The sequence below is a fragment of the Micromonospora sp. NPDC048909 genome (assembly GCF_040649635.1).
Classification (GTDB): Bacteria; Actinomycetota; Actinomycetes; order Mycobacteriales; family Micromonosporaceae; genus Micromonospora.
This window is the reverse complement of sequence record NZ_JBEZFU010000014.1, coordinates 55,926-111,865: the sequence shown is the minus strand read 5'-3', so window position 1 is coordinate 111,865 and position 55,940 is coordinate 55,926. Positions and strand designations below refer to the sequence as shown.

At 72.3% G+C, this 55,940-nt stretch carries 56 protein-coding genes (1 of these 56 only partly in view); 29 read left to right on the top strand and 27 right to left on the bottom strand.

Features of this window, described 5'->3' with window-relative positions:
- Positions 1-2,156 carry the 3' portion of a M64 family metallopeptidase gene (locus AB0C04_RS28615; RefSeq protein WP_357060450.1) on the top strand. The gene continues 151 nt to the left of window position 1, outside the view, so 2,156 of the gene's 2,307 nt are visible here — the last part of the coding sequence; its start codon lies beyond the left edge, outside the window; the stop codon is at positions 2,154-2,156.
- 91 nt (positions 2,157-2,247) lie between these two features.
- On the opposite strand, the gene AB0C04_RS28610 is transcribed toward AB0C04_RS28615, so the two are convergent.
- On the bottom strand, positions 2,248-3,444 hold the full coding sequence (locus tag AB0C04_RS28610) for a low temperature requirement protein A (protein ID WP_357060448.1): 1,197 nt from the start codon (positions 3,442-3,444) through the stop codon (positions 2,248-2,250).
- Between the two features lie 244 nt (positions 3,445-3,688).
- Here AB0C04_RS28610 and AB0C04_RS28605 point away from each other — a divergent pair, with 244 nt between their 5' ends.
- Complete coding sequence (locus tag AB0C04_RS28605; protein ID WP_357060447.1) at positions 3,689-4,975, top strand: PHB depolymerase family esterase; 1,287 nt, start codon at positions 3,689-3,691, stop codon at positions 4,973-4,975.
- An 86-nt stretch (positions 4,976-5,061) separates the two neighbouring features.
- On the opposite strand, the gene AB0C04_RS28600 is transcribed toward AB0C04_RS28605, so the two are convergent.
- The 4 genes from AB0C04_RS28600 to AB0C04_RS28585 form a co-directional block, all read right to left on the bottom strand.
- Entirely contained in the window at positions 5,062-5,595 is a 534-nt protein-coding gene (locus AB0C04_RS28600) for a hypothetical protein (RefSeq protein ID WP_357060444.1), read from the bottom strand.
- Positions 5,596-5,749: 154 nt separating this feature from the next.
- Positions 5,750-6,739: a transporter gene (locus AB0C04_RS28595; RefSeq protein WP_357060442.1), complete on the bottom strand. Its 990-nt coding sequence runs from the start codon at positions 6,737-6,739 to the stop codon at positions 5,750-5,752.
- Positions 6,736-7,626 (bottom strand): ABC transporter ATP-binding protein, encoded by an 891-nt coding sequence (locus AB0C04_RS28590; RefSeq protein ID WP_357060438.1) that lies wholly within the window; start codon positions 7,624-7,626, stop codon positions 6,736-6,738. Before AB0C04_RS28590 ends, AB0C04_RS28595 begins: the two co-directional genes overlap by 4 nt.
- A 10-nt stretch (positions 7,627-7,636) precedes the next feature.
- Complete coding sequence (locus AB0C04_RS28585) at positions 7,637-8,053, bottom strand: GntR family transcriptional regulator (protein WP_357060435.1); 417 nt, start codon at positions 8,051-8,053, stop codon at positions 7,637-7,639.
- Positions 8,054-8,238: 185 nt separating this feature from the next.
- Here AB0C04_RS28585 and AB0C04_RS28580 point away from each other — a divergent pair, with 185 nt between their 5' ends.
- Positions 8,239-9,570, top strand: coding sequence for a low temperature requirement protein A (locus tag AB0C04_RS28580; protein ID WP_357060433.1), 1,332 nt, complete (start codon positions 8,239-8,241; stop codon positions 9,568-9,570).
- Positions 9,571-9,711: 141 nt separating this feature from the next.
- On the opposite strand, the gene AB0C04_RS28575 is transcribed toward AB0C04_RS28580, so the two are convergent.
- Complete coding sequence (locus AB0C04_RS28575; protein ID WP_357060430.1) at positions 9,712-11,358, bottom strand: MDR family MFS transporter; 1,647 nt, start codon at positions 11,356-11,358, stop codon at positions 9,712-9,714.
- Positions 11,355-11,822, bottom strand: coding sequence for a MarR family transcriptional regulator (locus AB0C04_RS28570; RefSeq protein WP_357060427.1), 468 nt, complete (start codon positions 11,820-11,822; stop codon positions 11,355-11,357). Before AB0C04_RS28570 ends, AB0C04_RS28575 begins: the two co-directional genes overlap by 4 nt.
- Positions 11,823-11,932: 110 nt before the next feature.
- Between AB0C04_RS28570 and AB0C04_RS28565 the strand changes: the two genes are divergently transcribed.
- The 6 genes from AB0C04_RS28565 to AB0C04_RS28540 all read left to right on the top strand — a co-directional run bounded on the left by AB0C04_RS28565 (position 11,933) and on the right by AB0C04_RS28540 (position 17,761).
- Positions 11,933-12,538, top strand: a complete 606-nt coding sequence (locus tag AB0C04_RS28565; RefSeq protein WP_357060424.1) for a TetR family transcriptional regulator — start codon at positions 11,933-11,935, stop codon at positions 12,536-12,538.
- A gap of 409 nt (positions 12,539-12,947) precedes the next feature.
- Positions 12,948-13,172 (top strand): hypothetical protein, encoded by a 225-nt coding sequence (locus tag AB0C04_RS28560; RefSeq protein ID WP_357060422.1) that lies wholly within the window; start codon positions 12,948-12,950, stop codon positions 13,170-13,172.
- Positions 13,172-14,086, top strand: coding sequence for an SDR family NAD(P)-dependent oxidoreductase (locus AB0C04_RS28555; RefSeq protein WP_357060419.1), 915 nt, complete (start codon positions 13,172-13,174; stop codon positions 14,084-14,086). Before AB0C04_RS28560 ends, AB0C04_RS28555 begins: the two co-directional genes overlap by 1 nt.
- Before the next feature lie 81 nt (positions 14,087-14,167).
- Complete coding sequence (locus tag AB0C04_RS28550) at positions 14,168-14,896, top strand: YoaK family protein (protein ID WP_357060417.1); 729 nt, start codon at positions 14,168-14,170, stop codon at positions 14,894-14,896.
- Positions 14,893-16,068, top strand: a complete 1,176-nt coding sequence (locus tag AB0C04_RS28545; protein WP_357060414.1) for a glutathione-independent formaldehyde dehydrogenase — start codon at positions 14,893-14,895, stop codon at positions 16,066-16,068. The genes AB0C04_RS28550 and AB0C04_RS28545 overlap by 4 nt, the downstream gene beginning before the upstream one ends.
- A gap of 343 nt (positions 16,069-16,411) precedes the next feature.
- Positions 16,412-17,761, top strand: a complete 1,350-nt coding sequence (locus AB0C04_RS28540) for an endo-1,4-beta-xylanase (RefSeq protein WP_357060410.1) — start codon at positions 16,412-16,414, stop codon at positions 17,759-17,761.
- A 98-nt stretch (positions 17,762-17,859) separates the two neighbouring features.
- Here AB0C04_RS28540 and AB0C04_RS28535 read toward each other — a convergent pair whose 3' ends face one another.
- The 3 genes from AB0C04_RS28535 to AB0C04_RS28525 form a co-directional block, all read right to left on the bottom strand.
- Positions 17,860-18,129, bottom strand: a complete 270-nt coding sequence (locus AB0C04_RS28535) for a GlsB/YeaQ/YmgE family stress response membrane protein (protein ID WP_357060407.1) — start codon at positions 18,127-18,129, stop codon at positions 17,860-17,862.
- Between the two features lie 104 nt (positions 18,130-18,233).
- Positions 18,234-19,307: a hypothetical protein gene (locus AB0C04_RS28530; RefSeq protein WP_357060404.1), complete on the bottom strand. Its 1,074-nt coding sequence runs from the start codon at positions 19,305-19,307 to the stop codon at positions 18,234-18,236.
- Positions 19,308-19,363: 56 nt separating this feature from the next.
- Positions 19,364-20,683, bottom strand: a complete 1,320-nt coding sequence (locus tag AB0C04_RS28525) for a hemolysin family protein (RefSeq protein ID WP_357060402.1) — start codon at positions 20,681-20,683, stop codon at positions 19,364-19,366.
- Positions 20,684-20,808: 125 nt separating this feature from the next.
- On the opposite strand from AB0C04_RS28525, the gene AB0C04_RS28520 reads away from it, so the two are divergent.
- The 9 genes from AB0C04_RS28520 to AB0C04_RS28480 all read left to right on the top strand — a co-directional run bounded on the left by AB0C04_RS28520 (position 20,809) and on the right by AB0C04_RS28480 (position 27,730).
- Complete coding sequence (locus tag AB0C04_RS28520) at positions 20,809-21,849, top strand: cation transporter (protein WP_357060399.1); 1,041 nt, start codon at positions 20,809-20,811, stop codon at positions 21,847-21,849.
- Positions 21,850-21,924: 75 nt separating this feature from the next.
- Complete coding sequence (locus AB0C04_RS28515; protein ID WP_357060397.1) at positions 21,925-22,305, top strand: YccF domain-containing protein; 381 nt, start codon at positions 21,925-21,927, stop codon at positions 22,303-22,305.
- A 207-nt stretch (positions 22,306-22,512) separates the two neighbouring features.
- On the top strand, positions 22,513-23,634 hold the full coding sequence (locus tag AB0C04_RS28510; protein WP_357060394.1) for a PQQ-dependent sugar dehydrogenase: 1,122 nt from the start codon (positions 22,513-22,515) through the stop codon (positions 23,632-23,634).
- Between the two features lie 133 nt (positions 23,635-23,767).
- The gene (locus AB0C04_RS28505; protein ID WP_357060392.1) at positions 23,768-24,121 is read left to right on the top strand and encodes a hypothetical protein; all 354 of its coding nucleotides are present in this window, start codon (positions 23,768-23,770) and stop codon (positions 24,119-24,121) included.
- Positions 24,122-24,219: 98 nt separating this feature from the next.
- Positions 24,220-24,858 carry a spermidine synthase gene (locus tag AB0C04_RS28500; RefSeq protein ID WP_357060390.1) on the top strand — a complete coding sequence of 213 codons (639 nt, stop codon included), beginning with the start codon at positions 24,220-24,222 and terminating at the stop codon, positions 24,856-24,858.
- Between the two features lie 108 nt (positions 24,859-24,966).
- A complete protein-coding gene (locus AB0C04_RS28495) occupies positions 24,967-25,671 on the top strand; it encodes a dihydrofolate reductase family protein (RefSeq protein WP_357060387.1) in 705 nt (234 codons plus the stop codon).
- A gap of 48 nt (positions 25,672-25,719) precedes the next feature.
- On the top strand, positions 25,720-26,007 hold the full coding sequence (locus tag AB0C04_RS28490; RefSeq protein WP_357060385.1) for a DUF1905 domain-containing protein: 288 nt from the start codon (positions 25,720-25,722) through the stop codon (positions 26,005-26,007).
- 145 nt (positions 26,008-26,152) lie between these two features.
- Positions 26,153-27,175, top strand: a complete 1,023-nt coding sequence (locus AB0C04_RS28485; protein WP_357060382.1) for a DUF4331 family protein — start codon at positions 26,153-26,155, stop codon at positions 27,173-27,175.
- A gap of 54 nt (positions 27,176-27,229) precedes the next feature.
- Positions 27,230-27,730 carry an alpha/beta hydrolase gene (locus AB0C04_RS28480; protein ID WP_357060379.1) on the top strand — a complete coding sequence of 167 codons (501 nt, stop codon included), beginning with the start codon at positions 27,230-27,232 and terminating at the stop codon, positions 27,728-27,730.
- 83 nt (positions 27,731-27,813) lie between these two features.
- Here the strand turns inward: AB0C04_RS28480 and AB0C04_RS28475 are convergent, their stop codons facing one another.
- Complete coding sequence (locus AB0C04_RS28475; protein WP_357060376.1) at positions 27,814-28,767, bottom strand: GNAT family N-acetyltransferase; 954 nt, start codon at positions 28,765-28,767, stop codon at positions 27,814-27,816.
- A 204-nt stretch (positions 28,768-28,971) separates the two neighbouring features.
- Between AB0C04_RS28475 and AB0C04_RS28470 the strand changes: the two genes are divergently transcribed.
- Positions 28,972-31,233, top strand: a complete 2,262-nt coding sequence (locus tag AB0C04_RS28470; protein ID WP_357060373.1) for a catalase — start codon at positions 28,972-28,974, stop codon at positions 31,231-31,233.
- Positions 31,234-31,411: 178 nt separating this feature from the next.
- On the opposite strand, the gene AB0C04_RS28465 is transcribed toward AB0C04_RS28470, so the two are convergent.
- From AB0C04_RS28465 to AB0C04_RS28445, 5 genes are all read right to left on the bottom strand, one after another.
- Positions 31,412-31,642, bottom strand: a complete 231-nt coding sequence (locus AB0C04_RS28465) for a DUF2188 domain-containing protein (RefSeq protein ID WP_357060371.1) — start codon at positions 31,640-31,642, stop codon at positions 31,412-31,414.
- Between the two features lie 108 nt (positions 31,643-31,750).
- Entirely contained in the window at positions 31,751-32,194 is a 444-nt protein-coding gene (locus tag AB0C04_RS28460; RefSeq protein ID WP_357060368.1) for an SRPBCC domain-containing protein, read from the bottom strand.
- A gap of 1 nt (position 32,195) precedes the next feature.
- Positions 32,196-32,546 (bottom strand): metalloregulator ArsR/SmtB family transcription factor, encoded by a 351-nt coding sequence (locus AB0C04_RS28455; RefSeq protein WP_357060366.1) that lies wholly within the window; start codon positions 32,544-32,546, stop codon positions 32,196-32,198.
- A complete protein-coding gene (locus tag AB0C04_RS28450; protein WP_357060363.1) occupies positions 32,543-33,001 on the bottom strand; it encodes an SRPBCC domain-containing protein in 459 nt (152 codons plus the stop codon). Before AB0C04_RS28450 ends, AB0C04_RS28455 begins: the two co-directional genes overlap by 4 nt.
- Positions 33,002-33,115: 114 nt before the next feature.
- Positions 33,116-33,655, bottom strand: a complete 540-nt coding sequence (locus AB0C04_RS28445) for a phosphoribosyltransferase family protein (protein ID WP_357060361.1) — start codon at positions 33,653-33,655, stop codon at positions 33,116-33,118.
- A gap of 383 nt (positions 33,656-34,038) precedes the next feature.
- Between AB0C04_RS28445 and AB0C04_RS28440 the strand changes: the two genes are divergently transcribed.
- A complete protein-coding gene (locus AB0C04_RS28440) occupies positions 34,039-34,812 on the top strand; it encodes a hypothetical protein (RefSeq protein WP_357060358.1) in 774 nt (257 codons plus the stop codon).
- 25 nt (positions 34,813-34,837) lie between these two features.
- On the opposite strand, the gene AB0C04_RS28435 is transcribed toward AB0C04_RS28440, so the two are convergent.
- The gene (locus tag AB0C04_RS28435) at positions 34,838-36,772 is read right to left on the bottom strand and encodes an ATP-binding cassette domain-containing protein (protein ID WP_357060557.1); all 1,935 of its coding nucleotides are present in this window, start codon (positions 36,770-36,772) and stop codon (positions 34,838-34,840) included.
- Between the two features lie 448 nt (positions 36,773-37,220).
- On the opposite strand from AB0C04_RS28435, the gene AB0C04_RS28430 reads away from it, so the two are divergent.
- From AB0C04_RS28430 to AB0C04_RS28420, 3 genes are read left to right on the top strand one after another with little or no spacing between them, the layout of a single operon-like run.
- Entirely contained in the window at positions 37,221-38,216 is a 996-nt protein-coding gene (locus AB0C04_RS28430; RefSeq protein WP_357060355.1) for an acyltransferase, read from the top strand.
- Complete coding sequence (gene alr / locus AB0C04_RS28425) at positions 38,213-39,352, top strand: alanine racemase (protein ID WP_357060353.1); 1,140 nt, start codon at positions 38,213-38,215, stop codon at positions 39,350-39,352. Before AB0C04_RS28430 ends, alr begins: the two co-directional genes overlap by 4 nt.
- On the top strand, positions 39,352-40,383 hold the full coding sequence (locus tag AB0C04_RS28420; RefSeq protein ID WP_357060350.1) for a D-alanine--D-alanine ligase family protein: 1,032 nt from the start codon (positions 39,352-39,354) through the stop codon (positions 40,381-40,383). Before alr ends, AB0C04_RS28420 begins: the two co-directional genes overlap by 1 nt.
- Here AB0C04_RS28420 and AB0C04_RS28415 read toward each other — a convergent pair.
- The 4 genes from AB0C04_RS28415 to AB0C04_RS28400 are packed head-to-tail and all read right to left on the bottom strand — an operon-like array spanning position 40,334 to position 43,953.
- Positions 40,334-40,837, bottom strand: coding sequence for a hypothetical protein (locus tag AB0C04_RS28415; protein ID WP_357060348.1), 504 nt, complete (start codon positions 40,835-40,837; stop codon positions 40,334-40,336). The genes AB0C04_RS28420 and AB0C04_RS28415 overlap by 50 nt on opposite strands.
- Positions 40,834-42,300, bottom strand: a complete 1,467-nt coding sequence (locus AB0C04_RS28410) for a HAMP domain-containing sensor histidine kinase (protein WP_357060345.1) — start codon at positions 42,298-42,300, stop codon at positions 40,834-40,836. Before AB0C04_RS28410 ends, AB0C04_RS28415 begins: the two co-directional genes overlap by 4 nt.
- Positions 42,297-42,992 carry a response regulator transcription factor gene (locus tag AB0C04_RS28405; RefSeq protein WP_357060342.1) on the bottom strand — a complete coding sequence of 232 codons (696 nt, stop codon included), beginning with the start codon at positions 42,990-42,992 and terminating at the stop codon, positions 42,297-42,299. The genes AB0C04_RS28410 and AB0C04_RS28405 overlap by 4 nt, the downstream gene beginning before the upstream one ends.
- A 40-nt stretch (positions 42,993-43,032) precedes the next feature.
- Positions 43,033-43,953 (bottom strand): phosphatase PAP2 family protein, encoded by a 921-nt coding sequence (locus tag AB0C04_RS28400; protein ID WP_357060340.1) that lies wholly within the window; start codon positions 43,951-43,953, stop codon positions 43,033-43,035.
- Between the two features lie 228 nt (positions 43,954-44,181).
- On the opposite strand from AB0C04_RS28400, the gene AB0C04_RS28395 reads away from it, so the two are divergent.
- Positions 44,182-44,511, top strand: a complete 330-nt coding sequence (locus AB0C04_RS28395; protein WP_357060338.1) for a nuclear transport factor 2 family protein — start codon at positions 44,182-44,184, stop codon at positions 44,509-44,511.
- 93 nt (positions 44,512-44,604) lie between these two features.
- Here AB0C04_RS28395 and AB0C04_RS28390 read toward each other — a convergent pair whose 3' ends face one another.
- The 4 genes from AB0C04_RS28390 to AB0C04_RS28375 form a co-directional block, all read right to left on the bottom strand.
- Complete coding sequence (locus tag AB0C04_RS28390) at positions 44,605-45,399, bottom strand: serine protease (protein ID WP_357060335.1); 795 nt, start codon at positions 45,397-45,399, stop codon at positions 44,605-44,607.
- A 136-nt stretch (positions 45,400-45,535) separates the two neighbouring features.
- Positions 45,536-46,513 (bottom strand): aldo/keto reductase, encoded by a 978-nt coding sequence (locus AB0C04_RS28385; protein ID WP_357060333.1) that lies wholly within the window; start codon positions 46,511-46,513, stop codon positions 45,536-45,538.
- A 59-nt stretch (positions 46,514-46,572) separates the two neighbouring features.
- The gene (locus tag AB0C04_RS28380) at positions 46,573-47,502 is read right to left on the bottom strand and encodes a bile acid:sodium symporter family protein (protein ID WP_357060330.1); all 930 of its coding nucleotides are present in this window, start codon (positions 47,500-47,502) and stop codon (positions 46,573-46,575) included.
- Positions 47,503-47,605: 103 nt separating this feature from the next.
- On the bottom strand, positions 47,606-48,994 hold the full coding sequence (locus AB0C04_RS28375) for a PLP-dependent aminotransferase family protein (protein ID WP_357060328.1): 1,389 nt from the start codon (positions 48,992-48,994) through the stop codon (positions 47,606-47,608).
- Between the two features lie 47 nt (positions 48,995-49,041).
- Here AB0C04_RS28375 and AB0C04_RS28370 point away from each other — a divergent pair, with 47 nt between their 5' ends.
- The 4 genes from AB0C04_RS28370 (at position 49,042) to AB0C04_RS28355 (ending at position 53,107) form a co-directional block, all read left to right on the top strand.
- Positions 49,042-49,503: a carboxymuconolactone decarboxylase family protein gene (locus AB0C04_RS28370; protein WP_357060325.1), complete on the top strand. Its 462-nt coding sequence runs from the start codon at positions 49,042-49,044 to the stop codon at positions 49,501-49,503.
- The gene (locus AB0C04_RS28365) at positions 49,488-50,312 is read left to right on the top strand and encodes an isocitrate lyase/phosphoenolpyruvate mutase family protein (protein ID WP_357060323.1); all 825 of its coding nucleotides are present in this window, start codon (positions 49,488-49,490) and stop codon (positions 50,310-50,312) included. Before AB0C04_RS28370 ends, AB0C04_RS28365 begins: the two co-directional genes overlap by 16 nt.
- 154 nt (positions 50,313-50,466) lie before the next feature.
- On the top strand, positions 50,467-51,798 hold the full coding sequence (locus AB0C04_RS28360) for an alpha/beta hydrolase (protein WP_357060320.1): 1,332 nt from the start codon (positions 50,467-50,469) through the stop codon (positions 51,796-51,798).
- Positions 51,799-51,973: 175 nt separating this feature from the next.
- Complete coding sequence (locus AB0C04_RS28355; RefSeq protein ID WP_357060317.1) at positions 51,974-53,107, top strand: hypothetical protein; 1,134 nt, start codon at positions 51,974-51,976, stop codon at positions 53,105-53,107.
- Between the two features lie 46 nt (positions 53,108-53,153).
- On the opposite strand, the gene AB0C04_RS28350 is transcribed toward AB0C04_RS28355, so the two are convergent.
- Both AB0C04_RS28350 and AB0C04_RS28345 read right to left on the bottom strand, forming a co-directional pair.
- Positions 53,154-53,321, bottom strand: coding sequence for a hypothetical protein (locus tag AB0C04_RS28350; protein WP_357060314.1), 168 nt, complete (start codon positions 53,319-53,321; stop codon positions 53,154-53,156).
- Between the two features lie 99 nt (positions 53,322-53,420).
- A complete protein-coding gene (locus AB0C04_RS28345) occupies positions 53,421-54,647 on the bottom strand; it encodes an MFS transporter (protein ID WP_357060311.1) in 1,227 nt (408 codons plus the stop codon).
- A 280-nt stretch (positions 54,648-54,927) separates the two neighbouring features.
- On the opposite strand from AB0C04_RS28345, the gene AB0C04_RS28340 reads away from it, so the two are divergent.
- Entirely contained in the window at positions 54,928-55,923 is a 996-nt protein-coding gene (locus AB0C04_RS28340; RefSeq protein WP_357060308.1) for a DMT family transporter, read from the top strand.
- Positions 55,924-55,940: the final 17 nt, after the last annotated feature.

The window sequence follows — 55,940 nt, the reverse complement described above, 5'->3', positions numbered from 1 at the left end:
TGCTGGGCGACGGCTACACCGAGGCGGACCTGCCGGCGTTCCGGTCGCACGTGGACAAGCACCTCAACACGCTCTGGACGATCGAGCCGTTCAAGTCCTATCGGAGCTACTTCAACGTCTACGCCGTGGAGATCGTCTCGGCGGAGTCCGGCGTGGACTGCGACCCCGGGCTGACCGATCCGCAGCGGGACACCGTGCTGGACATGGGCTTCTGGGGCGGCTGCAACCCCAACAGCGTGCAGCGCCTGCTGTCGGTCGACGGCGGGGCCGCGAACACCTACGCCAACCTGGCGACCGGCACCAACCCGGGCAACCGGCAGCTCATCGCACTGGCCAACAGCAACACCTACGGCGGCGCGGGCGGCACCAACGCCACCGCCTCCGGGGGCAACGCGCTCTCCGCGCTGATCAGCCCGCACGAGATCGGGCACTCGCTCGGCGGCCTGCAGGACGAGTACGACTACTACGCCCGTGGCGTCGCCGGTGACACGTACACCGGGGGCGAGCCCTCCTCCGTGCACCACACCGTGCTCACCGAGCAGCAGATGCGTGACACCCGGGCCAAGTGGTGGCGCTGGCTGGGCGAGCCGAGCGAGTCCGGCGGCACGATCGGCCGCTACGAGGGCGGCATGTACCTGCAGCGGGGCGTGTGGCGACCGAGCCAGCACTCGATGATGAAGTCGCTGGGCTTCTACTTCGACCAGGTCGCGCGGGAGCGGATGACCCAACGCATCGCCGCCCGGGTCGGCATCCTGCAGGACGCCACGCCGACCGACCGGCCGATCGGCGCCGACCGGGTCGTCTGGGTGGAGACTCTGCACCCGGTGAGCCACGAGTTGAGCGTCACCTGGTCCGTCGACGGCGCCGCCGTACCGGGCACCGGTAACGCCCGCAGCCTCGACCTGCGCGCGCTGCGCCTCGCCGCCGGGACGCACACCGTCACCGCGACGGTGACCGACCCGACCCCGTTCGTACGCGATCCGGCGATCCGGGACTCGCCCGCGCTGACCCAGCGCCGGACGTGGACCGTCGACACCGCGCTGAGCACCCCGCCGGCCGCCGGCCCGTTGGCGATCACCGCGGCCACCGCGACCGACCGCCCGGTCGGCGCCCGGGACACGGTGTACGTGCAGGCGAACCACCCCACCGACCGGGTGCCGGCGGTGCGCTGGACGCTCGACGACCGGCCGGTGGCCAACCCGGGCCACGACGGTGACCTGGAGCTGGCCGCGCTCGACCTGGCCCCTGGCGCCCACCGGCTCACGGCCACGGTGCGCGACCCGGCGACGCAGGAGTCGCTGACCCGCAGCTGGACGGTCGACGCGACCCGGCCGCAGGTCGACTACGACCTCTCCGAGCCGCTGTTCACCACGACCAGGCCCGGCAAGCCCACCGAGTACCTGTACAACGGCCCGTTCGGCATGAAGCTGACCGGCACGGACGACGGCCAGGGCCAGGTCACCCCGGAGTTCCGCCTGGACCGCGACGGGTGGCACAACTACTACGGCTGGCCCACCGACGCGCAGGCGCCCTTCCTGTTCACGGCCACCGGGACCGACGTCGACGGCCTGGTCTACGGCAACCTCGGCTCGGGCGGGCTGTCGGTGTCGCCGTTCGCCACGCGCACCCCCGGCTACGGCCGGCACATCATCGAGTACCGGGGCATCGACGCCGTCGGCAACATCGGCGCGGCGAAGGAATTCGTGGCCACGCTGATCCCGTCGCCGCCGGCGTGCACCGACGTGATCTCCGGCCGGTACACGGGTGCGCTGGTGGTCACCTCCGGGGTCACCTGCCTGCGCGGGGCGACCGTCTCCGGCGCGGTGGTCGTCCGGCCCGGTGCCGCACTGGTCGCCGAGCGGTCCTCGATCTCGGGCAGCCTGGCGGCGACCGGGGCGAACGCCATCGAGCTGCTGAACACCACCGTGCGCGGTGCGGTCACGGTGACCGGCACCACCGACCACGTCACGGTGGTGGGGACCGAGGTGACCGGGGCGATGCTGCTCTCCGGCAACGTCACCGGCACGACCGCACCCATCGTTGCCGGCAACGAGGTCACCACGCTGCACTGTTCCGGCAACAGCCCCGCGCCGGTCGACCTCGGCGCGCCGAACACCGTCTCCGGCGCGGCGTCCGGCCAGTGCCGCACCCGGTGACCGCCCGCTGACCGGTCACGACCCGGCCCCCGCCACCCGCGCAGCTCGGTGGTGGGGGCCGGGAACGTGATCGGGATCGGCCGCGACCCGCCTACAGCGCCGGATTGGCATCCGAGCCACGCGGATGCAGCAGCCCGTCGTAGATGGCGATCCCGGTCAGGATCAGCGCCGCGCTGACGACCGCGGCGACCGGGCGCAGGAACATCATGGGCGGTGCCGCCACGGCCAGCGCCACGACGCCCAGGATGAGGGCACGGCACCGCCCTCCGGCCGCCCTCGTCGTCGGCTCGAGATAGTTCCGCCCGATCAGGAAGAGCGCGGGGCCCCCGAAGATGACCACCAGCAGCGCCCAGTCGATCGGTGGGTCCGGCTCCTCGATGACCTGCCCGAAGCCGACCGCGGTGCAGATGATGCCAGCGACGATGAGCAGCAGGCTGAAGCTCGCCCACTGGGACAGCTGCAGCTCCTCCCCGGCGGAGCTGGCGGAGGCCGCCCGGATCGGCCCGATGTGGTAGAAGTAGATCCGCCAGAACGCCACCACCGCCAGGAACGCGGCGACCAGGACGATGGTCCGCTCGGTCGAGAGGCCCGGAAAGCTGACCGCGGCGCCGGCTTCGAGTACGACCTCGGCAAGAGCGATCATGAAGATCTGGTTGTACCGCTCGGCGAGGTGCCCGAAGGCGATCCTGACCCCGCCGCCCCGGTTCGCGCGGATGGGTGTGGGCCAGTTCGTCGCGGCGCCGAGGACCTCGATGGACAGGGCGATGGTCCAGAACACGCCACGACCGAGGCCCCCGCTGGCACCCCCGGCGATCCAGAGCACGCCGGAGACCAGGTGCCAGGTCAGCACCCGGGCCGGCCCGCGCTGCATCGGGTGGCCCCGTAGGGCCACCGTCAGGTAGAGCGGGCGGCCGACCTGGAGGACCACGTACGTGATGGAGAAGATGACCCCGCGCTCACCGAACGCCTGCGGCAACGAGACCGCCAGGATCAGCGTGCCGAACATCGTGGTCAGCAGCAGCACCTGAAGGTCGGTGCGGCCAGGGTCGAAGGTGCTCGCCATCATGGCGTTGAGCGACCAGATCATCCACATCGCGGTGAAGATCAGCAGCGTCTGGCCGGACTCGGAGAGCAGCGTGTGCCGGACGATGGTGAGGTCGTCTCCGATCCGGCCGGCGAGCCGGGCGAGGGCGAAGACGTAGACGATGTCGAAGAGCAGCTCGAGGACGGTCGCCCCGCGCGGACTCGTGCTGTCTCCGAGCCCACGGAACCCGGCGCGGGTCAGCATGTCCGTCTTATAGCGATTCCTACCTCCATTGCGGTCAGTTCTACCACGATCGTTCAGGACCCCGAGGCGACACCGATGCCAGCGACAGACCCACCTCGACCGGGTGACGCAGCGCGGCCGGCACGGTTGCCAAGACCGGGCAGATTAATCCATACTTGTGGATGTTCCTGAGCCGGACATGATCGGGTCGCCGGGCAGCCTCGATCGCACCCCTGCCTGCATCGGCCTTCCGGAGGAACCCCCCATGAGAGTCAGGCTCAGATTGCTCGGCGCCGCCCTGACGGCCGCCGCGCTCACCCTGCTGGCCGCGGTGACCGCCACCGCGCCGGCGTCGGCGGCATCGCTGACGGAGGTGACCAACTTCGGCACCAACCCCAGCAACCTGCGGATGTACCTCTACGTGCCGGACCGGGTCGCGCCGCGGCCGGGGGTGCTGGTCGCCGTCCACTACTGCACGGGCAGCGGGCCGACGTTCCACTCCGGCACCCAGTTCGCGTCCCTGGCCGACCGCTACGGCTATCTGGTGATCTACCCGTCGGTGACCCGCAGCAGCCAGTGCTTCGACGTCTCGTCGCCACAGGCCCTACGCCGGGACGGCGGTAGCGACCCGGTGGGGATCATGTCGATGGTCAACCACGTCCGGCAGCGGTACGACGTCGACCCGGCCCGGATCTTCGCCACCGGCGTGTCGTCCGGGGCGATGATGACCAACGTCCCGCTCGGGCTCTATCCCGACGTGTTCAGCGCGGGCGCCGCCTTCGCCGGCGTGCCGTTCGGCTGCTTCGCCACCACGAACGGCTCGGAGTGGAACAGCGAGTGCGCCAACGGCGAGGTCGTCCGGAGCCCGCAGGCCTGGGGCGACCTGGCGCGCAGCGCGTACCCCGGTTACACGGGCAACCGGCCGCGGATGCAGCTCTGGCACGGCACGAACGACGAGACGCTGCGCTATCCGAACTTCACCGAAGAGATCAAGCAGTGGACCAACCTGCACGGTCTCGGCCAGACGCCGACGTACACCGACACCCCGCAGTCCGGCTACACCCGGACCCGCTACGGCGGTAGCGGTGGCACAGCGCCGGTCGAGGCGATCAGCATGCAGGGCGTCTCGCACAACCTGCCGGTCGACGCCGCCCAGGCGATCCGCTTCTTCGGCCTGGACACGTCCACCCCGCCGCCCACCACACCGCCGCCGACCACTCCCCCGCCGGGCGGCGGGACCTGCCGGGTGGCGTACGCGGTGAACGCCTGGAACAGCGGACTGACCGCGTCGGTGACCATCACCAACACCGGCGCCACGACGGTCAACGGCTGGAGCCTCGCCTTCACGCTGCCCGACGGCCAGGGCATCACCAGCGGCTGGAACGCCTCCTACGCTCCGGCCAGCGGCGCGGTGACCGCCCGCAACGTCTCCTACAACGGGACCATCGCGCCCCTCGCGTCGGTGAACATCGGCTTCCAGGCCACCCACACCGGCGACACCGGACGGCCGACGTCGTTCACGTTGAACGGCGCGAGCTGCGCGGCCGCCTGACCGGTCGGCGAGCGGCGGTGGGTCGGCCGGACGTTCCGGCGCCCGCCGCCGCGCGGTCGGCGGGAGGCCGCCCGGCACCACGGCGCTCAGCCGGCCAGGGCCGCCGGCACCGGCACTCCGAGGTGGGTGAGGAGCGCCGCGACCTCGTGGCCGAGCTCGACGCCCACCGCGGCGACGTCGTCGTTGCCGAACGAGGCGAACGCGTGGCTCGGCTGCTCGATGTGGAAGCGCGTGCCCCCGCCGTCGTCGTCGCTGGTGATGGCGGTGCGCAGCGGCGCGTAGAGCATGACCGCGGGGTCGTGGCGGAACATCCGCTCGGCGGTGGTGTGGTTGCCCATCAGGTATTCGACGCAGTGCCCCGGGTCACCGGCGAGCCGCATCATCGGCTGGAGATCTCCGCTGCTCCAGTAGATCAGGAAGTTGTACGGCGCCCGCTCACGCATCAGGTCGAGCACCTCCGGCCAGGGCGCCTTGCGGGCCACCAGCGCGTTGAACGCCGCGGCGTCGTACGGCGGCACGGCCGCCTCGTACTGCCGGCGGAACTCGGCGAAGGAACGGTCGACCGGGATGTCGAACCGCAGCGCCTGGTAATGGTGCTCGCTCGCCACCCCCGCTGGCATCATCCCGAACCTCCGGTTTGATCACGGCTTATGCGCATCTTATACCGGTTTTGCAGGCGGGCCGCGGGGAGCCGTGCCTCTGCCCCCGCCCAGCTGGACGGCAAGCCGGGGGAAGGCGGCACCCGAACCGGGTGCCGCCTTCGGTCGATCCGCGCTACGCGATGCGGCGGATCGCCCGGACCGCGACGTAGACCAGCACCAGGGCGAGGAGCACGAAGATCCCGGTCTCGATGCCCTGGAACAGCCAGAACCGCCCCGCCGGCTGGTACAGCTGCCAGTTGTAGGCGCCGGGCTCGACGCCCAGCTCGGCCCCGCAGCCTCGGCCGGTCGGCCCCAGGGCGCCCGGCGGGCACTGCAGTCGGGTGTCGCTCGCCACCATCTGTCCGTCGGCGTTGCGGACGCCGCTGGAGAGGATCCAGTTGCCGCGACCGCCCACGGGTTCGCCGGTTCCCGTCAAGGGGAAGGTGAGCGTGCGGGCCGGCTGGTAGTGCGGTCGCGCCAGCACGGCCACCGCCGCCCGTACGCCCACGTAGCCGACCAGGGTGATGGCCATGGCGGGCAGCATCCGACGCCAGAGGGTGCCGGCGAAGATGCCGAGCGCCACCGCGAAGAGGGTGTAGCCGATCGGGACGATGCCCTGCAGGTCGAAGACGATGTAGCCGAGCCGGCCCTCGTGAGCGGCCTGGGTCAGCGGGTCGACCCACCACGACATGCCCAACCCGTAGCCAACCGCGGCGGTCAGCACGACCGCGCCGGCCAAGCCGAGCTTCACCAGGACCCATCGCCGCCGGCTGATCCCCTGGGTCCAGACGAAGCGGTGCGTGCCCTGCTCCACCTCGCGGGCGACCAGCGGCGCGCCCCAGAAGAGGCCGACCAGCATCGGCAGCATGACGAGCAGCACGGCCACCAGGTTCAGGGCACCGTACCGGCTGGTGAACCGGCGGTACCCCGCCTCGCAGGCTTCCACGGTCGCCGGTGCCACGTCGGCCCGCGCCAGGTCGCGCACACAGGCGGGCAGCCCGAGATCGGCGAACGTGCTCCGCATCGCCACACCGATCGGGATCATCACGGCGGCGAGCAGCACGAACCCGAGGAGGGTGAACAGCAGTTGCTTGCGGTGCTGCCGCCAGGCCAGCCAGATCATGCCGGTACCCCCCACTCGGTGTGGCTCGCCGTGGTGTCGCCGTCGGCCAGATAGGCCAGGATGAGGTCCTCCAGGCTGACCTCGCGGACCGTCCACGACGGATCGGTGATCGGCCCGTCGGTGCGGACGAGCAGGGTGGACTGCCGGTCGGTGTGGCTGGCCCGGACCACCGCCGCGACCCCGCCGAGCGGGCCGCCGTCGTGCCGGGGGCCGATGAGTTGCCGATGGCCGGCCACGATCTCGTCGACCGGGCCGACGAGCTGCACCCGGGCGGCGTTCAGCACGATCAGGTAGTCGCAGACCCGTTCCAGGTCGGCCAGCAGGTGCGAGGAGAGCAGGACCGTGGTGTCGGCGTCGGCGACGCTGCCCATCAGCGACTGGAGGAACTCCCGCCGGGCCAGCGGGTCCAGGCTGGCCACCGGCTCGTCGAGCAGCAACAGCCGGGGCCGCTTGGCCAGCGCGAGCGCGAGGGCCACCTGTGCGCGCTGGCCGCCGGAGAGCTTGTCGACCGGCTTGTCGGGCGGGATGCCCAGCTGGGCCAGCCGGTTACGGGCCAGCGCCCCGTCCCACCGCCGGTTCAGCTTCTCACCTGCGGTGACCAGCTCCGCGGCGGTGAAGTCCCGGAACAGCGGGGTGTCCTGGGCGACGAACCCGATGTCGGCGAGACTCTCCGTGTTGTTGTAGGGCGAGTCGCCGAACACCCGGACCGCCCCCGCGTCGGGCCGGAGCAGGCCGACCGCCAGGTGCAGCAGCGTGCTCTTGCCGGCGCCGTTAGGGCCGACGAGGGCGGCGATCCGCCCGGCTGGCAGGCGTAGCGAGCAGTCTCGCAACGCCCAGGTCTTTCCGTACCGCTTGCCGAGTCGGTCGGCCTCCAGGACCACGTCCATCTCTGTCCTCTCATTCCGCTCGCGCGGACTCCTTCTGCGGTGTGTCGTCGGCGAGTGCGGCCCGCATGGTGGTCTCCACCAGGGCGATGACGTCCTCCGGCGTGAGCCCGGCCGCCCGCGCGCGGTGCAGCCAGGTCTCCAGGTCGGCGCGCAGCTCGGCCTGGTTGGGCAGCGACGCGCCGGCCAGGGTGCGCTCGACGAACGTGCCGACCCCGGGTCGGCCGGCCACCAGGCCCTCGATCTCCAGTTCCCGGTACGCCTTGAGCACCGTGTTCGGGTTGATCGCCAGCGACTGCGCGACCTCACGAACCTTCGGCAGTTGGTCGCCCGGCACCAACAGGCCGACCCGCAGCGCCTGTTTCACCTGCTGCACCAGCTGCATGTAGGTGTTCACCTTGGACCGACTGTCCAGCACAAACTCGATCACTCGAGACGATCCTCTCTATTGTCCTACGGCAGTAGGACAAGTCAGAGCATCGCCTTGAGGAGAGTCGCTGTCAAGGGCATTGCCGGCGCGTCCCCCGCGTGTCGGTGCCGGAGTCGCCGGTCAGCATGGGCGCAGTCGGTAGCGATTCGGCCCGCGACCCGCACCGGCGCTGGGAGACTCATCCGGTGGGTCGCTACCGGTGGCGGGGGACGTTGGGGCCGGCGGTGCCCATCGCCCCGGGCACCCGCGCCGACAAGTTCGAGCTCTTCTTCGACCTGGTCTTCGTGGTCTCGTTCTTCATCATCACCCGGGCCACGGCGGCGAACGTCACCCCCCGGGAACTGCTGCACGCGCTGCTGGTGCTCGCCGTGCTCTGGTGGTGCTGGGTGGTGCACAGCGTCGTCGCCAGCCGGGTCCGGCTCGGTGAGGGCTTCGTCCCGGTGGCGATGGTCCTCGGCATGGCGGCGCTCTTCACCTTCGCGCTGGCCCTGCCCCAGGCGTTCGAGGACCCGCAGCACGGCGGTGCCGGGCCCATGCTGGTCGCGGCCAGCTACGTGGCGATCCGCCTCGTCCACCTGCTGCTCTACCTGCACGCGGTACGGGGGAAGGCGAACTCGCGCCGCAAGATGCTCCAGTTCCTGCCGGAGATGGCGATCACCACGGTGCTGTTGATCGTCGCCGCGGTACTTCCGCAGCACCTCGACGATCCGGGGCTGGCGGCGCTGGTCCGCGACGGGCTGTGGGTCGCAGTCGTCGTCATCCAGTACGGCAGCGGACTCCTCGCCGGCACCTGGGGCTGGGAGCTCCCCTCCGCCGAGCACTGGACGGAGCGCTACGACCTGATCCTGATCATCGCGCTGGGCGAGTCGGTCATCTCCGTCGGCGTCGGCGGCAACCTGCTCGGCAAGCCGGTCACCTGGCAGGCGATCCCGGCAGCCATGCTCGGGATCATCTTCACCGCGGCGCTGTGGTGGGCGCACTTCGACTTCGTCGGGCCGGCCGCCCGGATCGCGCTGCACGCGGCCAGGGACGGCCCCCGGGTCGCGATGGCCCGGGACGCCTACGCCTACCTCTACCTACCGATGATCGCCGGCGTGATCCTGTTCGCCATCGGCGCCGAGGAACTCATCCGCGTCATCACCGACCCGGCCGGCGGAGTGGGCGAGCCGGCCCACGGTCCCGCCGTACCGATGCTCTTCGGTGGGGTCATGCTCTACCTCGCGGCCGACCTGGCGTTCCAACTGCGCACCCTGCGCACCGTCACGTGGACCCGGATCGGGGTGCTGGTCGTCCTGGCCGTCGCGCTGCCGATCGGCGGTGAGCTGCCCGCGCTCGCCGCCCTCGCCCTGCTCACCGCCATCTGCGTGGCGCTGGTGACGATCGAGGCGGTGGTCTTCGCGGACTCCCGGCGCGCCCTGCGCGCGGTCATCCTCGAGGAGAAGACCGCGCACGAGGCGCACGAGGTCGCCTGGCGCGCCCGCTGGCACGAGGGCGAGCCGCCCACGGCGATGGACTGAGCACCGACGGTCCGGCCGAGGTCCCGCCACCGCCATCCGAGTGAGCCGGCACCGCCGCTGCGGGTCGGCGGGCACCCGCCCGGAAACGCCGAGACCGCCGCCGTCGGATGACGGCGGCGGCCCCGGTTGGCGCCTTGGAGGTCAGCGGCGGGTTGTCACGCCCTCGGGCGCCCCGTCGACGGAGACCTGGTCGAGCGCGGGCGCCCCGTCGACCGCGTCGGCCGCGACGGCCGCCGAGCGGGCCGCGTCGGGCAGGTCGAGGCTGGTCCGCAGGGTCACCGGCTTGAGCAGGAGACCGGCGATGACGCCCACGACGGCGATGGCGGCGGAGATCAGGAAGATGTGTCCGGTCGCGTCGCCGTACGCGGCGCGGACGATGTGCTGCACCGCCTCGGGCAGGGCGTTGAGGTTGAGGCTGCTGGTCTCGCCCGAGCCGCCCCCGGCGGGGATCCCGGACGCCGCGAGGTCGTGGGTGATCCGGTCGGTGACCTGGCGGGCGAGGACGGCGCCGAGCACGGAGACGCCGATCGTGCCGCCGAGCGAGCGGAAGAACGCGACGGTGGAGCTGGCCGCGCCGATGTCCTTGAGCGACACGGTGTTCTGCACGGCGAGGACGAGGTTCTGCATGGTCATGCCGACGCCGGTGCCGACGATGAACATGGCCGCGCCGACCAGGTAGAGCGAGGTCTCGTGGTCGATCGTGCCGAGCAGGGCGAAGCCCGCGACGAGCAGGATCGCGCCGCTGACGATGTACGGCTTGATCCGCCCGCTCTTGGTGATCAGCCGCCCGGCGACGATCGAGGAGAGCAGGACGCCGGCCATCATCGGGATGGTGAGCAGGCCGGCCTCGGTCGGGCTGTAGCCGCGGCCGATCTGGAAGTACTGGCCGAGGAAGACCGCGCCGCCGAACATCGCCATGCCGACCGCGAGGCTGCCGAGGATGGCCAGGGCGGTGGTGCGCTCGCGGACGACGCTCAGCGGGACCACCGGCTCGGCCGCCCGGGACTCGACCCAGACCGCCAGGGCGAGCAGGACGAGTGAGCCGCCGACCATGGCCAGGGTCTGCCAGGAGAGCCAGGCGAACGAACTGTCGACGAACGAGATCCAGATGAGCAGCACGCTGACGCCGGCGGCGATGAGCGTCGCGCCCAGGTAGTCGATCTTGACGTTCTCCCGGCGCACGGTGGGCAGGCGCAGGGTGGCCTGCAGCAGGACGAGCGCGACGAGGGCGACGGGCACACCGACGAAGAAGCACCAGCGCCAGCCGAGCCAGGAGGTGTCGACGATGAGCCCGCCCAGCAGCGGGCCGCCGACCGTCGCGACGGCCATCACGCCACCGAGGTAGCCGTTGTACCGGCCGCGCTCGCGCGGCGGGATCATCGCGGCGATCGCCACCTGGACGAGGGCCTGCAGCCCGCCGACGCCGATGCCCTGGAACGCCCGGGCGGCGATGAGCTGGCCGGCGCTCTGCGAGAAGCCGGCGACGACCGAGCCCAGCAGGAAGACGACGATGGCGATCTGCACCAGGGACTTCTTGTTGAACAGGTCGGCGAGCTTGCCCCAGATCGGGGTGGTGGCCGTCGCCGTCAACAGGGTCGCGGTGACCACCCAGGTGTACTGGGTCTGCGACCCGTTGAGCGAGCCAATGATCTTGGGGAGTGCCGTCGAGACGACGGTGCTGCTGAGCATCGCGACGAAGAGCACCAGCAGCAGGCCGCTGAGAGCCTCCAGCGTCCGCCGGTGGGTCATCGGCGCGGCGGCGCCGACGGTTGTGGTGGGTGCGCTCATCGCGCTGCCTCCAGGTTGTCGTGGTTTCCGAGGGCGATCTCGATGTCGCGGGTGAACCGGTCGAGCGCGGCGCTGAGCGCCGTGACCTCGCCGGGAGTCCAGTCGACGAGCGCCCGGTCGAGCACCTCGCCGTACCAGTCGAAGGTGTCGGTCAGCGCGGCCCGGCCGGCCGGGGTGAGCGACAGGAAGCTGGCCCGCTTGTCGTTCGGGTCGGGTCGCCGCTGCACCAGGCCGTGGGCGACCAGGGCGGCGACGGCGCGGCTGACGGTCGACGGGTCGAGCCGGGTCCGCTGGGCCAGCTCGCGGGCGTGGCAGCCGGTGGAGAGCCGGTCGATCTGCAGAAGGATGCCGACCAGGCCGGACGGCACAGCCGGCCGCTCGTCCGCCCGGCGCTGCTTGATCAATCGGACGCCGGTGAGCAGACCGTGCAGCCGGAGGCCGAGTTCCCGTACGGATTCGTCCACGTTCCCTCCCCGAGCCGAGATGGTTGCCTCAAACAATCATCTGCCAATCTTGCCCATCGGGCAAGTTTGCTCGTTGAGAACTCCATCACGGCCACGTACCCTTGGGAGCCATGGACGAGACCACGGGGCTGCGGGAACGCAAGAAGGCAGCCACCCGCCTCGCCCTGCACGAGGCGGCCCTGCGGCTCGCCATCGAAGAGGGGCTCGACCGGGTGACGGTCGAGGCGATCGCGGATGCCGCGAACGTCTCCCGGCGCACGTTCTCCAACTACTTCTCCAGCAAGGAGGAGGCCCTCTTCCACGGCGACACCATGCGGCTGAGCCGGATGTTGGAGCTGATCCGCGAGCAGCCGACCGACGAGCAGCCGTGGCCCGCGCTGACCCGGGCGGCGCTACGCCTGACCGAGGAGGCGTTCCACGACGCCGACCCGTCCTGGCTCACCCGCCGACGGCAACTGCGCGGGCACCCCGGGCTGGCCGCCCACCAGGTCGCGGCGTACGCCACCATCGAGCGTGAGGTGGCCGCGGAGCTCGCCCTCCGGCTGACCGGCGCCGACGTGACGCTGCGGTCCCGGGTGCTGGCGTCGACCTTCCTGACCACCGTGCGGGTCGCCGTTCAGCACTGGTACGAGCATCCCGAGCGCCCGCTGATCGACACGGTCCGCGCCGCGCTCGCCGTGGTCGCCCCCGCCTCGGCCGGCACACCCGTCGCCTGAGGCGGCCGACACCCGGCCCACGGCCGCGAACTCCCCCCGCATCACCGGCCCGCGTGTCAGTGGCGGGCGTATCGGCGGCGTGAAATGTCCGGCGCCGGGCGTCTAGAGCGCGTGAAGATCCTTGCCCAGGTCGGCCCGGCTGCGATGTGCTGGCTGACGTCGGGGTGAGAGACCCCGGCCGAGGTGAGAAGGACGACGGTGGCGAGGTCCAAGCGACGCATCCCGGCGGGCGTGTACGAGCCCGGCGGCGGCGTGCGGACGGTCGGTGTGGCCCAGACAGCGCCCGACCGTCCCCCGCGTCCGGGTTGCGTACGCCCGTAACCCCGTCGCTTCCACCGCGCCGCGCGGCGGGTCCGGCTCGGTTCGACCCGGACCCGCCGCGCGTCCCTTCCCTGGAGAGAGCGCAGCCGTGTACGACGACAGCGGCGCCGTCACCGTCACCGACCGAGGCAAATATGTCGAGGTCACGGTGCGACGGGACGGTCGCCTGAGCGCGTTTCAGATCAATCCGCACGCCATGTACGACCTGACCGCCGCCGAGCTGGCCTCGGCGTGCCTGGAGGCGGTCGAGCGGGCCGACTCGATGCGGTCGCACCCGGGCCGGGCCGCGATCGGTCGACGGGAGGAGCACTGATGTCACGCGCGGCAGCCGAAACCTGCGGGCCGCCCGTGGCACCCGCCCCGACAGCTGAGACCCGACCGACAGGAACCGATTCGACGAACGACGTCCCCGGGACCGCGCTGGTCACCGGCGCCGCCAGCGGCATCGGCCATGAGGTCGCCCGGCAACTCGCCAACGCCGGCTGGCAGGTGCTGCTGCACGCCCGTACGAACGCCGAGGGGCAGGAGGCGGCGCGCCGGCTCGCCGGGACCGGCGTCGACCCGGAGCTGCTGGAGCCGGTCGCGGCGGACTTCGCTCGGCTGAGCCAGGTCCGCTCGCTCGCCGACACGGTCGCCGCCCGGACCGCCGGGCTGGACCTGCTGGTGAACAACGCCGCCCTGCTGGGCAGCGGGCGAAGGGCCCTCACGATCGACGGCAACGAGCTGACTTGGCAGGTCGACTACCTAGCTCCCTACCTGCTCACCCGGTCGCTGCTGCCGGCGCTGCGGGCGACCGGTCGAGCGCGGGTGGTGAACGTGTCGTCGAGCCTGCACCGGATGGGCAACCTGGCGTGGGGCGACCTGAACGGCGCCACCCGCTACGCCCCGGTCGCCGCGTACGCCCAGGCGAAGCTCGCGCTGATCATGTTCGGCGTGGCGCTCGGGGGGCGGACCGGCGCGGACGTGACGGTGGCGAGCGTCCACCCCGGCGCGGTACGCACCCGCCTGATGGCCGCCTACGGGCGCAGCGGTGGGCCGGTCACCGACGGCGCGCTGGCCGTGCTGCACGCGGCCACCACGGAGGTCACGCCAGCCAGCGGCGGCTACTACGAGGGTCTGTTGCCGGCGAAGCCGGCGTCGCTGGTGGCCGACCCGGCGGCGGTGGAGCGGCTGTGGCGGCTCACCGAGCGGCTGCTCGGGCTCACCGCCTCCGCCCGGGCGGCATGAACGGCGCGCGCCCGGGAAGAAGCCGTTCGCCACGGTGGGTGACGGCGGGAAGGCAGTAGTACGAGTGACGGAGCGGGCCGGGTGACCGGACCGGGCAGCGCCGGCCAGGTCGACGGTCCCGTGCTGTCCCGGCCGGTGGTGGTCCGGCTGCTGGTGGTGCTGGCCGCCGCGTCGGGCTGCATCGACGTGTTCTGCGTGACCCGACTGGGCGGCTTCTTCGCCAGCGTGATCACCGGCAACCTGGTGCAGCTCGGCCACGCGGTCGCCACGACGAAGCCGCAGCTGGTGGCGGGCGGGGCGACGGCGGTCGGCGGCTACGCGCTGGGCGTCGCCGGAGGCATGCTCCCGCTGCGTCGGCTCGGGTCGGGCTGGCGTCGGCGTACCGCAGGGGTGGCGGTGGCCGAGTCGGTGCTGCTGGCCGGCGTCGCGGTGGGCTGGTGGGCGACCGGCGGGCGGCCCGGGTACGCGTTCGGCTTGGCGCTGCTCGGTGCGGCGTCGGCGGCGAGCGGGGTGCAGAGCGTGATCACCCTCAGCGCCGGGATCCGCGGCGCCGCGACCACCTACCTGACCGGCTCGCTGACCGAGGTGGTCCGCGGCGCGGTGCTCGACCCGCATCGGATCGTCGCCGGGGCGGGCGGGATCTCCCGGCTGTTGGGGCTCTTCGTCGGCGCGGTGCTCGGCGCGCTGACGCTGACCGTGGCGCCGAGGTGGGCGCCCGCGCTCGCGGCGGCGCTGGTGGTGGCGGTCGTGGTCGTAGCCGTGGGACTGGCCCAGCGGGGCGCGACCACCGAGCGAGGGAGGCACGGATGAGAGCCGTCGTCTACGAGGACGTCCGGACGGTCGGGGTGCACGAGGTGCCCGACGCGACGCTGGAGGCGGAGACGGACGCGCTGATCCGGGTCACCTCCAGCGCGCTCTGCGGCACCGACCTGCACATGTACGACGGGCGCACCGTAGCGAACGCCGGTCTGGTGCTCGGGCACGAACCACTGGGCGTGGTCGAGCGGGTGGGCGGTGCGGTGCAGACCATTCGGCCCGGGATGCGGGTGGTGATCCCGACGCACCTCTTCTGCGGCACCTGCGCGATGTGCGCCCGGGGGCTCTCCGCCGCCTGTCTGCGGGCCCGGGCCGAGGGGCCGGGCGCCGCGTACGGCTACGCCGGGATGGGCCCCTACCGGGGCGCGCAGGCCGAACTGCTCCGGGTGCCGTGGGCCGACGCGAACTGCGTACGCCTGCCGGGTGAGCCCGGCGACGCCCGTGAGGACGACTTCGTACTGCTCGCCGACGCTTTCGTCACCGGCTGGCACGCGGCCGCCACCCTCGCCGGGGTCGAGGCGGGCGACACGGTGGCCGTGTTCGGCGCCGGCACCATCGGCCTGCTCAGCGCGTACTCGGCGGTGATCCTGGGGGCCCGCGCCGTGTACTGCGTCGACGGGGTGGACGCCCGCCTGGACAAGGCCGGTGAGATCGGGGCGACGCCGGTCGACTTCCGCCACGGTGATCCGGTGGAGCAGATCCTCGCCGACCGGGCCCGGGCCGGGCTGCCGCTCGGCGAGGAGAAGCTGGGCGGAGTGGACAAGGTCATCGACGCGGTCGGGTTCCAGGCCCGTGACCGGGAGAGCCCCGAGCGGGAGCGCCCCAACCAGGTGATCGCGGACGCGGCCCGGCTGGTCAACCCGACGGGCGCGATCGGGGTCGCCGGGGTGTACCCGGACAACGACCCGCACCCGGCTCCCGGCGCGAGCGGGCACGAGGAACTGACCGCGCCGTGGGGAACGTTGTTCAGCAAGGGCGTGTCGGTCCGCTTCGGTCGTACCCACGACCGCCGTTACACCCTTCGACTGCGTGATTTGGTGGTCTCCGGCCGGGCCCGACCCGGCGTCGTCGTCACCCACCACGGCTCGCTCGCGGCGGCGCCCGAGCTGTACCACCGCTTCGACCGGCGCGAGAACGGCGTGATCAAGGCGGTGCTGCACCCGTAGCCGGACGCTGGCGTTGCGGAACAGTTCCGGAACATCCGGCATCCGCGCCACTCCCCGGACATCGATCATTGGTCGCAGTCTCCGCCGTCGCCGCGCAGTCACCTGTTCGAGCTGGCACGGCTTCCACCACGGTTGTCAGAGCAGCGGGGCTTAGCTCTCGTTAACTTTCCGGAAATTCTTGCTCGTCAATGCGGGCGCTGCCATACTCCACATCCACCGGAGTCGATTCCTCAAGGCCCGCACCCGCCGTCCCGGGTGCGGGCACCTCGACGGTCCCGACCCGCCACCACCACCCAGGCCGCCGCCCCCACGGCCCGGCCTGGCTCCCAGAGAAGGGAAAAGCATGATCGAGAGGTGCCAGGGGAACATTCGTCCGAAGTCCGGTCCCCGAGCGCGTACGGCGGTCGTCCTCGCCGCCGCGGGTCTGCTCGCCGTGACCACCGCCGCGTTCCTGCCGGGCACGGCTAGCGCCGGGACCACCCTGGGTGCGTCGGCGGCGGAGCGGGGCCGGTACTTCGGCACCGCGGTCGCCGCGAACAAGCTGAGCGACAACACCTACGCCACGATCCTGAACCGCGAGTTCAACTCGGTGACCCCCGAGAACGAGATGAAGATCGACGCCACCGAGCCGCAGCAGGGCCAGTTCAGCTACGGCGCGGCGGACCAGATCGTCAACCACGCCCGCAGCCGCGGAATGCAGGTGCGCGGCCACACCCTGGCCTGGCACTCCCAGCAGCCCGGCTGGATGCAGAACATGTCCGGCAGCGCGCTGCGGCAGGCGATGCTCAACCACGTCACCCAGGTGGCGACCCACTTCCGCGGCCAGGTCGTGGCGTGGGACGTGGTGAACGAGGCGTTCGCCGACGGCAGCTCCGGCGCCCGCCGCGACTCCAACCTCCAGCGCACCGGCAACGACTGGATCGAGGCCGCGTTCCGGGCCGCTCGCGCCGCCGACCCGGGCGCGAAGCTCTGCTACAACGACTACAACACCGACGACTGGACGCACGCCAAGACCCAGGCCGTCTACAACCTGGTACGCGACTTCAAGCAGCGCGGCGTGCCCATCGACTGCGTCGGCCTCCAGTCGCACTTCAACAGCGGCTCGCCCTACCCGGGCAACTACCGCACCACGCTGTCCAACTTCGCGGCGCTCGGCGTCGACGTGCAGATCACCGAGCTGGACATCGAGGGCGCGCCGGCGGCCACCTACCGCAACGTCGTGCAGGACTGCCTGGCCGTCTCCCGCTGCACCGGCATCACCGTCTGGGGCATCCGGGACACCGACTCCTGGCGGGCCTCGCAGAACCCGTTGCTCTTCACCGGCAGCGGCGCCAAGAAGCCGGCGTACGACGCGGTTCTCGCCGCGCTCAACGGGGGCTCGACCCCGCCGACGACCGGGCCGCCGACCCCGCCGCCCGGCGGCGGCTGCACCGCGACCCTGCGCGACGCCACCCGGTGGAGCGACCGGTTCAACAGTGAGGTGACGGTCAGCGGGGCGAGCAACTGGACGGTGGTCGTCGCCGTCACCCCGCCGCAGAAGATCTCGTCCACCTGGAACGGCACACCGAGCTGGGACACCAGCGGCAACGTCATGACCATGCGGTCGAACGGCAGCGGCAACGTCTTCGGCTTCACCACCATGGCCAACGGCACCTGGACCCGCCCACAGGTCCGTTCCTGTACCGCGTCCTGACCAGCGACCCGCGCACGAAACGGGGCGGCGACGGTTTCCCGTCGCCGCCCCGTTTCGTGCCCGGTGCCCGCCCGGCGCCGGCTGGCGCGGTGGTGCCGTCAGACGCGGCGGCGGCCGTAGGCGCCGGCGGTGATGGCGACGCCGATCGCGGCGAAGACGACCTGGATGATCAGCTCGATCCAGTCGACGCCGCTGGTGTCGTCGACGCCGAGCGCACCGGCCACGATGGTGCCGAGGATGGCGGCGAGCACGCCGATCAGCAGGGTGAGCCAGATCGGGATGTTCTGCTTGCCCGGTACGACCAGCCGACCCAACGCGCCGATGATCAGACCGATGATGATGGCGGTGAAGATGCCGGTGACTTCCACGAGAGCCGTCCCTTCCGAGGGGTGTTGACGGCCCGATCATTGCCCTGGGCAACATGCTCCGAAACCCGCGTGCGGGCACGCGAGATCCGGGCCGTCGAGGCCGGCTACCGGCGCCCGGCGCGACGCGACCGGGTCACCGCGACCAGACCCCCGACGAGCAGCGCCAGCCCCAGGCCACCGGCCGCCACCACGGCGGTGCCGATGCGGCCGGCGGTGCGGTCGCCGTCGTCCGCCGTGCCGGCGGCCGGTGTCGGGGCGCCCGGCGAGGCGGCCGGCGCGGGCTCCGCCAGGGGGTAGCGCAGGATCACCGGCCGCGTGCCGGCGACGGCGGCCTCGGAGACGGTGAGCAGGGAACCCCCGTCGCGGCTGTAGGAGATCGACTCGCCCTGCGGCTCGTCGGGCAGGGGCGTGATCCGCGGGGTCCCGGTGGTCAGGGCGGTGATCACGTCGCCGCCGGTGACGTCGAACTCGAACGCGTCGGCGTACGTCCGCAGCACCACCCGCCGCCCGTCCGAGGCGGTCGCCGCCCCGGTGACCGAGGACCGGCCGAGGACGCCGTACGGGTTGCTGGTCGTGGTGGCGGGCAGCCGCACCTGCCCGACCCGGGTCAGCGCCACCGTCGCGCCGGGCCGCAGGGCGGTGCTCGGGGTGTAGAGCACGGCCGAGTACTTGGTCACGATCACCGGCCGGCCGTCGCCGGTCACCAGCAGCGCCTCGGCGTCGTGCGCACCGTCCGGGTAGGACATCCGGTACAGCACCGGCCGGTCGGCGCCCGGGGCGAGCCGCCACACCGCGATGGTCTGCCGGGTGCGGTCGTTGTCACCGATGTCGCCCACCCAGATCGTGCCGTCCGCGCCGACGGCGAGATCCTCGGTGTCCCGCGGCCGCGAGGGGTACGGCACGGCCCGTGCCACCGCGCATGCCGAATCCAGGAAGAAGATGCGGCGGCGGGCCGCGTCGTCGGCGCCGTCGTTCATCATGACGAACCCGTCATCGGTGGCCACCATCCCGGAGATCTCGGCCAACCGGCGATCACCGAGCTCGCAGATCGGGATCGCGGGGGTCGGGGCGGGGGACGGCTCCGCCACCGCCCGGCCGGGCACCGCCACGCCGGCGAGAATCGCCACCGCGCCCACCGCGGCGCGCAGCCTCCGTACGCTCTCCGCGCCTGGCCGCATCGCCCGCCCCTTCCTGTCGCCTTCCGGACCCCGTCGCCGCCGTGGTGTCGGCGCCGTCAGGAGCCGGCCCGGTCCTCGTCGTCCCGGCCAGCCTCGGTCGCCGCCGACGAGCCCGGACGTAGCCTGACACGGGTGATGGCGCGGCCGGTCACCTCGGTCACCTCCGCCGTGAACCCGGGCAACTGCACAACCTCCCCGGCGGTCTTCGGGATGTGGCCGAGGTGGGTCAGCACCAGGCCCGCGACCGTGGTGTAGTCGCCCCCCTCGATGGTCTCCTCATCGAGCTCGACGCCGACGTCGGGCAGGTCGTGCACGGGAAAACCACCGGGCAGCAGCAGCGACCCGTCGGGGGCCCGGACGACCGCCTGCACGTCACGGTCGGTCTCGTCGTAGATCTCACCGACGATCTCCTCGATGAGATCCTCCATCGTCACGATGCCGTCGATGGAGCCACGCTCGTCGACGACCAGGGCGAACTGCTGGCGTTGCAGGCGCAGCTCCCGGATCGCCTCGGTGACCTTCAGGGTCTCCGGCAGGTAGAGGGCCGGATGCGCGCGCTCACCGACCGGCCCGTCGGCGTCGAGCAGGTCGCGCAGGTGCACCACGCCGAGCGTGTCGTCCAGGCCACCACGGCCGACGATCGGCGCCCTCGTGTGCCCCGAGGCGCCCAACTCCCCTAGAGCCTCGCGGGCGGAGAGCGACGCCGGCAGGGTGACCACCTCCCGGCGGGGCACCAGGATCTCCCGCAGGATCCGCTCGGCGACCTCGAAGGCCCCACTGATGATCATCCGGTGTTCGGGGGTCAGGCTGCGCTGCGCGGCGACCATGTCCCGCAGCTCCTCGGTCGTGACCTCCTCACGCCGGGCGCGGGGGTCACCGCCGGTCAGCTGGACCACGACGTCGTTGGCCCTGCCGAGCAGCCAGACCGCCGGGCGGGAGAACATCGACAGCGCGTCCAGGGGCCGGGCGACCAGCAGCGCCCACCCCTCGGGGCGCTGCAAGGCGATCCGTTTCGGCGCCAGCTCCCCCAGGACGAGGGTGATGAAGGTCAGCACGACCGTCACCAGCACGATCGACACGGGTTTCGCCGCCGAACCGAGGAACCCGAGCGGATCGACGAGTGGCGCGGCGAGCGACACCGCCGCCGCCGCGGAGGCCAGGAAGCCGGCCAGCGTGATCCCGATCTGGATGGTGGCCAGGAACCGGTTCGGGTCGCGCGCCAGCCGGGCCAGGACCCGTCCGCCCCGGGAGGCACGCTCCAGGCGCTGCAACTGACCCTCGCGCAGTGACACCAGCGCCATCTCGCTACCCGCGAACACCGCGTTCACCAGCACCAACACGAGCACCAGCGCGACCTGCACGCCATAGCCGCCCACGGCCTGTTCGACGCCTCCCTGGCCCGGACCCTCCGGAGCATCAACCGTACGGCGGCAGCCATGCCCCGAACGGACCATCGGGCACATCGAGGCATCACCCGCCCGGATCGGGGAATCCTCGGCCGGTGCCGGACCCGACCAGCCTGCCCTGGCCCCTGCCGTGGAGCATCGCCGTGTTCGCGCTGGCCGGTGCGATCACCGTCGCCGGCAGCATTCGGCTGGCCGGCCTCGGCGACGCCCTGGCCGACCGCACCGGCTGGGGCGAGGCGCTGTTCGGCGTGGTGTTCTTCGGCGTCGTCACCGGTCTGTCCGGCATCATCATGACCATCGTCGCCGCGGGCAGTGGCGAGGCCAGCCTCGGCTACAGCAACGCCGTCGGTGGCATCGCCGCCCAGACCACCGCCGTCGCCGTCGCCGACGCCTTCCACCGGCGGGTCAACCTCGAACACGCCGCCGCCTCGCTGTCGAACCTGCTCTCCGGCTGCCTGCTCATCGCCCTGCTCGCCCTCGCGCTGCTGGCCAGCTACATCCCGGAGACCACCGTCGCCGGAGTCGACCCGATGTCCGCCGTGCTGGTCGGCACCTACGTCGGCGGCCTGGTCCTCATCCGGCGGGCCGGCGCGCAGCCGATGTGGCAGGCGATCGCCACCGCCGAGACCCAGCCGGACGTCCCGCACAACGAGAGCCCGCTGAACCGGCACTCGCCGCGATGGTTGTGGAGCCGCTTCGCGGTGGTCGGGCTGCTCGTCGCCGCCGGCGGCTGGCTGGTGGCGCTCGCCGCCAAGAGCCTCGTCGACGTCACGGGCCTCACCACCGGGTTCGTCGGCGGCGTGCTCATGGGGATCGTCAACGCGCTACCGGAGACGGTCACCGCCATCGCGGCCGTCCGCCGCGGCGCCGTCACCCTGGCCATCGCGGCCGTCCTCGGCGGGAACATCCTCGACGTGCTCACCCTCGTCGCCGGCGACCTCGCCTACCGGCAGGGCTCGATCTACCACACCGCCGGCGACGACGAACTGCTCGCCACCACCACCAGTCTCTTCATGACCGCCGTCCTCCTCGGTGGCCTGTTGATCCGCCAGACCTGCGGTTGGGGCCGACTCGGCTTCGAAGGCGTCCTGCTGCTGGCCAGCTACGCCGCCATGACGGCCGTCCTCGCGTTCTGAGCGCGGGTTGCCGGGGACGGGCCCGCTGACTCACCGGCCGGACGACCGGTGGCGGACGGTGGTCATGCTGAGAGGGTGATTCGCTTTCTGCTCAACGTGCTGTGGCTCATCTTCGGCGGCGGGATCCTGCTGGCCATCGGGTACGGAATCGCGGCGCTGATCTGCTTCCTGCTGGTCGTCACGATCCCGTTCGGGGTGGCGTCGCTGCGCCTGGCGTCCTACTCGCTCTGGCCCTTCGGCCGCACCCTGGTCCCGAAGCCGGGCGCCGGGGTCGGCTCGGGTCTCGCGAACGTCCTCTGGGTGGTGCTGGCCGGCTGGTGGCTCGCGCTGTCCCACATCGTCGCCGGCATCGCGCTCTGCGTCACGATCATCGGAATCCCGTTCGGCATCGCCAACTTCAAGCTCGTCCCGGCGGCGTTCTGGCCCCTCGGCCGCGAGGTGATCGACGCGCCCTGACCCGGCGGGTGCGCCCACGCAAGATCCGCGCAACTTCCCCGAAGATGTCGCCTTCCGAGCCGTGAAGGCAGCAACCAACGGGATGTTGCGCGGATCTTGGCATCGGTGGCGCTGGGCGGCAGCGATCAACGTCGGGCAATCTAGACGGGGCGACGGACGGATCGCGCGAGCCGGGACCGACCCACCCATCAGCTTCGGAGGATGAGCATGGCAGGCATCAGGGCAGGCAACCGTTGGCGTTGGGCATGCGCCGCGCTGCTCACGGTGGGCGCCGCCGCCGGATGCGACGGTGGCGACCCGGCTCCGTCCGACCCGGCCGGCCCGGCCACCAGCAACGCGGCCAGCGCCCCGGCCGGGAAGCCCGACCTCGACGCCGGCGAGCAGGTCGCGCAGGGCGTCGACGTGCCCTGGGGGCTGGCCTTCCTGCCCGGTGGTGACGCCCTGATCGCCGAGCGGGAGACCGGCCAGGTGCTGCGGCTGGCGCTCGGCGGTGCGGCGCCCCGGCAGGTGCACCAGATGTCAGGCGTGGCGGCGGGTGGTGAGGGCGGGCTGCTCGGGCTCGCCGTCTCGCCGGGCTTCGCCACGGACAACCTGGTCTACGCCTACTTCACCGCCGAGCGGGACAACCGCATCGTCCGGTTCCGCCTGGACGGTGGGCAGCCCGAGGTGATTTTCGACGGCATCGCCAAGGCCGGATTCCACAACGGCGGACGCATCGCGTTCGGCCCCGACGGGATGCTCTACGTCGGCACCGGGGACGCCGGTGAGACCGACCGCTCCCAGGATCCCGCCAGCCCCAACGGCAAGATTCTGCGCCTGACGCCGGACGGCGCGCCGGCACCGGGAAACCCGACCGCCGGGTCGCCGGTCTACAGCCTCGGGCACCGCAACGTGCAGGGCCTGGCCTGGGACTCGGCGGGCCGGCTCTTCGCCACCGAGTTCGGGCAGAACGAGCTGGACGAGGTGAACCGCATCGAGCCGGGCCGCAACTACGGCTGGCCCCGGGTGGAGGGCAAGGGCGACACGGACGGCGGGCGATACACCGATCCGCTGGTCACCTGGCCGGTCCGGGAGGCCTCACCGTCCGGCATCGCCATCGCGGGCGACACGGCGTACGTCGCGGCCCTGCGCGGCGAGCGACTCTGGACCGTTCCGCTCGACGGCGACCGGATGGGTGATCCGTCGGCGCAGCTCGCGGAGCGCTATGGCCGGCTGCGGACGGTGCAGGTCGCGCCGGACGGGGCGCTCTGGGTCACCACCTCCAACACCGACGGCCGGGGTGACGTCCGCGACGGCGACGACCGCATCCTGCGGTTCCCGGCCCGCTAGTCCCGCCGGGCGTGGTCGGCGACAGCCTGGCCGGTCGGCGCCGCGGTCCGATCGGCACCGTGGCCCGATCGACACCGGCGATGATGGTGAGGTCCGCCGCCCCCTGGAGGTCCGGCTGCCGCAGGACGCCGCCATGGAGCAGGAGCGGCACCTGGCCGACCGGGTCGCCACCGAGTCCGCGCTCGCCGCGCTGCCGCAACTCGCCGCCGACCTCGACACCGATCCGCAGGTCGTCGACCGGCTGCGCCGCGAGTTCGAGAAGCGCCTGCGTTTGCTGCGCGCGACCCGCGGCGAGGCCGACGACGAGCCGGCGCTGCGCTACGACGAGCAGTACACCGCGCTGCGCCTGGCGATGCTGGCACACAAGCGCGCCACCGTGGTCGCACTCCGCGACGAGCGGCGTATCGACGACGACGTGCTGCGCCAGGTGCAGAGCCGACTGGACATCGAGGAGATCCGCCTGACCCGACGCGAGGCGCCGGACTGAGCACGGCCGCGGGTGAGCCCGGAAAACCCGCGCCGCCTCGACTCGGGCTGACGTACGTTGGCGCGATGGGGGAAGCGGCTACCGTAGTCGATCGTGCGGTGACCACGCGTGGCGAGCTGGTCCTTCGGGAGAGCGCCGGCCACTACGAGATCATCAGCAACGGGGTGTTCCTCATGGACACCCGCGCCGGCGCGTCGGAGCGACTGCTCGTACGGGAGGCGCTGCGCCTGCTACGGCCCGGTGCCCGACTGCTGATCGGCGGGCTCGGGGTGGGCTTCTCGCTGGCCGAGGCCGCCGCGTCCGCGCTGCCCGCGGAGATCGTGGTGCTGGAGATCGAGAAGACGATCATCGACTGGCATCGGCGCGAACTCGCCGCCTTCAGCGCGAACGCCCTCGACGACCCCCGGGTACGGGTGGTGAACGAGGATCTGGTGACCTGGCTGCGGCACACCCCCGAACCCTTCGACGCGATCTGCCTCGACACCGACAACGGCCCGGACTGGACGGTGTTCCAGCAGAACGACGCGCTGTACGACGAGGACGGCACCGAACTGCTGCGCGACCGTCTGCGCGACGGTGGCGTGCTGGCCATCTGGAGCGCGGCAGCGGCGCCGGTGTACGCCGCCCGGCTCGCGGCGCTGATCGGCCCGGTCACCGCCCACCCGGTCACCGTCACCCGCGGCGAGCCGGACGTCGTCTACCTGGCCCGGCGCAGCCGGCCCGGCCACGTCGGGTGATGTGACCGTCGTCACGTCGACGTTCTGTCGGCATCCGCCGGCCCGCCCCGACCACCCGGTGAGCGGGCACCCGGCCGGGTGCCGCCCGACGGAGGAGAACGATCCGAGATGACGAAGGTGACCGCACAGCTGTCGGTGTCGGTGGACGGGTTCTACGCCGGCCCACGGCACACCGGGGACGGCGACTGGATGCAGTCGGCCGAGAGCGCCGGATTCTTCCGGCTCACCCGCTGGGTCACGCACGCGACGGCGTGGCGCGAGCGGCAGGGCTTCGCCGGCGGCGAGCAGGACACCAACTCCGACGTGGTCGCCGAGTCGTTCGACGCGGCCGGCGCGTACGTGATGGGACGGCGGATGGCCGACGGGGGTGAGGTGCCCTGGGGCGAGGAGCCGCCGTTCCGCGCGCCGGTCTTCGTCGTCACACACCGCCCCCGCCAGCCGCTGCTGCGCGCAGGTGGCACCAGCTTCACCTATGTCACCGACGGCGTGGCCAGCGCCGTCGAGCAGGCACGCGCCGCCGCGGGCGACCGGAACGTCGCCGTGGCCGGCGGTGGCAGCCTGGTCCGCCAGGTGCTCAGGGCGGGCCTGCTGGACGAGTTGGAGCTGCACGTCGTACCGGTCGTGCTCGGCACGGGTCTGCGGCTCCTCGACGCCGACCTCGAACTCGGTGAGAAGGAGGCGATCGAGCTGACGCCGACCCGGGTCATCCCCACCCCGGAGGTCACCCACATCCGGTACGCGGTAGGCGGGCGCGCCCCGCTGGTGCTGGACGACCGGGGCTCCGGGGGTGGCCCGACGAAGATCACCGGGTGACCGGAGCACCATCGACCGCCGCCGACGGCCGCCTCCTATCCTGACCGGATGGAGCTGGAGTTCAGCGGCGAGATCTGGTTCTGGCGGGGGCCGGCGCCATGGCACTTCGTCACCGTCCCCGAGCCGCAGAGCGGTGAGCTGGAAGCCGCGTCCGCGTCGGTGACGTACGGCTGGGGCATGATCCCGGTCACCGCCCGGATCGGGGACAGCGGATGGCGGACGTCGCTGTACCCGAAGGACGGGCGGTACGTCGTGCCGCTGCGGACGTCGGTACGCCGGGCCGAAGGGCTCGAGGTCGGCGACGTGGTGCTGGTCCGCCTGACCGTGGACGTCTGACCTGACCCCTCGACGGGATCGGGTCAACGGTCCGCCGGTGTGCGGTGGGGCGGTGGGGCGCATTTCGGCCAACGATGCGAGCGCGGCGAGGCGAGCCGCTATGTTCGGATAGTCCGAAAAGCCGGGAACAGCCTGGAGTGGTCAGATGTCGCACCATCTCGACACCCCCCTCGCCGCAAAGAGCGGCCAGCTCTTCATCGACGACCTGTTCGTGTTCGAGGGCGAACGCGGCACCGTGCTCGTCATGGACGTCAACAGCTCGGTGACGAAGGCGGACATCAAGCGCGGCTTCCACCACGAAGCGCGGTACGAGTTCAAGATTCACTTCAACGGCGCCGAACTGGAGGAGCTGACCTACCGGGTCGCCTTCGGCGAGCCGGACGGCTCGGGGCAGCAGTCGCTGACCGTGCACGCGCTCACGGCCGCGGAGGCGCGCGACGACGGCGCGACCGGCACGATGCTCCTGCAGGGGCGGACCGGCGAGATGGCGGAGGGCACCAACCTGCGCGTCTGGGCCGGGCGGATCAACGACCCCTTCTACATCGACCTCGACCAGCTGGCGACCGTCAACGCCGCGTTCAAGGACGGCGCCAAGCTCGACCGTGCGAAATGGCGACCGGAGAAGGCGAAGAACAGCTTCGCCGGCACCACGGTCGAGTCGATCGTGTTGGAGATCTCCCGGGACGAGCCGATGCTGCGCGACGGCATCCAGATCGGCGTCTGGTGCCGCACCATGCTGGCCACGGACGCGGGCGGGTGGCGGCAGATCAACCGGGCCGGGCACCCGATGATGTGGCCCATCTTCTGGCCGACCGACACCGACTTCTCCGACCCGGCCAACGTCCGGCACCCCTGTGACGACCTGCGGGCGGACGCCCAGGGGATCGCCGCGACGGTGGCCCGGGTGGTCGCCGCGAACGGGACGGCGACGGACCCGGACGCGTACGGCTGGAGCGTGGCCCGGCAGGTCTACCCGGACCTGCTGTCGTACCAGGTCGGGACGCCGGCGAACTACGGCTTCGCGGTCCGCAACGGGCGCACCATGGCCGACAACCCGCCCGAGGTGATGTTCTCCATGGTGCTGAACACCGCGATCACCTCCGGCCTCACCTCGGAAACGACCAAGGACGCCCGCTCCGACACCTTCCCGTACGTCATTCCGGCCTGATGATCTGCCACCAGGCGCTCTGACCCGACCGCCCGCCGCCGGGTCGACCCCGACGTGCCCTTCGACACCTCCCCGGTCACCGGCGCCGAGTTCTGGGGCGAGGCGATGGCGGGCCTGGCCGCGTACCCGCAGCGGTACCCCGACCAGCCGGAGGCTGCCGCGATCCCAGCCGCGTTCCAGCAGGCCGTGACCGCCACCGGCGACGAGACCCTGACCGCCGGCCTGCGCGCCGCCGTACCGGTCTACTTCGCAGACTTCTGGGGCCGGCGCGACGAGTTCGCGCCGCTCCAGGCGGCGGTGCGGTTCTGGGCGGAGCCGGCCGGGGCGCAGGACCCGACGCCGTTCGACGTGCGGGACCGCCTCGACGAGATCGTCGTTCCGACCGTGGTGATCGTGGGGGCGCACGACTTCATCTGCGGCGTCCGGTGGGCCGAGCAACTGCACGAGGGCATCAAGGACTCGCGCCTGGTGGTGCTGGAGCAGAGCGGCCACTTCGGGCACGTGGAGGAGCCGGCGGAGTTCAACCGGGTTGTGGCGGAGCTGCTGGATCGCTGAAGCGCCGAGCGTTGCGGCCCCGCAGCTCGCACGCCGCCCCACGCGGTCGGGGCGGGCCGCGGGGCCAAAGCCGCCCGAGGCGTCTAACCGTTGCGGCGGGTCAGGCTCCAGTAGCCCAGGCTCGGCTGCATACCGAACGCCCGGTTCGCCCGCAGAATGGGCTCGTTGCCATCGTCGTTGTGCGTGGTCACGGCGCCGGCGCCCGCGCGGTGCGCCTGCCACAGGGCGGCGGCCTTCAGGGCCGTGGCCACGCCCCGACCACGCTGGTCCACGGCGACCCCGGTGTAGGCCGTGTACCAGTCACTCGTCCCGGCCTGGGGGTTGACGATGGTCAGCCCGCACGGCGGGGCATCGGGCACGTCGCGCAGCTCGGCCAGCAGCACGACGGCCTCGTCCGGGAACATCCGGCGGGCGTGCGCGACGTCGACCCCCTGGTCCTCGCCGCCGGGCAGCGGCAGGCCGGGCAGCGTACGGCTGATGCATTCGAGGATCACGGCCTCCTCGGCGTCGAAGTCGGCGACGCGGACCCGCACGCCCGCGGCGTCGGCGGTCCGGGCCGCACGTTCGGCCACCTCGCCGCCGCGCCCGGCGAGATCGAACCGCCAGCCCACGCTGTGGCGCGTCACCACCAGGCCGTACCGCTCGGCGAAGCGCCGGCCGACGTTAAGATCGTCGCGGAGCGTGCTGATCAGCACGTCCTCCGGGCCGAGGTTGCGCTTCGCCCAGTCGGCCAGTGCCCCGGCGAGAGCGGTGCCCAGCCCCTGTCCGCGCTCCTGCGGCGCGACCGCCACCAGTGCGGAGACCGTGCCCGGCCACGCCGGCTCGGCGGTGAGCTTGCCAGCGGCGATGATCACTCCCGACCGCTCGGCGACGAGAGCGTGGTGCAGCTCGCCGGGCTCCGCGCTGCCCAGCCGCTCGACCAGTCGATGCCGCTTGTCGTCACCGGCGGCGAGCACCAGCAGGTCGGCGGCGGCGGCGACGTCCGCCGGTCGCAGGGCACGGATCGTGGCGACCGCCTGGGCGGCTTGTGCTGTCACGTGACCGGAAACTACCTGGCGGCACCTGCCGGTCAGCCATGATCTTCGCCACCCGGGACCCCGCCATCGGTGGCCGCGGATGCGGGCCGATCCGCCGGAATTGCGTTCGCGGCGAAAAGGGCCAGATCCACCCGTTTCGCCGGTCCGGCCCAGGGTAGGGCCTTCTGGGCCTGCTCGTAGTCGCACCGTGGAGGGGACCGTCCCGTGGATTCCAGCAAGCCCGCCAAGGCCATCAAGGATGTCGTGGAGAACGCCGCGGGGAAGGTGGCCGATGCCCTGACCCCGGAGGCCCCCGGCGCACCCGGCAGCGCCCCGCCGAGCCTCGATGAGCCGACGGCGCCGCACGACCCGTTGCCGCCGAAGGAGGAGCAGGGCGCTCCGCAGACGCGGACGCCGACCGGGGCGGAGACCGGCGCGCCCACCACCGCGAAGGGTCAGCAGGGCGCCTTCCTCACCACCTCGCAGGGGGCCCGCCTACGCGACACCGACCACTCGCTCAAGGCCGGGCCGCGCGGCCCGGTCCTGCTCCAGGATCACCACCTGCGCGAGAAGATCACCCACTTCGACCACGAGCGCATCCCGGAGCGCGTGGTGCACGCCCGTGGCGCCGGAGCGCACGGCGTGTTCACCAGCTACGGCACCGGCGAGACCGTCACGAAGGCGGGCTTCCTGAAGAAGGGCAGGGAGACCGAGGTCTTCGTCCGGTTCTCCACCGTCCTCGGCTCGCGTGGGTCGGCCGACACCGTCCGCGACACCCGCGGTTTCGCGACGAAGTTCTACACCGACGAGGGCACCTTCGACCTGGTGGGCAACAACATGCCGGTCTTCTTCATCCAGGACGCCATCAAGTTCCCCGACATCATCCATGCCGCCAAGCCGCATCCGGACCGGGAGATCCCGCAGGCGCAGAGCGCGCACGACACCTTCTGGGACTTCGTCTCCCTGCACACCGAGGCGCAGCACCACACGATGTGGAACATGTCCGACCGCGGCATCCCGCGTTCGTACCGGACGATGGAGGGCTTCGGTGTGCACACCTTCCGGCTCGTCAACGACGCCGGGGAGACGGTGCTGGCCAAGTTCCACTGGAAGCCCAAGCTGGTTGTGCACTCCCTGACCTGGGAGGAGGCGCAGATGCTCGGCGGCATGGATCCGGACTTCCACCGCCGGGACCTCTACGACGCGATCGAGGCCGGCGCGTTCCCCGAGTGGGAACTCGGCATCCAGGTCTTCCCCGACACTCCGGAGGAGACCTTCGCCGGGATCGACCTGCTCGACCCGACGAAGATCGTGCCGGAGGAGCTGGCGGCGGTGCAGCCGGTCGGGCGGTTGACGCTCAACCGCACGCCGACGAACTTCTTCGCCGAGACCGAGCAGGTCGCGTTCCACCTCGGCCACCTGCCCCCGGGAATCGACGTCACGAACGACCCGCTGTTGCAGGGCCGGCTCTTCTCGTACGTCGACACGCAGCTCACCCGGTTGGGCGGGCCGAACTTCTCGCAGATCCCTATCAACCGTCCGCACGCCCCGGTCAACGACATGCTCCGCGACGGCTTCCACCAGCACGCCGTCCACGCGGGGGTCGCGCCCTACCGGCCGAACTCGCTCGACGGCGGCAACCCGTTCCCCGCAGGCGAGGGCGACAACGCGTTCGTCGACCTGCCGGTGAAGGTGGCGGAGGCACCGAAGATCCGCGCCAATCCGGCCTCGTTCGACGACCACTTCAGCCAGGTGCGCCTCTTCTGGCAGAGCATGTCGCCGGTGGAGCGGGAGCACATCATCCGCGCCTACACCTTCGAGCTCGGCAAGTGCTACCACCAGGCGATCAAGGAACGTCAGCTGCAGTGCCTGGCCAACATCGACCCGGTGCTCTGCGCTCAGGTCGCCACCGGGCTGGGCCTGCCCGCGCCGGAGCCGACCCTGCCGCTGGCCGACGCCACGCCCAGCCCCGCGCTGTCGCAGCTCGGCCGGGAGTGGCCGGCCGACGGTCGGGTCGTCGGCATCGTCGTCGACGCCGACGCCGACCTAGACGGCGTCAGCCAGGTGCGCCGGGCGGTCTTCGCCGCCGGTATGGTGCCGCTCCTGGTCGCCCCGCACGGCGGCATGGTCGGTGACCTGCCCGTGCAGCGGACCTTCGCCACCGGCCGGTCCGTCGAGTTCGACGCGCTCCTGCTGGCCGCGGCGCCGGCGCCGGCGCCGGATGCGACGCCCGCGCGTGACGAGAAGGCGGGCGCGGCGAATTCGTCGGCGGTGGATAGCCGCGTGCTGCTCCTGGTCGAGGAGTGCTGGCGGCACGCCAAGGCGATCGGCGCGTGGGGTGCCGGGGTCACCGCGCTGGAGCGGGCGGGGGTGGCCGGCACGCCGGGCGTCGTCGCGGGCGACTCCGGCACCGACGTCCTCACCGCCGTTCAGGAGCTGATGGCCGCCCACCGGGTGTGGGAGCGGTTCCCCGTGTCGGCTGCCTGACGCGGTCCGCCCTGATCAGCGATCGACCTCCCCGGCCTGGCCGGGGAGGTCGATCGCCGTCTGCCAACCGTGGTCCTGCGCGTCACCCTGCCCGCGCCCGCTCGCCCGGCGTGACCGGTCCGGAACGCCGACTGACCTCTCCGGCGGGCAGGCCGAAGAGGTCAGTGAGCACAGGGTCTCAGCCCTCGATGTCTCGCGGATCGCGGCTGCGCGGGTAGGTGTTCTTCTCCCCGATCGTGCCGTCCTGCTTCTTGATCACGTGCTCGACGCCCCGGTCGGCCGCCATCTCACGACCGTGGGTCTGCGCGTCCGCCTTGCCGTCGTGGGTGCTGCTGGCCCGCTCGTTGCCCTCGGGCCGGTTCTTCCACTGCCCGTCCTGCTGGTACGTCTCGACGTCGCCCTTGGCCATCGCCGGCTCCTCCCTGCGTCTGACTGTCCAGTGGATACGTTGCCCGGAGTTTCGTCGGGCAAACCCGCAGCCACCATCAGACGAGTTGACGGACGGACACAGTGGAGCTCAGTGCCAATCGCCGATCTTGACATCGTCGGGCGCCGGCCTGCCGCGCCCGGTCTCCACCAGCTCCTTGAGACTCATCAGGAACGTCGCCCACTTCGTGCTGCAGTGCTGCATGAACTCGACCGGCTCGCGCCAGCCCTCGTGCGTGAACTGGACGATCGTGTACTCGTCGCGCTGGTCGAGGCGCCAGTCGACCTGGGTTCCGATCCACTCCTCGGGGCCGTCGGTGACCCGCCACCGCACGTGGCCGGCGGGGTCCAGCTCCAGGACCTCCATGTCGAAGCCACCGACGTCGCCGAACCGGAAAGCCAGCCGCCCGCCGACCTCGCTCCGGCCCACCGTGTCGGTCGTCCACCAGCCGGCGATGCCCTCGGGAGTTGCCACTGCTCGGTAGACGTCGTCGAGCGGAGCGACGACGCCGACCCGGTGCAGGATGTCGACCATCTCATTCTCCTTGGTTGTTGGTCCGGTCGCGTTCGATCGCCTCGGCGATCTGCTTGATGCGGCGCAGTCGGGCGTCCCAGGTGGCGCCGACCGCCGACAACTGGGCTACGGCGCGGGCGAGCTGCGCCTCGTCGACCTGGTAGTGACGCTCGCGACCGGCCGGCGCGGCGTGCACCAGACCGACCCGGTCCAGGACGGCAAGGTGCTTGGAGACGGCCTGGCGGGTGACGGGTAGTCGCTCGCTCAGGGACGTGGCCGTGCCCGGTCCCCCGGCCAGAAGCAGGTCGATCATCGTGCGCCGGATGGGGTCGCCGATCGCCGACCAGAGGTCGTCGTCGACCGCCGTGCTCATGAGGTGGCAACGAGCCGCGCGACGTACCCGCCCAGCTCACCCATGTAGTGCTCCCAGCCGCTCTCGTGGTCGCGGTACTGCTCCTCGAGGCGAGCGATCTCCCAGCCCATCTCCCGGAACCCGGTCTCGGTCATCCGGATCCGGGTCCCCGCGCCGGTGGGGACCAGGTCGAAGGTGACGAGCAACGAGTGCCCACTCCGGTCAGGCTCCGAGAAGCACCACCGGAAGGAGAATCGCTTCGGAGGGTCGACCTCGACGACGGCGAGGGCGACTGTCGTGGTCTCGCCGGTGGCTGCGTCGCGCCACACGAGCTCCCCGGGCGCGCCCACGACCGGCTCGAACCGTGCGTCGTCGGGCCACCATTCCCGCATGTGCTCGGGCCGACTGACCACCTCGAAGACCACCTCGGGCGAGGCGTCGACATGGATGTCGCGCTCGATGGATCCGTGCTCCATACTGACCAACCTTTCGCAACCTTTGGTTGCGTAAAGCTATCGCGGCCGCGCCGCGTTGCGCAACCTTTGGTTGCAGGTTGGATCAGCAACCAACCCCCACCGTCGGCCCGCGCCTCAGGCCGTCGGGTGCTCGGCGTGGGCGGCGAGATCAGCGCGGGTGAGCAGGGCCCGCAGGGAGATGCCCGCCGCCGCCAGCGCCTCGGCCCCACCCTCCTGGCGGTCGATCACGCAGAGGGCCGCGTCGACCCGGGCGCCGAGACCCCGCAGCTCGCCGGCCGAGATCACCACCTGGCCGCCCGAGGTCACCACGTCCTCGACGACGAGCACCCGGCGCCCGGCCACGTCCGCACCCTCGGCCAGCCGTGCCGTGCCGTACGGCTTCGCCGCCTTGCGGACGAACGCGCACGGCAGGCCGGTGTGCCGACCGAGGGCCGTCACCACCGCGATGCCACCCATCTCGAGCCCGGCGAGCACCTGCGTGTCGGTCGGCACCAGGGCCGCCATCCGCGCGGCCAGGGCGTCGAGCAGCACCGGGTCCGCCTCGAACTGGTACTTGTCGAAGTACTCGTCGGCCACCCGCCCCGAGCGGAGGACGAAGCGACCCGTCAACCGGGACGTGGCATGCACCTGGCGGGCGAGCTGATCGAGGTTCACGGAACGACATCCTGACACGTCGAGCCGCGCCTGCTCGCCTAGCTTGTCCGGCGCTCACCCCAGAATCGTCCATCTCGGACAGCGTCGACAGGCACGGTTCGCCCGACGGACGACCGGCGAGCCCGATAACGGCTCGGTTTTCGCTGCTCGGACTTGATACAGTCGCGCTCCCCCTTGATCGAGAAGAGGACATCAGCATGACCGGCACCGGGAGTGAACCTGGCGCGAGCCCGACGCCGGACTCCGTACCGGCGCCGGAGGCGGCACCGACGCCCGCCTTCGATTCCGAGGCGGCACCGACATCCGGGGCGGCGCCGACGCCCGCCCCCGATTCCCCGCCGACCCCGCAGTGGGCTCCCCCACCGGGCGCGACTCCTGACCCCGTGCCGGCGAGCGTCCCGTGGTCCACCACCGCGCCGTCGCCCACCCGCCGCTACAACACCGCCCTCATCGCCGCGGTGACCGTGGCGGCGGTGCTGCTGCTGGCCTGTTTCGGCCTGGGCGGCGGCTTCCTGCTGCTGCGCTCCACGAAGACCGCCGCATCGAGCCCGGTGTCCGAGGCTCCGCTGTCTCCCACCACCGGCGGCGGCCCGACCGCGAGCGCCGAGCCCGGCGAGAGCGAGCAGCCCGCGCCGGAGGGGCCGGAGGCCAGCGCGGACGCCGCCAAGGAGATCAATGATCTGAACCGGGTCTGTGACGAGAACGTCTACTACCCGCAGTCACCGAAACGCGCCGGCAAGGCGCCGCACCCGGTGGTGCTGCTCGTCGCGGACGGCATGGGCGGCGGGAACATCCGCTACCAGGACGGCACCTACTACTACTCGGAGGGCCTGTCGAAGCGGGCGGAGCAGACCTGGGCGTCGGAGAGCCCGAAGAACGTGCAGATGGTCGCCTGCCTGGACCGGGTCAGCACCGGCTCGACGATCCGCCGCTGCAAGTACGACGACCCGAAGCCGGAGACGGTGACGCTGCTGCGGGCGGGGTGGCGTCTTCGGGTGTACGAGGTGGCGACCGGCCGCAAGCTGCTCGACAAGGCCCTGAAGGGTGACGACCAGGCGTGCCCGTCCCTCGTCATGGTCTACGCCGACAAGAAGATCTACGCCGAGGTCAGCGACCGGGCGGCGGTCGCGGCGCTGCGCAGTCTCGTGAACAAGTAACCGGGGCGGCCGTCCAGGGCCACCGTCAGGTTTCGGTGGACGGCCGTTGCCGTGGAGTGGACTGCTCCCCGGCGGGGCTGGCGTGGTATCCGGCGGCCTGGAGTGCGAACAGCTCGGCATACCGACCGCCGGCGGCCATCAGTTCGTCGTGGCTGCCGGACTCGACCAGGGCGCCGTGGTGCAGGACGTGGATCCGGTCCGCGTGCCGGACGTTGGCCAGCCGGTGGGTGATGAGGATGGTGGTGGCCCGCCCCTGCCGGTCCCGGATGGCCTGGAACAGCGCGTCCTCGGCGCGCGGGTCGAGGGCGGACGACGGCTCGTCCATGATCAGCAGTTCGGCGTCGCGGAGGAAGCCGCGGGCCGCGGTGATGCGCTGCCACTGACCGCCGGAGAGGTCCTGCCCCTTCGCGAAGGTGCGGTCGAGCAGCGTCTCGTACCCGTGGGGCAGGTCCTGGATCATGTCGTGTGCGACCGCGCGGGCTGCCGCGGCCTCGATCCGGTCCTGGCGGGCCTCGGTGTCGACGTCGCCGATGGCGATGTTGGTGGCCGCGGTGAACGGCCACTTGTGGTACTCCTGGGTGACCACGGCGATGCGGGCGCGCAGCCCGGCCGCCTCCCACTCGGCGAGGGGTCGCCCGTTCCAGCAGATGACGCCCTCGGTGGGGGCGCGCAGGGTGGCGATCATCGCGGCGAGGGTGGTCTTGCCGGAGCCGTTCTCGCCCACGAAGGCCACCGTCTGCCCCGCCTCGATGGTCAGCGTCACGCCGTCGACCGCCGGGGTGTCCCGGTCGGGGTAGCGCAGGGTGACGTCCCTGACCGCCACCTGCCGCAGCGGCTCCGGCTCGACGCCCGCCGCGCCCGACGCCCCGGCCTCGTCGGGCAGGTAGGCGGCGGCGCGGGTCATGAACCCGGTGTAGTCGCCGAAGTGCTGACCCTCGGTGTAGACGCGGTCCACCTGGAACGTGACGACGGCCAGTGAACGTTGCGCGGACTGCACCGCGATCACGCAGGTCGCGGCAGCGGCGAGAGGGATGTGTCCGTCGATGAGCAACAGCCCGAGCAGGACGTAGACCACGCCGGTGGCCGCTCCCCCGGTCATTGCGCCGACGGTGGTGGTCGTGGTCACCCGGCGGGCGAGGGCGAGCTGGATGTCGGTCTCGACCCCCATCACCCGGTCGTACTGGTCGAGCAGGAACCGGCGCAGCCCGTACGAGCGCAGCTCCGGTGCGGACGCACGTTCGGCCATCAGCCGTTGCAGCAGCCACAACCGGCGACGCCGCACCGACCCGGCCAGGTAGGTCTGGTAGCGCAGGTGACCGGCGCGCAGTGAGGCCCAGGCGTTGGGCAGCGTCGCGACCAGCAACGCGAGCAGCAACAGCGGGTGGATCACGACGACGGCGACCGCCACGGCGAGCAGGCCGGCCAGCCCGGCGAGCAGATTCATCGACGCCTGCACCAGCCAGTTCGCCGACTCGGTGCCGCGTGAGGCGCGTTCCATGTCGTCGGCGAACGCGTCGGCGTCGAACGCCTCCAGCCGCACCGCCGTGGTCGTGCGGAACAGGCCCCGCTCCACCTCCCGGCTCACCCGCGGGGTGAGGCCGTTCTGCGCGTACCCGGTCGCGATGCCCATGCCGGCGCGTAGCGCGGTCGCCGCCGCCAGCGCGGCGAGTGCGGGCAGGGCGGCGACCACCCGGTCCGCGGTGGGCCCGCCGGCGAACAGCTCCACCAGCACCCGCTGCGTCGCCAGCAGCCCGAAGGCGGCCATCATGCCGGCGCCGACCGTGGTGACGGCCACCACCGAGGTACGCAGGCGGTCGGCCCGCCAGCTGATCCGCAGCGCCGCCAGGACCAGCCGGGGAAGCTCCGCGAAGACGGCGAACACCCCTCGCTGCGCCCGCGCCCGCGCTCCCGTCTCCCACCACATCGCCCGCAGCTCCGGCAACACGGACTCGGCCGGCACCGCACCGGGCCGCTCCGTCGGGGTCGATCGTTGCGTCTGGGTACCGGCTCCGGTCACGGACGTTGCCTCCTCGGGACGCGGTGCGTCGGTCGTCGCTCGTGGATCGGTGAGGGCCAGGAAACACAAGCCACCCTCGTAGCTCATCGCGTCCGACCAGCCACCTATGGTCACTGCTGGCGGCGCGACAGTCCACCCGGTAACGGCCGCGCCACGTCCATTACCGGCCCGTGACAATTCGTGGATCGGGTGCGGACATGCGGCTGACAGCTTCTGAAGTGTGATCCGACAGCCGTCAACCCTCGCCGCACGGCCCGCCGAGCAGGCACCCGAGGCGCCACGCGTCCGGTTCCGCCACCGCAGACAGCGGAGCGCGCCCGGCCCGGTCCAGGGGCAGCCGCAGCGAGCCCAGTGGGCCGATGCCGCGAAGGGGGTCTGCATCATCCTCGTCGTGCTGTGGCACGTCGTCGTCAAGCACTACCTGCAGATCGACTGGCACCTCGGCGTACCGGTGCCCGGGCTGTGGGGCGCGCTGGGTGAGCAGTTCCTGCCGCTGAGGATGCCGCTCTTCTTCGTCATCTCCGGCCTCTTCGCGGCGAACGCCGTCCAACGCCCCTGGCGGGTCGTCGCCCGGAACCGGATCGCCAAGTTCCTCTACCTGTACGCCGCCTGGCTGCTGATCCACACCGCGATCCTCGCCGCGGCGCCGAACTTCCCGACGGACCGCGCCACGTCCCCCCTCGACCTGCTGGAACAGCTCACCATCACCCCCTCCAACCTCTGGTACCTGTACGCCCTGGCGCTCTACTTCACCGCCGCCAAAGCCGTACGCCGGGTGCCCCGCGCGCTGGTCCTCGCCCCCGCCGCGGCCCTCTCCGTCGCCGCCGCCGCCGGCCTGCTCGCCACCCCCGGCAACCGTGGCGGCCTCTACCAGAACCTGGTCTTCTTCCTCGCCGGCCTCTACCTGCGACCGCAGATCGAGCGGTGGGCGGCCACCGCGACCCGGCGCCGGCTCCTGCTGACCACCGCCGCCTACACCCTCGCCCTCGCCGCGATGGCCGCGACCGGCGCCCAGCAGTCGCTCGGCGTGTGGCCGCTGGTCTCCGTCGTGGCGGTCGCCTTCGGCATCACCGCCGCCGCCCGGTTGGCCCGGTGGCCCGCCCTCAGCCGGCCGCTCGCCACGCTCGGCCGCAACACCCTGCCCGTCTACGTCATCCACATGCCGGTCCTGGCCCTGCTGCACGTGCTGCTCCTCGGGCCGCTCTCCGGTCTCGACCGGACCGGCCAACTCCTGGTCGCGGTCGGTTACCCGGCGGTGCTGACCGGGCTGGTGCTCGGCTTGAGCCTGGCCATCCACCGCGGGCTGACGGCAGTCCCCGCACCGTGGCTGTTCGACCTTCCCGGCGCCCGCCGGTCGGACCCGCGGCCCGTGGCGGCGGCCCGATGACCGCGTTGGCCGAGGCCGTGGTCGACCTCGATGCGGTCGCCGGCAATGTGCGGACGATCGCCGCGGTGGCCGGTACCGAACTGATGGCCGTGGTCAAGGCGGACGGCTTCGGCCACGGTGCACCGATGGTCGCCCGGGCCGCGCTGGGCGCCGGCGCCGGCTGGTTGGGGGTGACCTCGGCCGCCGAGGCGCTGTCCCTGCGGTCGGCGGGCATCGCCGCACCGACGCTGAGCTGGCTGCACCACCCCGACGAGGACTTCCGCGCGCTGGTCGCCGCCGACGTCGACGTCGGCGTGTCGACGACGACCCACCTGCACGCGGTTGCCGACGCGGCCCACCGGCTCGGCGTGCCCGCGACGGTGCAGCTCAAGGTCGACACCGGGCTGTCCCGCAACGGGGCCGGCGAGTACGACTGGCCCGAACTGGTCGGCTGGGCCCGCAAGTACGAACGGGACGGTGGGGTCCGGGTCCGCGGGGTGTGGTCCCACCTGGTCGACGCGGACGTACCGGGGAGCCCCGCACTGGCCCGGCAGGTGGTGGCCTTCGAGGAGGCGTTACGGCTCGCCCGGCGCGCCGGCCTCGACCCCGACCTCGTCCACCTGGCCAACTCGGCGGCGGCGCTCCGCGCGCCGGCGACCCGCTTCGACCTCTGCCGGATCGGGGTGGCCCTGTACGGCGTCGACCCGTTCGGCGCGACCGGGCCCGGTGAGTTCGGGCTGCGCGGCGCGATGACGCTGCGGTCCAGCGTGGTCAACGTCAAGCGGGTGCCGGCCGGCACCGGCGTCTCCTACGGACCCGAATACGTCACCGGGATTCCGACGACGCTGGCCCTGCTGCCACTGGGCTTCGCCGACGGCCTGCCCCGGGCCGCGCAGGGCCGCGCCGAGGTGTGGCTCGCCGGCCGGCGGTGCCCGATCGTCGGACGCATCGCCATGGACCAGTGCGTGGTCGACGTCGGCGACCTGCCCGTCTCGGTCGGCGACCCGGTCGTGGTGTTCGCCCCCGACCGGGAGGGCCACGCTGCGCCGACGGTCGCCGAGTGGGCGCGGTGGGCGGGCACCAACCCGCACGAGATCTTGACCGGCATCGGGGCCCGGGTGGCCCGCGTACACCGATACGAGAAGGCGGAGAGCTGATGAGAACCCGACTGGCAGTGCTCTACGGCGGGCAGAGCGGCGAGCACGAGGTGTCGCGCCGTTCGGCGGCGAGCATCCTCGCCGGGCTGGACCGCGACCGCTACGAGGTGACCGAGGTGCTCATCGGCCTCGACGGCGGGTGGCGGGTCGACGGCCGCGCCACGCCGCTCGCCCCGGCGATGCGGGTGCTGGGCGCCCAGGACGTGGTCTTCCCGGCCCTGCACGGCCCGTACGGCGAGGACGGCACCGTCGCCTCGCTGCTGGAGTGGCTCCGCGTGCCGTACGTCGGCAACGGGGTCTTCGCCAGCGCCGCCGGCATGGACAAGGCCGTCACCAAGAAGCTCCTCGCCGCCGAGGGCCTGCGGGTCAGCCCCGGCGTGACCCTGCGACCCGGCGAGGACGTCACCCCGGCCGACCGGCAACGGCTGGGCCTGCCGGTCTTCGTCAAACCCGCGCGGGCCGGCTCCAGCCTCGGCGTCACCAGGGTGGACAACTGGGCGCAGCTACCCGCGGCGCTGCGCCAGGCCCGGGAGGTCGACCCGAAGGTCCTGGTCGAGAAGGCGGCGATCGGACGCGAGATCGACGTGGCGGTCCTGCAGCACCCCGACGGCCGGGTGGCGGCCGGACCGCCCCTGGAGATCAGCGTGACCGGCGGTGAATTCTTCGACTACGACGCCAAGTACGACGGCGGAGCCGTCTTCCACATCCCCGCGCCGCTCGGCCCCGCCACCACCGAACTGCTCCAGGACCGGGCCGTCCGTGCCTTCCACGCCCTGGACTGCCGCGGGCTGCTCCGGATCGACTTCTTCCTGCCCGCGGCGGGATCTCCCGAGCCGATCGTCAACGAGGTCAACACCTTCCCCGGGTTCACCAGCGCGTCGCAGTATCCCCGGATCTGGCAGCACGCCGGCGTCGAGTTCGCCGCCCTGCTCGACATCCTGATCTCCGGCGCGCTGGCCGAGCGCGGCCGGCTCCGGCCGGTCACTTCACCGGGCAGGGCCGGGGCCCTCGGGTCCCGTCGGGCCCGATGAGGGTCACCGGGGAGTACGCCGCGCCCTGACCGCTGGCCGCCACGGCATCGGTCACCGTACAGACGATCTGGTCGACCGCGGTCGCCGACAACGTGGTCACCGCACCGGACATCGTCAGCGCGAGGCCGGGCGGATCGGTCGTCGGCGTCACCGCGGTGACCGGGAGGAGGTCGGCCGGGACCTCACTGGTGAACCCCTGGTCCCGCTCGGCCTCGTCCGGACCGGCCACGAGCAACTTGAGCGTCTCGGCGGGCGCGGGTCGCGCTGTGCTCTGGCGCATCGTCAGCTCCAGCTCGCCGTGCCGGACCAGGTAGATGCCCACCCCGGTGGACTGCCCGACCGGTGCCGGGCCGCCGTCGATGACCCCGCTGGGCCGGACCCCGCAGCTGGCCGGGAGCAGGGCGAGCAGGGCGCCACCGGCGAGCAGCGCCCGGGTCGGCCGCCGGCCGGTCACCGTACGCCTCCGGCGGCCGCCTGGTCCGCCGCCGCGCGCGGCAGGCGGAGCGTGAACACCGCACCGCCGGTCGACGCGTTGCCGGCGACCAGGCTGCCCGGCTGCCCGGCGTACCGGTGCAGCCGCGCGTTCTCCCATGCGATGGCGAGGCCCAGACCGCTGCCCTCGGAGCGGGTCCGCGCGGTTTCCGCCTTGTAGAACCGGTCGAAGACGTGCGGCAGCACGTCAGGGTCCAACCCCGGCCCGTGGTCGGCGACCTCGATGACGATCCAGTCCGGCTCGGCGCGCAGCCGCACCGTCACCGGTACCGCGCCGTGCCGGAAGGCGTTGCCGACCAGGTTGGCGACGATCACGTCCAGCCGGCGGGGATCCAGCCGGGCGGTGATCCCCGGTGGTAGCTCCGCGTCCACCCGGTCGATCCAGCCCCGTGCCCGCAGGGTCGCGGTCACCGCCGCGGCCACGTCGATGTCGTCGAGGGCGAGTCGCGCCGTGCCGGAGTCGAACCTGCTGACCTCGATGAGGTCGTTGACCAGCCGGGTCAGGTTCTGCGTCTCCTCACTGACCAGCCGGGCGGCCCGCCCGGCATCCCCGGGCAGCCGGTCGGCCTCCTCGTCCAGGACGTCGGTGACGGCCGTCATCGCGGCCAGCGGCGTACGCAGTTCGTGCGACACGTCAGCCACGAAGCGGCGGGCGTCGGCCTCCATTCGACGCAGCTCACCGACCTGCCTCTCGAGCGTCCCGGCGGTGTCGTTGAAGGTCCGTGCCACGTCGGCCAGTTCGTCGCTGCCCCGCACGGTCAGCCGGGTGGTCAGGTCGCCCTCGCCGAGCTGCTGCGCCGCCCGACCCAGCTCGCGTACGGGCCGCAGCACGCCGCGGGCGGCCAGCAGGGCCAGCAGCACGGCGAGGACCAGGGAGAGCCCACCGGTCACCCAGGCCAGGGTGGCGAGCCGGTCGATGCTCTGCTGCTCCGGAACCAGGCTGCGCACGGTGTAGACCTCGATCCCGGACGGCCTGGACGCGCCGCCCGACCGGTCGATTCGCAGCTGGGTGCCGATGAGCAGGACGGGCTCTCCGTCGCGGGAGACGCGTTGCCAGGCGACGCGGCCGTCCCGAACCGCCTGCCGCAGCTCCGGGGTGAGCGGGTCCGCCACCGTCAGGCCCTGCGCTCGTAGATCGTGGTAGAAGACCACCGCGTAGCCGTCCCGGCCGGAGAGACGCTGAGCGAGCAGGTCGAGGTCGCGCTGGGTGGGCGGAAGCTGGTGGAGCGGGTAGACCGTCGCGAGTTCGTTGGTCAGTGACACCACCGCGGCGTCCTGCGCCTGTTGCAGGATGACCCGCCGGGCCTGGACGTAGCTGCCGCTGGCGACCACCGCCGTGGTGGTGAGCCCGAGCAGCGCGAAGGCCAGCAGCAGCCGGAGCCGCAGGCCCGATGCCCGACCGGCGGCGCGGCGCCAGCCGCTCACAGCGGCCCGAACCGGTATCCGAAGCCGCGCACCGTCTGGACGAAGACCGGCGCCGACGAGTCGTCCTCGATCTTTGCGCGCAGCCGCTGCACGCAGGCGTCCACCAGCCGCGAGTCGCCGAGGTAGCCGTGCTCCCACACGGCCTCCAGCAGTTGCTGGCGACTGAGCACCCGGCCCGGGGTGTGCGAGAGTTCGAGCAGCAGGCGCAGCTCGGTCGGCGCGAGGCTGACCGGCATCCCGGCCTTGCTGACCACCAGCGCTTCCCGGTCGATGGTCAGGGCGGCGTGCTGTTCCGGGCCGGACTTCTCGCCGCCGGCCCGCCGCGACTCGCCGCTGGTCCGCCGCAGCACCGCGCGGATCCGCGCCTCGAGCACCCGGGCCTGCACCGGCTTGACCACGTAGTCGTCGGCGCCCGCCTCCAGGCCGGCCACCACGTCCATGTCGTCGTTGCGGGCGGTGAGCATGATGATCGGCAGATCGCCGAGGGCCCGGATCCGACGGCAGACCTCGAACCCGTCCATCCCGGGCAGCATGAGATCGAGGATCACCACGTCGGACGGGGCCGCGTGCAGCCGCTCCAGCCCCTGCTCGCCGGTCGCCACGGCCGCCACCGTGTGTCCCTGTCGGGTCAGTGCCAGCTGGAGTCCGTCACGCACCGTCTGGTGATCTTCGATCAGCAGGACTCGGGACATGTCGCCAAGTATCGCACCACGGGAAAAGCTCGCATTCTCCTCATTTCCGTCCATCGGGCCGGCCGCGCGAGCCCTCCCCCGCGCCCAGCAGGAGCACCGCCGAGCCCACGGCCAGCGTCGTCGACCCGGTCACCGCCACGATGGCGACGAGCGGCCCGCGGTCGACCGATTCGGTCAGGCCGGGCCCAACCGCCAGAAGCGCCCAGACCAGCACGACCAGTCCCACTGCCGCCTCGACCAGCCCACCCGGCACCCGGCCACCGAACGACCCGCCAGGCGATTCGGTCTCGCCGGAGGATCCGGCCGCACCGAGCGGCTCGATGCCGCCGCCCGGGTCACCCCCAACCCGCCGATGCTCCAGCGCGGCCGCAGCCAGGCAGAACAACGCCACGCTCAGCAGGACGCCGCCGAGCACGTCACTGAACCGGTGCCACCCCGCGATCATGGTGGCCGAGGCGACCACCGAGACACCGACCGCGCCAGGTACCGCGAGCCACCGGCGCGCCCACCCGGGCAGGACCAGCATGAAGGCCAGCACCAACGCCGTCGCGGCGACGACGTGGCCGCTGGGGAAGCTGTTGTGGGTGGTCGAACTCTCGACCTGGAGATCCGGCCGAGGCAGCACCGACTTGGCCGCGCCGGCCACCGCCACCGCGCAGAGCACCAGGCCGACGGCCACCACACCGGCCACCAGGCGCCGGCGGAGCAGCGCCACCAGCAGCACCGCGCCGAGCAGGGCAGCCAGCAGCAGCGGGTTGCCGAAGTGGGCCAGCACCGTCTTGGCCGGACCCACCAGCACGGTCTGCTGCTGGTAGCCGCCGCCCCGCTCGGCGCGCGGCAGGAGCAGGCCGTCCAGCCACTGACCGACGCGGGTGAAGAGGAAGAAAAGGCAGGTCAGTCCCAGGGCGAACAGGTAGCAGAGCGCGGCGCCGAGCAGCGGCCGCCCGGGGTACGCGGCCACCCGGCCGGATGGCCGCCGTCGCGCGGCGGGCGGGGCCGGCACGGGCCGCCGGCCGAGGGAGTGCAGCGATCCGGGTTGCATACCGGCCATCCTCGGTCGGGCACGTCCGGGTGCCGTCCGGGAATTGTCTTCGTTCTGTCACAGTTTCCGGTCGACCGCTGATCGAGTCGGGTGACGGCAACACCCGTCGCGGTCACCCCCGTCGCCGAGCCAGGGCAGGATTGGCTGATGACCACCACCGACCTGCCTGCCGCGATCCGGGCCTTCATCGAGGCGACCAACCGTGGCGACTCGGCCGCCTTCGTCGAAGCGTTCACCGACGACGCGTACCTCAACGACTGGGGTCGCGAGTTCCGCGGCCGCGACGGCGTCCGCGACTGGGACGGCAGCGACAACATCGGCGTGCAGTCGCACTTCGACCTCGTCGGGATCGAGCCCGGGCCCGACCCCGACAGCTACGTCGTCACCCTCACGGTGACCGGCAACGGCTATAACGGCACCGGCCCGATGAACGTCCAGCTGCGCGACGGCCTGATCGCGAGCCTGCGCATCGGCTGACCGAGCTCCGGTCACGCCGTCCGGCCGCGCCGGTGACGAGACGCGCGGGCGGCCCGGCTGGTGGCCAGCCGGGCCGCCCTATCGGTCGTACGGTCAGCCGCCGAGGCTCGCGGCGGCCGAGGCGATCGCCGAGGCGAAGTAGCTCACCTGGGTGTAGACGCCCGGGTAGTTGGGGCGGGCACAGCCGTTGCCCCAGCTGACGATGCCGACCTGGATCCAGGCGTTGTTGGCGTCACGGCGGAACATCGGACCGCCCGAGTCACCCTGGCAGGTGTCCACTCCGCCGCTGGCGTAGCCGGCGCAGATCTCCTCGGCGGGAATGATCTGGCCGCCGTAGTAGGAGCTGCAGGCCGAGTCGCTGACGAACGGGACGGTGGCCTTGAGCAGGTAGCGCTGCTGCGCGCCGCCTTCCCGGGCGGCGCCCCAGCCCGCGACGGTGAAGGTGCCGCTGTCGTAGGCGGTGGTATTGGCGATCTTCAGCGTGCTCAACCCGGTGACCGGCGTGGCCAGCCGGATCAGCGCCCAGTCCCGGCCGTTGCCGTTGTAGCCGGGGGCCCGGTAGACGTAGTTCGAGCGCACGGTGATCCGGCTCGACGACTGGAGGTCGACCACTCCGAGGGTCGCGGTGATGCTGGTGTTGGCGCCGGTGGCACCCACGCAGTGCGCCGCGGTGAGGACCAGCCGCGAGCTGTACAGGGCACCGCCGCAGCCCATCGAGAGCCGCACCATGAACGGGAACTCGCCCTGGGCCGCGCGGGTGCCACCGACGACGTTCGGCGTGACCGTCGGGTCGGCCGCGGCGGCGGGCGCCGCGAGAGTGAGGCTGCCCGCGGTCACCGCAGCCAACGCGGCGGCCAACAGGCCGGTGAGGGTGCGCCAGCGAACCATACGTTCCTCCGCATCAGGACCGGCACGCCTCAGGTGCGCACCTGCTTCAAGATTGCGGACATCATATTGAGATCAATGGATCGGTTGGGCATATCCTCTGGGTCGTATCCCGACGTTATGGAAGCCGGCTGCCGTCCTAGTAGCGGCTGCCCTCCGGCGCGGGCAGGGCGTCCAGCTCGGCCAGTTCCGCCGGGCCGAGTTCGAGGTCGCCGGCCGCGACGTTGTCGAGCAGGTACTTCGGCGTCTTGGTGCCGGGGATCGGCACCACGTACCGGCCCTGAGCGACCACCCAGGCCAGCGCGACCTGCGCGGGGGTCCGACCGGCGTCGTCCGCGATCTCCCGCACCCGGGCGGCGATGCTCAGGTTCGCGCGCAGCGCCTCCTGCTGGAAACGCGGCAGGCCACGGCGGAAGTCGTCCTCGGGCAGGTCGTCGAAGGAGGTGAAGCGGCCGGTGAGGAAACCGCGACCCAGCGGGGAGAACGGCAGGAAGGCGATGCCCTGCTCCGCGCAGTACGGCACCACCTCGGCCAGCGGGTCGCGGGTCCACAGCGACAGCTCGGACTGCACGGAGGCCACCGGGTGCACCGACTGCGCGCGCCTGATCTGCTCCACGCTCACCTCGGAGAGGCCGATCTGCCGCGCCTTGCCCGCCGCGACGACCTCCGCCATCGCCCCCCAGGACTCCTCGATCGGCACCTGCGGATCGACCCGGTGCAGCTGGTAGAGGTCGACGTGCTCGGTGCCGAGTCGGCGCAGGCTCTCGTCGATCGACGCGCGGATGTGCTCGGGGCGGCCGTTGGGCGCGATCCTCGGCGAGTTGCCCGGCCCACCGCTCGGCGAGGTCACCACCAGGCCGACCTTGGTGGCCAGCACGGCGCGGTCGCGGTGACCACCGGCCAGCGCCCGGCCGACCAGACGCTCGTTCGTGTACGGACCGTAGACGTCCGAGGTGTCGATCAGCGTGGCACCCAGATCGAGCGCCTGCCGGATGACCGAGATCGACGTGTCGTCGTCCCGCGCGGCCTTGAGGTCGTAGCCGTGGCTCATTCCCATGCAGCCCAGGCCGATCACGCCGATTTCGGGGCCGTTCACGCCGAGCGTGGTGGTACGCATGGCGGCAACGCTAGCGCGGCCCCGGCGGTCCGCCAGTCGCCGCTGTCACCCGTGGTCCGCTACACCAGGTCGCGCCGCTGCGGCGGAAGTTGCCCGGGACGACTGTCGGGCGCCTCGGTGCCGGCGGGCCGAGTACCGCCGCGGGTCACCAGATAGCCGAAGGCCGCGGCGGTGAAGAACATGACGATGCCGTAGACCGCGCCCGGTACGGCCATCTGGGTGCTGTTGAGCAGCGCCGGGCTGAGCGCGATCGTGATGGCCAGGGTGCTGTTGTGGATGCCGATCTCGAACCCGGCCGCCGTCGCGGCCCTCCGGTCGACCCCGGCCGCCCACGGCACCCCGTACCCGATCGCGAGGCTGAGTAGGTTGAACGCGAGCACGGCCAGACCGACCGAGACGAAGTAGTCGGCGATGTTCTCGCGCTCGCCGAGCACGGCGCCGGCGATCACCGCGACGAGCACGACCACGGACAGGATCCGGACCGGGCGGTTCAGGCGTTCGGCGACGCGGGGCACCCTGGCCCGGATCAGCATGCCGATCGCGACCGGGATGAGCACGATGGCGAACACCTGCAGCACCTTGTCGAACTGGAGGCCGATGCTCGTCCCGTCGGCGAGGAAGTGGGCCGCCGACAGGTTGACCACGATCGGCAGGACGAACACGGCGATCACCGAGTTGATGGCGGTCAGGGTGATGTTCAGGGCGACGTGCCCGCCGAACAGGTGGCTGTAGAGGTTGGCCGTGGTGCCGCCGGGCGAGGCGGCCAGCAGCATCATCCCGACGGCCAGCTCCGGCGCCAGGTCGAAGGCGAGCACCAGGCCGAAACAGATCACCGGCAGCACCACCACCTGGCACACCAGCGCGATGACGGCGGCCTTCGGGTGCTGGGCCACCCGACGGAAGTCCTCAGTGGTCAGCCCGAGACCCAGGCCGAGCATGATGATGCCGAGGGCGATGGGCAGACCGATCAGGGTCAGGGCCGAGTCCATGACACCACATCGTTACCACCCGGTAACGCCCCCACAATCCCCCATCCGGCTCGGCACGACCGCCGGCCGCCGCCCCGTCGACGGCGACCGTGCCGGCGAGCGATCAGCTCGCCCGTAACACCCGGGCCAGGGCGTCCAGCGCGGCGGGGTAGCTGGCCTGGCTCGGGGTGGCGTAACCGACGATGATGCCGCGGGTGTCGGCGCCGTCGGGGACGTGCCAGTGGGCACGCAGACCGTTGAGGGCCAGGCCCTGCGCGGCGGCGCGTTCGACCACCCGGTCCTCGGTGGGACCGGCGTCGGGCAGCTGGATGAGGGCGTGCAGGCCGGCGGCGATGCCGTGCAGCCGGTGGCGGCGGCCGATGCGCTCGATGAGCAGATCTCGACGCCGCCGGTAGTGCAGCCGGCAGGCGCGGATGTGCCGGTCGTACCCGTGGTCGGTGATCAGGTCGGCGAGCGCGAGCTGGCCGATGGTCTCGGTGTGCAGATCGGTGAGGCGTTTCGCTCGGGTGACGGGCTCGACCAGGCGCTCGGGCAGGATCATCCACGCCAGCCGGAGGGCTGGTCCCAGGGTCTTCGCCGCGGTGCCGACATAGACGACGTGCTCGGGGGCCACGCCCTGCAGCGCGCCGACGGGCTGCCGGTCGTAGCGGAACTCGCCGTCGTAGTCGTCCTCGACGACCAGCCCGTCGCGGTCCTGCGCCCAGGCGACCGCTGCGTGGCGGCGCCCGGGCTGCATCGTCACGCCAGTCGGGTACTGGTGCGCCGGGGTGAGCACCGCCGCCCGCGCCGCGGCCAGGCCGCCGACCCCGAGCAGGTCCGCCCGCGCGCCCTGCGCGTCGACCGGCAGCGCCAGGACGTCGGCGCCCGCATGGCGTACGACGTCGCGGTGAAAGGGGAGGCCGGGATCCTCCATGGCGATCGCCCCGCCGACGACGCCGGCCAGCAGCGAGAGGGCCTGGACGTACCCGGAGCAGATGACGATGCGCGCCGGGTCGGCGAGAACGCCCCGGGTGCGCCCCAGGTACTCCACCAGTGCCGAGCGCAGCTCGATGCGGCCCTGCGGGTCCGCGTAGTCGTAGGCCGAGGCGGGCGCGCCGGCCAGGGCACGACGGGTCGCGCGAAGCCACGCGTCGACGGGGAAGGTGGCCACGTCGGGGCTGCCGGGGCGCAGGTCGAGGCGCGGTGCCCGCTCCGGCACGCGGCGCGTGACCGGGCCCGCCGGCCGGGGGACGCCCACCACAGTGGTGCCCGACCCGGTACGGGCGGCGAGATAGCCCTCGGCGACGAGCTGCTCGTAGGCGGCCGCCACGGTGTTACGGGCCAGCTTCAGCTCGGCGGCGAGCACCCGGGTCGAGGGCAACCGGGCCTGCGGAGCGAGCCGGCCGGACCGGATCGCCTCGCGCAGCGCCCGTTCCAGGCCGAGCCGCCGACCGACGGCGGGGTCCAGGTCGAGGTGAAGGTCGACGCCAAAATTGGCCCAATCAACAGTCACGGTATTGGAGCCTAACAGGGTGCCGTTTTGCCCGTACCGTCGTCGTCATGAGCAACGTGATCACCGAAGTCCCCGTCCGCGTCGCCGTCGGCGACCTCGCCCCGCACATCGAGAAGGCCATGAACGCCCTGGACGCGGCGGCCCGCCGCACCCAGCTGGAGGCCGGCCTGCTGGAACTGGTCCGGGCCCGCGCGTCGCAGATCAACGGCTGCGCCTACTGCGTCGACACGCACACCCGCGACGCGACCGCCGGCGGAGAGGATCCCCGCCGACTGCACGCGCTGCCCGTCTGGCGCGAGACGCCGTTCTTCACCGCCCGGGAGCGGGCGGCCCTGGCACTGACCGAGGCGATGACCCGGTTGAGCGAGGCACCGGTCGGCGACGAGACGATCGCGCAGGCGGCCGAGCACTTCACCGAGACAGAGCTCGCCGAACTCATCTGGGCCGTCACCGTGATCAACGCCTGGAACCTGCTCGGCGCCACCGCCCGGCCGTGGCCACTGTCGTGACTCCACCCAGTCGCTGGTCTCCCGATGCGCAGGATCGGGAGACCAGCGACCCCGCCGCGGCCGCCAACGACCGGGCCGGCGCGCTACGCGCCATGCATCAGCCGGGCGCGCCGCTGGTGCTACCCAACGCGTGGGACTGCCTGTCGGCGCGCCTGGTCGAGGCTGCCCAGCTGCCCGCGGTGGCCACCAGCAGCGCCGCGATCGCCGACAGCCTTGGCTACCGCGACGGGGAGGCCACCCCGGTCGGCGAGATGCTCGACGCGATCAGTCGCATCGTCGCCGCGGTGGCGGTGCCGGTGACCGCCGACCTGGAACGCGGGTACCGGATGCCCGCCGCCGAGCTGGTGGAGCGCCTCGCGACCACCGGCGCGGTGGGCTGCAACCTGGAGGACTCGGATCCGCGGACCGGAGCCCTCGTCGACGCCGAGCGCCAGGCGGACTTCCTCGCCGCGGTACGGGCCGCCGCCACGGCGGCCGGCATCGACCTGGTGCTCAACGCCCGGATCGACACCCACCTGGCCGGGCCGGATCGCGAACCGGGCGCCCGCGCGGCCGAGACGATCCGGCGGGCGCACCGCTACCGGGCGGCGGGCGCCGACTGCGTCTACCCGATCCTGCTGCGCGACGACACCGAGATCGCCGAGCTCGTCGCCGCCGGCGCGCCGGTCAACATCCTCGCCGGCAACGGGCTCACCGTCGCCCGGCTGGCCGGGCTCGGCGTGGCCCGGATCAGCTTCGGCGCCCAGCTCTACCAGAGCACCCGCGCCCACCTCGCCGGCCTGATCGGCGAGCTCGCCAACCCTCGCTGAACCGCTGCCGGAGCCGTCGCGGGCGACTCCGGCAGCGGTCCACGCTCACCGCCATCGTTCTGCCAGTGGAGCGAAGGTGTGGACCGCCGGCCTCGGCACTGCGAAGATACTTGCGCTCTCAGTGCAGAAACTCCGTCCACCACCTGGAGGATCGATGCATTCCCGTCGCCGAAGAGTGCTCTCCCTGATGACCGGGGCCGCGCTCGCCGCCGGCCTCGCCGTCGCCGCCGTCCCGTCCGCCGCCGAGGCCGGCACCGCCGAGCCCGCGTACCGCCCAGTGATCTTCGTGCACGGCAGCGCCGGATCGGCGTCGCAGTTCCAGACCCAGGCCAAGCGCCTGGCCAGCAACGGCTACCCGATCGACATCATCGAGGCGCACGAGTACGACTCGCCGAACATCGCCACGATCCTGCCCCAGGTGTACGCGGGGCTGGACGCGCGCATCTCCCGCCTGCTGACGGCGACCGGCGCCGACAAGGTCGACCTGCTCGCGCACTCCCTCGGCACCTTCGTCCTGCAGGGCTACCTCACCAGCTCGCCGGCCCGGGCCGCCCGGGTCGCGCACTACGTGAACCTGGACGGGCGCGTCGCGGCGGCACCACCGGGTGGCGTTCCGACGCTCGCGATCTGGGGCGAGGGCGACCCGGCCCGGGCCGTCGTGGGCGCGACGAACGTGCATTTTCCGGAGCAGTCCCACACGCAGACCGTGTCGTCCGCGGAATCGTTCGGCGAGGTCTTCCGGTTCTTCCGGGGCCGCGCACCACACACGACGCGAATCGTGCCCCAGCTCTTCGGCACCGCCCGGGTGTCCGGCCGCGCGGTGCTCTTCCCCAGCAACGCCGGCGTGACCGACGCGACGCTCGAGGTCTACCCGGTCAGCCCGCTGACGGGCGCTCGGCTCTCGAACCGGCCCACGCACCGGGCGACACTGACCGGCGACGGCTCGTTCGGACCGTTCCCGGTACTCGCCACCGCCCGCTACGAGTTCGCGATCGTGCGCGCCGGTGCGGCGACGCACCACTTCTACTTCCAACCGTTCCTGCGGTCCGACTCGTTCGTACGCCTGGCGACCAGCCGGCCGGGCGAGGGCCTCGGCGGCCTGGTCGACACCAGCGACCGGCACACCGCGCTGACGATCCAACGCCAGAAGGAGTGGTGGGGTGACCAGGGTGAAGCCGGCGACGACCTCTGGATCAACGGCCGTTCCGTCCTGAACCCCGCGAACACGCCGCGCGTCAAGCGGACGATCGCGCTCTTCGCGTTCGACGACGGCAGCGACGGCGTCACCGACCTGTCCGCTCCCCTGCCGGAGTTCTTCAGCCAGACCTTCATCACCGGCATGGACGTGTTCATCCCGGCCACGCCGGCGCACCTCGGCCTCGTCTCGGTCGCGGTTGGCCATCGCGGCGGCGGTTACGACGTGGTCAACGTGCCCAACTGGAAGTCCAGCGAGCATCGGGTGACGGTGAACGTCGACGACTTCTGAGCGGGAGCCGCGGCCGGTTGCCCGGCGCCTACCGGAGCCGTGAGGGCGGTGTCGTGAATGGACGTCCTGCCGGATGGTGGCAAATCCGGGCCGGCGACCCGCCGTACGGGGGACGGAAATCCGGCGAGCGCCAGCGCAGAGTGACGGGACGCATCCGCAACGGAAGGGAAAGAGCATGAGCCGCCGACGCAGTGCCCTTGGCAGGTTCGTCCGCCTGGCCGTCGCGGGAGCCCTCGTCGGTGGGCTCGTGACCCCGGGGGCGGCGGTGGCGGAATCGCCACCGGCCGCCCCGGCTCCCCTCGCCTGGCAAGATCTGGGCACCCTGGGCGGCAGTTGGAGCACGCCCACCGACGTGAACGACGCCGGCCAGGTGGTCGGCACCAGCGTGACCGCCGACGGCCGGGTCCGGGCGTTCCGGTGGCAGCGGGGTGTCCTCACCGACCTGGGAGCGCTCAGCGTCAACAGCGAGGCCGCCGCCATCAACGAGCGCGGCGACGTGGTCGGCGGCAGCGACGACCGGCCGGTCCGGTGGCGCAACGGTGTCCTGACCGACCTCGTGGCCGTGCAAGGCCCGGGTCGAGCGGCCGACATCAACGACCGTGGCGAGGTCATCGGCATCCGCTACACCCCGACCAGCGGCATGTACGGCCAGGGTTTCCTCTGGCGCGACGGACGCAGCGTCGACCTGCCCGGCCTGGGCGGCGACACGTACCCGGTGGCCATGAACAACCGGGGCGAGGCGGTCGGGTTCGGGACCACCGACACCACGAGCGAGGCGGTGCTCTGGCGCAATGGCCGGCTGATCCGGCTGGCCCCGCCCACCGCGCTGGCCAGCATGGCCCACGACATCAACGAGCGCGGTCAGGTGCTCGGCAGCATGAGGGTCGACGACTCGACCTGGCACGGCTTCCTCTGGCAGGACGGGGTCCGCACCGACCTCGGTCCCGTCAGCGCGGTGGGCATCAACAACCGGGGAGAGGTCGCCGCCAACCCGGACGCGACTCTCGGCGGGCGCCCCGTGCGCTGGCACCGAGGCGTCGCCACCGAACTCGTACCTCTCGACGGCCGGTCCGGGCAGGCCTTCGCCATCAACAGCGCCGGCAGCGTGGCCGGGCAGTCCAACACCACCGAGCAGGAGACCCACGGCGTGGTCTGGAGCCGTGACCGCGTCATCGACCTCGGCCCGCTGCGCTACGGGATCTCCATCGGCGGGGTCCACCTCATCAACGACCGTGGGCTCGTCGTGGGCGTGCTCAACCCGACCGGCGACGGATACCGGGCGGTGGTCTGGGACACCGCCCGCCGGTAGCTCCGCCGCCGGTCGGATCAGTCGCGACCGCTGGCCGCGCGCCTGATCAACGCGAGATCGCGTGGCTTCGCGGTGGCGTGGCGGTCCCGTGGACGCGCTTGGCGTGGGCGGCGTAGAGCCGGGGTCCGATGATCGGCATGAGCAGCCGAGCCGGCAGCGGGGCCTCGGCGAGGACGTGCTTGATCACCTCGGGGTCGCCCTCGTACATCGCCATGCCGAAGGTCAGCGGGAGTTGCTTCTTCGGAGTCGCCTTGAGTCCGAGCTCGTTCCACTCGCTCGCCGTGACGTACCGCCGAGCCAGCGGGTGGCTGCGTCAGGCACGACCCGCGGCGTGCCCGCGCACCAGGCGCGGCACCAGCGTCGTGCCGCCCACGAACAGCAGTCCGGCGACCGACAGCAGCGCGCCGACCCACGCCGTTGCCAGGTATCCGTGGCCGCCCGCGATCACGACGCCGCCCAGCCACGCCCCGATCGCGTTGGCCAGGTTGAGCGCGGAGTGGTTCGACGACGCCGCCAGCGCGGGCGCGTCCGGCGAGGCTTCCATGAGCCGGATCGTGAGGCCCGCGCCGAGCACCTGACACACCAGCCCGATCGCGAAGATGAGCAGCACGGCGGCCACCGGTGACGAGGCGGTGAGCGCGTAGAGCGCGAGGACCGCGGTCATCGCGACGAGCGAGCCGATGAGCGTGCCCAGCGCCGACCGGTCCGCCAGCCGACCGCCGAGCAGCGCGCCAACGGTCATCCCCAGGCCGAAGACGGCGAGGACCCACGGCACCGCCCGGGTCGGCATCCCCGCGACGTCCGTGAGGGTCGGCGCGACGTAGCTGTAGACCGCGAACATGCCACCGAAGCCGACGGTGCCGGTGAGCAGCGCGATCCACACGTGGACCCGGCGGAACGCGCCCAGCTCGCGGGCGATGCTGGCGCCGGGCACGGCGGCCACGGGCGGTACCCACCGCCGGACGGCGAGGATCGTCACGACGCCGATCCCGGCCACCAGCGCGTACGAGGCGCGCCAGCCGAACAGCTGCCCGGCGAGCGTGACGAACGGTACGCCGACGATGTTGGCCACGGTCAGCCCGACCATGACGCGACCCACTCCCCGGCCCTTGCGGTCCGGCGGGACGAGCCCGGCCGCCACGACGGAGGCGATGCCGAAGTACGCGCCGTGCGGCAGACCGGTCAGGAACCGGGCGCCGACCAGCGTCCAGACGCCCGGCGCGAGAGCGGTCAGCGCGTTGCCCACCACGAAGGCGAGCATGAGCACGAGCAACAACCCGCGCCGGGGGACCCGGGCCGCGAGGGCCGCGATGACCGGCGCGCCGACGACGACCCCCAGGGCGTACGCGGTGATGCCGTGCCCCATCACCGGGATGGAGACGTGCATCTCGTCGGCCATCTGGGGCAGCAGGCCCATGGTGGCGAACTCGGTGGTGCCGATGCCGAAGCCGCCGATCGCCAGCGCGAACAGCGCCGCCCCGGCCGGACCGCGTGCGCCGGGCGCGTCCTGCCGCGTGGGTCGGACCTGGGTGGTGCTCACGATGATGTCTCTCCGCTCGTCATGGCGTCACCGCCCCGCGTAGGGACCGAATTTCCACGACGGCATGGAGGCGGGGCACGGGCCATGGTGCCCCTCGGTTGTTACCGATCACTCAACGAGAGGTGGCCGGGTGACGCGAATTACCTGCGGGAACACCTCGGCGCCCCGGGCCGCGCGTCCTGCGGTATGTAGCGGAACTTAACGGAGATGCAGAATCTCTCGCTTGTCCTACCAAGGTCGGGCGCGGCACCGTTCAGGTGGGCTGATCAAGGAGATCACGGTGAACGGTGTCAGAGGCAGGACGTGGGCGTCGGCGCGGACAGGCGTGCTCGCGCTGTTGTGGGGATCGACCTTCCTCTGGATCGAGCTGGCCCTGGACGCGCTGACCCCGGTCCAGGTGACCCTCAGTCGGTGCGTGCTCGGGTCGGCCGCGCTGCTGGTCGCCTGCCTCGCCTCCGGTCGGCGGCTGCCCCGGGACCGGGCGACCTGGGGTCACCTCGTCGTGGCCGCCTTCCTCTGCAACGCCCTGCCCTTCGCCATGTTCAGCATCGGCCAACAGAGCATCGACTCCGGTCTGGCCGGCGTACTGAACGCGACCACCCCGCTGTGGGCGCTGCTGATCGGCGTTCTGATCGGCGCCGAGCGCGGGCTGCGGCCGGTCCGGCTGGCCGGGCTTCTCCTCGGATTCGCCGGGGTCGTGTTGATCTTCGCGCCGTGGCGGACGACCGGGCCGGTCGGCTGGGGCGCGCTCGCCGTCCTCACCGCCGCGGCCAGCTATGCCGCCGGCTTCGCGTTCATGGGCCGCAATCTGGTCGGCAAGGGCATCCCCACCATCTCGCTGTCCGCGGCGCAGCTCGTCGCGGCGACCGGCCTGACCGCGCTGACGCTGCCGGCCGGCGGCCTGACCGCGCCCGAAATCGGCCCGAAGACCCTGATCGCGGTGCTCATCCTGGGTGTCGTCGCCACCGGAATCACCTTCCACCTCACCTACCGCACCATCGCCGCCGAGGGCGCCACCAACACGGCGACCGTCGGCTACCTGCTGCCGGTGGTCTCGGTGGCGCTCGGAGTCGTCGCCCTCGACGAGGCCGTCAGCCTCCGGACGGCGGCGGGGATGGCGGTCGTACTCGTCGGAGTCGGCCTCACCCGTCGGCAGCAGGGGTCGCCGGCGCCGGCGGTGAACCTCGGGTCGGGTCGCCGAGAGCGTCCCACTCCTCGGCGGTGGCCGGAAACGGCTGCCAGTACGGCAGGTAGAACGGCCGCCACGCCGGAGTGACCATCGAGAAGGACGGC

Coding starts and splice junctions, on each gene's coding strand:
- AB0C04_RS28455 (WP_357060366.1), bottom strand. CDS start 32,546: ATGAGCACGGCGGTCGACGACGACCTCTGGTCGGCGATCGGCGACCCC.
- AB0C04_RS28600 (WP_357060444.1), bottom strand. CDS start 5,595: ATGCCAGCGGGGGTGGCGAGCGAGCACCATTACCAGGCGCTGCGGTTC.
- AB0C04_RS28350 (WP_357060314.1), bottom strand. CDS start 53,321: ATGGCGATGTACGAGGGCGACCCCGAGGTGATCAAGCACGTCCTCGCC.
- AB0C04_RS28495 (WP_357060387.1), top strand. CDS start 24,967: ATGACGAAGGTGACCGCACAGCTGTCGGTGTCGGTGGACGGGTTCTAC.
- AB0C04_RS28505 (WP_357060392.1), top strand. CDS start 23,768: ATGGAGCAGGAGCGGCACCTGGCCGACCGGGTCGCCACCGAGTCCGCG.
- AB0C04_RS28575 (WP_357060430.1), bottom strand. CDS start 11,358: ATGAGCGCACCCACCACAACCGTCGGCGCCGCCGCGCCGATGACCCAC.
- AB0C04_RS28405 (WP_357060342.1), bottom strand. CDS start 42,992: ATGTCCCGAGTCCTGCTGATCGAAGATCACCAGACGGTGCGTGACGGA.
- AB0C04_RS28370 (WP_357060325.1), top strand. CDS start 49,042: ATGAGCAACGTGATCACCGAAGTCCCCGTCCGCGTCGCCGTCGGCGAC.
- AB0C04_RS28395 (WP_357060338.1), top strand. CDS start 44,182: ATGACCACCACCGACCTGCCTGCCGCGATCCGGGCCTTCATCGAGGCG.
- AB0C04_RS28530 (WP_357060404.1), bottom strand. CDS start 19,307: ATGCGGCCAGGCGCGGAGAGCGTACGGAGGCTGCGCGCCGCGGTGGGC.
- AB0C04_RS28605 (WP_357060447.1), top strand. CDS start 3,689: ATGAGAGTCAGGCTCAGATTGCTCGGCGCCGCCCTGACGGCCGCCGCG.
- AB0C04_RS28555 (WP_357060419.1), top strand. CDS start 13,172: ATGTCACGCGCGGCAGCCGAAACCTGCGGGCCGCCCGTGGCACCCGCC.
- AB0C04_RS28385 (WP_357060333.1), bottom strand. CDS start 46,513: ATGCGTACCACCACGCTCGGCGTGAACGGCCCCGAAATCGGCGTGATC.
- AB0C04_RS28595 (WP_357060442.1), bottom strand. CDS start 6,739: ATGATCTGGCTGGCCTGGCGGCAGCACCGCAAGCAACTGCTGTTCACC.
- AB0C04_RS28545 (WP_357060414.1), top strand. CDS start 14,893: ATGAGAGCCGTCGTCTACGAGGACGTCCGGACGGTCGGGGTGCACGAG.
- AB0C04_RS28510 (WP_357060394.1), top strand. CDS start 22,513: ATGGCAGGCATCAGGGCAGGCAACCGTTGGCGTTGGGCATGCGCCGCG.
- AB0C04_RS28390 (WP_357060335.1), bottom strand. CDS start 45,399: ATGGTTCGCTGGCGCACCCTCACCGGCCTGTTGGCCGCCGCGTTGGCT.
- AB0C04_RS28450 (WP_357060363.1), bottom strand. CDS start 33,001: ATGGAGCACGGATCCATCGAGCGCGACATCCATGTCGACGCCTCGCCC.
- AB0C04_RS28465 (WP_357060371.1), bottom strand. CDS start 31,642: ATGGCCAAGGGCGACGTCGAGACGTACCAGCAGGACGGGCAGTGGAAG.
- AB0C04_RS28490 (WP_357060385.1), top strand. CDS start 25,720: ATGGAGCTGGAGTTCAGCGGCGAGATCTGGTTCTGGCGGGGGCCGGCG.
- AB0C04_RS28590 (WP_357060438.1), bottom strand. CDS start 7,626: ATGGACGTGGTCCTGGAGGCCGACCGACTCGGCAAGCGGTACGGAAAG.
- AB0C04_RS28565 (WP_357060424.1), top strand. CDS start 11,933: ATGGACGAGACCACGGGGCTGCGGGAACGCAAGAAGGCAGCCACCCGC.
- AB0C04_RS28540 (WP_357060410.1), top strand. CDS start 16,412: ATGATCGAGAGGTGCCAGGGGAACATTCGTCCGAAGTCCGGTCCCCGA.
- AB0C04_RS28460 (WP_357060368.1), bottom strand. CDS start 32,194: ATGGTCGACATCCTGCACCGGGTCGGCGTCGTCGCTCCGCTCGACGAC.
- AB0C04_RS28420 (WP_357060350.1), top strand. CDS start 39,352: ATGAGAACCCGACTGGCAGTGCTCTACGGCGGGCAGAGCGGCGAGCAC.
- AB0C04_RS28610 (WP_357060448.1), bottom strand. CDS start 3,444: ATGCTGACCCGCGCCGGGTTCCGTGGGCTCGGAGACAGCACGAGTCCG.
- AB0C04_RS28380 (WP_357060330.1), bottom strand. CDS start 47,502: ATGGACTCGGCCCTGACCCTGATCGGTCTGCCCATCGCCCTCGGCATC.
- AB0C04_RS28355 (WP_357060317.1), top strand. CDS start 51,974: ATGAGCCGCCGACGCAGTGCCCTTGGCAGGTTCGTCCGCCTGGCCGTC.
- AB0C04_RS28485 (WP_357060382.1), top strand. CDS start 26,153: ATGTCGCACCATCTCGACACCCCCCTCGCCGCAAAGAGCGGCCAGCTC.
- AB0C04_RS28360 (WP_357060320.1), top strand. CDS start 50,467: ATGCATTCCCGTCGCCGAAGAGTGCTCTCCCTGATGACCGGGGCCGCG.
- alr (WP_357060353.1), top strand. CDS start 38,213: ATGACCGCGTTGGCCGAGGCCGTGGTCGACCTCGATGCGGTCGCCGGC.